The following is a 57,383-nucleotide window of genomic DNA, read 5'->3' as shown; positions in this document are numbered from 1 at the left end:
CAGGTACTGGCGCTTGAGCTCCTGCTCGGCGCGGTCGACCGAAGCCTTGTCGAAAATCTTGGTCTCGCCCACGCCGATATCTTTCAGCGCCTTGACCAGCGTGTCTTTCTCGAATTCCTTGGTGCCGGTGAACTCCACTTTGGAGATGGCCGGACGTTCTTCTACCAGTACGACCAGCACGTCGCCGTCGCGTTCCAGTTTCACGTCCTTGAAGAAGGAGGTGGCATACAGCGCCTTGATGGCGGCCACGCCTTTATCGTCGTTGAAGGTCTCGCCTACCCGCACTGGCAGATAGCTGAAAACCGTACCGGCTTCCGTACGCTGGATGCCTTCGACGCGGATATCCTTGACGACGAAGGGCTCGATAGCCATGGCACTGCCGGCGCACAGCGCCAGAACTGCAGCGCCTATCAGGCTGCGGCGAAACGGGGATGAAGTAATACGGTCAGAATATAATTTCATTGGGTATTCAATGGCTAATCAACGAACTACGCTGCTTATACACAGCGCACAGCTCACACAGCTCTCTGCTACAACTCAAGTTACAGCAATCGCACAACGTCGTTAAACACCGCCAGCAGCATTAAAGTCAGCAACAGGCCTATGCCGAAACGCTGCGCAATCTCACCAAAACGCTCCGGCACAGAGCGCCCAGTTAAAACTTCCAGCGAATAATACAGCAAATGCCCCCCATCTAGAACGGGAATCGGTAGCAAATTCATCACCCCTAAACTGATGCTGATGAAGGCGATGAAGCTCAGATAGCTGGCAACCCCCGCCCTTGCGGTCTGGCCGGCATAGTCGGCGATGGTCAGCGGGCCGGTGACATTTTTCAGCGAAGCTTCGCCGATCAGCATTTTTCCCACCATTTTGACCGACATTGCCGACGTTTCCCATACGCGCTGCACGGCTTTGCCTACCGCAGCAGGAGGCGACGACGCCACTTTGATCATATCCGGCGCCAGCGCGATGTAGGCGCTGATCTTACCGACTGTTACAGTTCCTTGAGCTTTGCCGCCCTTGGCGTCTTTGCCCGCCATCTGCGCTGCTGGCACCTGCTCGCCCTGCGGCACCACGGCCAGCGTCAGCTCCTGACTGGCGCGGCGCACCTGCACCTGCACGGTGCGGCCGGCCGCACCACGGATAATTTCGATAAAGGCGATGCCGTCAGCCACCGGCGTGTCATCCACCGCCAGCAACAGATCGCCCACCTGCAGACCGGCACGGGCGGCAGGACCGCCGGCAATCACCTGCTGCACCACGGGCAGCGGGCGGGCCATACCCAGCCCGAGATCGCCCGTGACATCACCTTCCACATCGAGGCCGGCCAGCAGCACGGCCGGCAGCACGAAGTTGTAATGGCCCTGCCCTGCCCGCTCCACCGACAGCTGCACGTCGCTACGGTTGATCACGCCCTGTATCAGTTCCCAGCGCAGCTCCGACCACGAGATCACGGCATGGCCATTGACGGCCGTGATCAGGTCACCGCTGCGCACGCCGGCCACCCAGGCGGCACCGGCACCTTTGCTTTCGCCCACGCTGGGCTGCACACTGACCTTGCTGGTAGGTTCCTGCACGCCGACCATATACAGGCCGGCAAACAGCACGATGGCCAGCAGGAAGTTGGCCAGCGGGCCGGCGGCCACGATGGCGATACGCTTCCATACACTCTGGCGGGTGAATTCGCGCGCCAGCTCGGATTCCGGCAGACCATCCAGATTACCTTCGCGCGCATCGAGCATCTTGACGTAGCCGCCCAGCGGCAAAGCCGAAACCACCCATTCCGTCTGATCGGGACCATAGCGGCGCGACCAGATCACCTTGCCCATGCCGACCGAGAAGCGCAGTACTTTGACACCGCACCAGCGCGCCACCAGATAGTGCCCCAGCTCATGGATCGTGATCAGAGTCCCGAGGCAAATGATGAACGCCAGTACGGTCTGCAGCAGGTTCATTTTGCCTGCCCGGCGCGCAATTCTGCGATGTAGCGCTGCGCCGCCTGACGCGCCACGGCATCCTGCGCCATCACGGCGTCTATGCTGTCGGCTGCACCGTGCGGCACGCTATCGACCACATGGGCGATCACGCGGTCGATCTGGCGGAAGCCGATCTGCAGATCGAGGAAGGCCTGCACCGCCACTTCGTTGGCCGCATTCAGCAGGGCCGGCGCGGTACCGCCTGCGCGCAGTGCCGCGAAAGCCAGCGCCAGACAGGGGAAGCGTTCGAAATCGGGACGCTGGAACTGCAGTGTGGCGATCTGGGTCAGATCGAGCGGACCAACGCCGGACGCTATGCGTTCGGGATAGGCCAGCGCATGGGCTATCGGGGTGCGCATATCGGGGTTACCCAGCTGCGCCAGCACCGAACCATCGGTGTAGGACACCATCGAATGGATCACCGATTGCGGGTGGATCACCACTTCAATCTGGTCGGCCGGGGCACCGAACAGCCAGTGCGCCTCGATTACTTCCAGACCCTTGTTCATCATGGTGGCCGAATCGACCGAAATCTTGCGGCCCATACTCCAGTTGGGGTGCTTGCAGGCCTGCTCCGGCGTGACGGCTTCCAGCGTCGCCACCTCGCGGTTGAGGAAAGGCCCGCCCGATGCCGTCAGCAGGATTTTCGCCACGCCGCTCTGGCCCGGCACGCGCGCATAGTCGGAAGGCAGGCACTGGAAGATGGCATTGTGTTCGCTATCGATGGGCAGCAGCACGGCGCCGGATTCCTGCACGGCGTCCATGAACAGCTGGCCCGACATCACCAGCGCTTCCTTGTTTGCCAGCAGTACCTTCTTACCGGCGCGCGCGGCCGCTAGCGTCGGCGCCAGACCGGCCGCACCGACGATGGCCGCCATCACGCTATCGACTTCGGGCGCGCTGGCGATGCTGCACAGGGCCGCTTCGCCGTACTCGACTTCCGTATTCAGGCCGGCCGTACGCAGCAAGGCGCTCAGGCGGCCGGCCGCTTCGGCCGTACCCACTACCGCGCGCAGCGGACGGAAAGCGATACACTGGGCTGCCAGTTGTTCTACCCGGCTATGCGCCGACAGTGCATAGACACGGTAGCGCTGCGGGTGACGGGCGAGCACGTCCAGCGTGGACACGCCGATCGAACCGGTGGCGCCAAGGATGGTGATGTGTTGCATGTTATTCTCTCAGAGCCAGAAGCCTATCAGCGCAGCCAGCGGCAGCACGGGGATCAGGGCATCAATACGATCAAGCACACCGCCATGGCCGGGCAGCAGATTGCTGCTGTCTTTCATGCCGGCGCGGCGCTTGAGTTGGGATTCGAACAGATCGCCGACGATGGAAGCGGCGACGATTACCACCAGCAGCAGCAAGGCGATGGCCCAGCCGAAGCGGGCCTGCAGCTTGACAGCAAAGGTATCGGCCAGCCACGGGTTGGCCGGTGCCAGCAGCACGGTGGCGCTGGCCAGCAGCAGCACGGCGATGCCGCCGCCGATGGCGCCTTCCCACGATTTACCGGGCGAGATGGACGGCGCCAGCTTGCGCTTGCCGAAAGCCTTGCCGGCGAAATAGGCACCGATATCGGCCAGCCACACCAGCGCCATCACGGACAGCAGGTAGAGCGGCGATTGCAGATACAGGCCGAGGATGGCGAAGAAGCAGGCAAAGATGGCAAAGCTGAAGGTGAGCGCCATCGACCAGTTGCCGCCACCCTGCATCGGTGGCAGGCCCATGCCCAGCGTGGGCACATAGCGGATCAGCCACAGCAGACAGGCCACGCCGTACAGGGAATTGACCGAAGCCGGTTTGGCCACCAGCATCAGCAGCACGAACAGCGCACCGCCCGCTACACCGGCCAGCCTGGCCCTGGCGGCACTCACGCCAAACAGGCGCGCCGCTTCCCACAGCGCTGCGGCCACGAACAGCGTGACCACCGCCGCCACGGCAGGGAAATACTGGGAGAACAGTACGGGCAGCAGCACGGCCAGCAGCAGCACCGCCGTAATAATCCGGGTTTTCAGCATCAGCTTGTCTTCTCTGCCAGTTGCGCACCGGTGCGGCCGAAGCGGCGTTCGCGGTGCTGGTAGGAGGCAATCGCCTCATCCAGACTTTCCTTGCTAAAGTCGGGCCAGTAGGTATCGGTAAAGAACAGCTCCGTATAAGCCAGCTGCCACATGAGGAAATTCGAAATGCGCTGTTCGCCGCCCGTGCGGATGAACAGGTCCGGCTCGGGCGCGTAGGCCATGGCCAGATGGGGCGCCAGCTGCTCTTCGCTGAAATCGTGCGCGCCCGGATGGGCGGCCACCATCTTGCCTATCGCCTGCATAATATCCCAGCGGCCACCATAGTTGGCGCACACGGTGACGGTCATGCGGGTATTGTTGGCCGTCTTGCGCTCGGCGGCGGCGATCATGCCCTGCAGCTTCTCGTCGAAGCGGCTGAGGTCGCCCACCACTTTGAGGCGGATATTGTTGGCGTGTAGCTTGGAAACTTCGCGGTCCAGTGCCGTAACGAACAGACGCATCAGCAGCGACACTTCCTCTTCGGGGCGGCGCCAGTTTTCCGAGCTGAAGGCAAATAGAGTCAGGTATTCCACGCCGCTGCGGGCGCACGATTCGACCACCGTGCGTACGGCATCGACGCCTTTGACGTGGCCAGCGACGCGCGGCAGAAAACGTTTGGTCGCCCAGCGGCCATTGCCATCCATGATGATGGCAATGTGACGTGGCACGGCCGGCGCGTCCGGAACTTCAGTAGTCGAACTGGTATATTTCATGAAAACTGCAGTGCCAAAGTGTTAAGTATTGCAGGTGTTGCCAAAAAAAACAAGACGCCAGCAGAGCGCCCGCAGCCAGTGATCGCATCACCGGCCCGGACTCGCTGCTGGCGCCCTTGCTGACGCTTAAACGGTCAGAACTTCCTTCTCTTTCTCCGCCACCATCTTGTCGACATCGGCGATGAACTTGTCGGTGACTTTCTGCACATCATCAATGGCGCGACGCTCGTCGTCTTCCGAGATGGCCTTGTCTTTCACCAGCTTTTTCAGCGATTCGTTGGCGTCGCGACGGATATTGCGCACGGCAATTTTCGCATCTTCCGCTTCGCTCTTAACCAGTTTCACCATTTCCTTGCGGCGCTCTTCGGTCAGCGGCGGGGTCGGTACGCGGATCACATCGCCCTGCGCGGCCGGGTTCAGGCCCAGATCGGCATCACGGATGGCTTTTTCGATGGCAGCTGCCATTTTCTTTTCGAACGGCTGCACGCCGATGGTGCGGGCATCGACCAGCGTCAGGTTGGCGACCTGATTGATCGGGGTCGGATTACCGTAGTAATCGACGGTGACGTGGTCCAGAATACCCGTGTGGGCACGGCCGGTACGCACCTTGGCCAGATCGGCACGCAGGGTTTCCAGCGATTTGGTCATGCGCTCCTGCGCACTTTTCTTAACGTCAGCTACGGACATTACTGCTCTCCTGAGTTCGGTATTAAGTATAAACGGTTTGCTTTAAACGTGAACCAGCGTGCCCTCTTCCTCGCCCATGATGACGCGCATCAGCGCGCCCGGCTTGGTGATCGAGAACACTTTGATTGGCAGCTTCTGGTCGCGGCACAGCGCAAATGCGGTGGCGTCCATTACCTGCAGGTGCTTGGCGATAGCTTCGTCGAACGAGATCGAGCTATACAGCGTGGCGTTCGGATCCTTCTTCGGATCGGCCGAGTACACGCCGTCGACCTTGGTGGCCTTCAGCACGATTTCCGCGCTCACTTCCGAGCCGCGCAGCGAGGCTGCCGTATCGGTGGTGAAGAACGGGTTGCCGGTACCGGCGGCGAACACCACCACTTTGCCTTCTTCCAGGTATTGCAGCGCTTTCGGGCGCACATACGGCTCGACTACCTGCTCGATGCCGATCGCCGACATCACGCGGGCGGTGATGCCCACATGGCGCATGGCGTCAGCCAGGGCCAGTGCATTCATCACGGTGGCCAGCATGCCCATGTAGTCGGCGGTAGCACGGTCCATGCCCTGCGCGCCGGGCGCTACGCCACGGAAGATATTGCCGCCGCCAATCACGATCGCCAGTTCCACGCCCAGTTTTGCGACCTCGGCCACATCAGCGACCATGCGCTCGATCGTGCCGCGGTTGATGCCGTAGGCATCATCGCCCATCAGGGCTTCGCCGGACAATTTGAGGAGGACACGTTTGTAGGCTGGTTTGGACATGGGACGGGGCTCCTAAGTTGGGTTTATTCGGGTCAGGCTGCCGGCGCCTATGATACCTAGTCTGGCGCCGGGAACAACTATTTACTGCTTACTTTTACTGCTTGCTGCGAGCGACCTTCACGGAAGGCAGCTTAAAAAAACGGGCCTCTCGGCCCGTTTTCTTTTTATTACGCTCCTTTGGAAGCGGCCATCTGTGCGGCCACTTCAGCAGCGAAGTCATCGACCTTCTTCTCGATGCCTTCACCTACCACAAACATCGTGAAGGCTTTCACGGTGGTGGCTTTTTCTTTCAGCATCTGCTCGATCGATTGCTTGTCGTTTTTCACGAAAGCCTGGTTCAGCAGCGAAACTTCTTTCAGGTACTTCTGTACCGAACCTTCCAGACGTTTAGCAACGATTTCAGCCGACTGAGCTGGCTTGCCTTCGGCAGCCGCTTTAGCCGCATCTTCGTCAGCTTTCAGCTTAGCAACCGAACGCTCTTTTTCGATCAGTTCTGCTGGAACCTGGTCTTGCGACAGAGCTACTGGTTTCATTGCAGCGATGTGCATCGCTACATCTTTACCTACTTGCTCTTCAGCGCCGTCGAAGTCGACGATTACGCCGATACGCGAGCCGTGCAGGTAGGAAGCCAGTTTGCCGGTGGTTTCGAAACGCTGGAAGCGACGGATGGTCATGTTCTCGCCGATCTTGCCGATCAGAGCCGAACGGACTTCGTCCAGGGTTTTGCCATCCAGTGGCAGTGCCAGCAGAGCGGCAACGTCAGCTGGGTTGTGTTCTACGACCAGACGGGCAGCGTTAGCAGCCAGTGCCAGGAAGTCGTCGTTTTTCGCAACGAAGTCGGTTTCCGAGTTGACTTCGATCAGCGCGCCTACGCCGCCGGCGATGTGGGTGGCTACCACGCCTTCAGCGGTGATACGTGCCGAAGCTTTCGATGCCTTGCCGCCCAGTTTGACGCGCAGGATCTCTTCTGCACGCGCCATGTCGCCATCGGCCTCGGTCAGAGCTTTTTTGCATTCCATCATTGGTGCGTCGGTCTTGCCGCGCAGTTCGCCTACCATCGCTGCAGTAATCGCTGCCATGTGTTTCTCCTGTATTCGGTATTCGTGGGGGATGGGGAACGGGTTTTACCGGCTCTACCCAATACGTTAAAAAAAAGGGGGAGCTGTTGGCCACCCCTTTTTCCTTACAGCCTGGTGAGGAACAATTAAGCCTGTTCGTTCACTTCGACGAAATCGTCGCCAGCTGCAGCTTTAACCATTTCAACTACTTCGTTACCGGCAGCAGCACGGCCTTCCAGGATCGCATCTGCTACGCCGCGAGCGTACAGAGTGATGGCTTTGGACGAGTCATCGTTACCTGGAATGACGAATTGCACGCCTTCTGGCGAGTGGTTGGTATCGACCACGCCGATCACTGGGATGCCCAGTTTCGCGGCTTCGGTGATGGCGCCTTTGTGGTAGCCAACGTCCACGACGAAGATTGCGTCAGGAACGCCGCCCATCTCTTTGATGCCGCCGATCGATTTTTGCAGCTTAACCATTTCGCGCTGGAACATCAGCGCTTCTTTTTTCGACAGCTTCTCAACCGAACCGTCTTGCATCGCAGCTTCCATGTCTTTCAGACGCTTGATCGAGGTTTTGATGGTTTTAAAGTTGGTCAGCATGCCGCCCAGCCAGCGCTGGTCAACGAAAGGAACGCCTGCGCGTGCTGCTTCAGCAGCAATGATTTCACGAGCTTGACGCTTGGTGCCTACCATCAGGATGGTGCCGCGGTTAGCAGCTACCTGTTTCACGTGTTTCATCGCTTCTTGATACATACCCATCGTCTTTTCCAGATTGATGATATGGATCTTGTTGCGGTGACCGAAGATGAACGGAGCCATCTTTGGGTTCCAGAAACGGGTTTGGTGACCGAAGTGGACACCGGCTTCCAGCATTTCGCGCATAGTTACGGACATAATAAACTCCAGGGTTGGGTCTGGAATCCGATCAGTCACCTTACAGGCACCCTTGTCGACCGGATTCGCTTTTATTAAAAATAAACAACTTGTCTTTACATCTGATTGCCAGAACGGAATTCAAGCAACCCGCTATTCTAGCCTGAAAACAGCCACTTAGGCAATAGCCCACGCTGCCTTGCGACATAGCAAGCCCCCCCTGCCCGCCGCAGTCCGCCATCGACGCTGACATAGAAGCGAGGTCCGCTTATCACGTCCGCGAAATGTTACATATTGAATCTAAATAATTCTGCAAAGATTATCGAATTGTAATATCATATGCAGAAGTTAAATTGCATTTGGTTAAGAATAAGTTCTTTAATGCATTAATTTACTGCCACGGATAACGTATATGTCAGTATTTCTCACTGTCGCCCTTGCTGCCGCCACCCAATTCCAACCCGTCTGTTCATGGGATCGACCGGGCGCGAACCCGTACACGGGCAGCACCAGTGCGGCCATCGAGCGCTATACCGACATCCCTGAACAGGTACGCAATACGCTCAAACGGCGCATGGAAGAACGTCAGTCGGATGACCAGGTCATCATCACCCGCGACGCCATCGTCGGCAAGAATCAGTACGAAGCGGCCATCCGCGACATGCACTTCGGCGCAGCCTCCGTATGTACCAGCGTTACCCGCAGCAAATGGTCGGAGCGGCGTCAGGAACCTGCGGCCGTGTATTGCGTCGGCGAGCACTGCATACTGGTGCCTCGCATCTGCGGCAATGTCAGCCGGATCACCCGCCTGCCCAGCTCCCGCACTGCCCGCACCGCGCCGCCCGCCGCACCTGCCAGCCCCGAGCGCAACCTCGGCGACAGCCTGAATGCCCGCGATCTGGGTCTGGCCGATGCCACTCCGCTGGAAGAAATTCCGCTGGACGAAGCTGCACTGCGCGAACGCGACCGTGCCTACGCCAGAGTCAATGAAGTGCTGGACGCCGTAGCCCAGAACGACGAGGTGCAGGCCAGCAATGACCCGAACGAGCGTGATGGCCAGTATGGCCACCGTCCTTACTGGCCGGACAATCATCACGACAATAACGGCCCCAACCTCCCGGCCAGTCCCGTACCGGAAGCGGACAGCTGGGCCATGCTGCTGGCAGGGATGGCCATGGTAGGCTATGCCGCGCGCCGCCGCCTGCGCCGTCGCTAGGCGCCGCTAGCGGGCGCCGCTAGCAGGCAGCGGGTACTCGCGCACAGCACCCTGCCGCGTCGTTTATAATCCTTACCATCGTGCATGCCGCGCCGGACCATTCCGGCTGCCGCCTGCTTTTTGACCGTTTACCTTGCAGATTGTGACCTTATGCCTATTTCCATCAAATCCGCCGAAGACATCGCTGGCATGCGCGTAGCGGGCCGCCTGGGCTCGGAAGTGCTCGACTACATTACGCCCTTCGTCAAGGCCGGCGTGACCACGGGCGAAATCGACCGCCTGTGCCACGAATACATGGTCAATGTGCAGGGCACCATCCCGGCCCCGCTCAACTACTGCCCGCCCGGTTACACGCCATATCCGAAATCCATCTGCACTTCCGTCAACGACGTGATCTGCCACGGCATACCGGGCGATAAAGTGCTGAAGAACGGCGATGTGGTCAACCTCGACATCACCGTCATCAAGGATGGCTACCATGGCGACAACAGCCGCATGTTCTTCATCGGCGAACCGTCCATCATGGCCAAGCGCCTGTCCGACATCACCTACGAATGCATGTGGCTGGGCATCGCCAAGGTCAAGCCGGGCGCGTATCTGGGCGACATCGGCCACGCCATCCAGCAGCACGCGGAAAAAGCCGGCTATAGCGTGGTGCGCGAATTCTGCGGCCACGGCATCGGCAAGATCTTCCACGAAGAGCCGCAGGTTCTGCACTACGGCAAACCGGGCACGGGCGAACAGCTGCAGGCCGGCATGATCTTCACCATCGAACCGATGATCAATGCGGGCAAGCGCGAAATCCGTGAAATGGGCGACGGCTGGACCATCAAAACCAAGGATCGCAGCCTGTCGGCCCAGTGGGAGCACACCATCCTCGTCACCGACACGGGCTACGAAGTGCTGACCCTGTCGGCCGGCAGCCTGCCAGCACCCGCATTCATTACCAACGCCGCCTGATCGATCTACCCGGATGAGCACACCAGCGATGAAGAAGGAACTGCGCGAACATCTGAAGCGCCAGTTGAAAGATGAGCGTCAGCAGATCATCGCTGGCTTCCAGGCCGACGGCATGCCGGAAAAGCTGCTGCGTAGCCTGCGCCAGAGCGTCGACGCCGTGCTTACCACGGCGTGGTTCGAAGCGGGCCTGCCGGAAAATACCTCGCTGGTCGGGGTGGGCGGCTATGGCCGCGGCGAGCTATTCCCCCAGTCCGACGTGGACCTGCTGATCCTGCTGGAACAGGCGCCCGACGCCGAGACCACGGCCAAACTGGAAGAACTGGTGCAACTGCTGTGGGATCTGGGTCTCGAAATCGGCCACAGCATCCGCACCGTGGACGAATGCCTGACCGAATCGGCAGCCGACATCACGGTACAAACCAGCCTGCTGGAAGCCCGCCTGATCTGCGGCAATCTGCCTCTGTTCGGTCTGCTGCAGGAGCGCTACCGCGCTGCCATGGACCCGCGTGCCTTCTACCACGCCAAGGTGCTGGAAATGCGGCTGCGCCATGCCAAGTATGAAGATACGGCCTTTAGTCTGGAGCCGAACTGCAAGGAAAGCCCGGGCGGCCTGCGCGATCTACAGGTCATCCTGTGGATGGTCAAGGCAGCCGGCGTGGCCAACTCGTGGCGCACGCTGGCCACCAGCGGCCTGATTACCCAGACCGAAGCCAAGCAGCTGATGGAAAAGGAGCGCGCCTTCAAGGACATCCGCATCCGCCTGCACCTGCATGCCAAACGGCGCGAAGACCGTCTGGTGTTCGACGTGCAGACGGCCATCGCCGAATCGCTAGGCCTGCAATCGACCGGCAGCGGCGCCAATATGCGCCGCGCCAGCGAATACCTGATGCAGCGCTACTACTGGGCCGCCAAGACGGTGACCCAGCTGAACATGATCCTGCTGCAGAATATCGAAGAACGGCTGTTCCCCAAGCCGGGCGTGACGGTGCGCATCAACGAACGCTTCAACAATGTCGATGGCCTGATCGATATCAGCGACGACGACACCTTCGCCACTACGCCGTCGGCCATGCTGGAAGTGTTCGCCCTGATGACGGAGCGCCAGTCGCTGACGGGCATGACTTCGCGCACCCTGCGCGCGCTGTGGCACGAGCGCTTCAAGATCGACGCCGAGTTCCGCGCCGATCCGCGCAACCACGCGCTGTTCCTGCGCATCCTGCAGGCCCCGGTCGGCCTGCTGCACGCACTGCGCCGCATGAACGACCTGTCCATCCTCGGCCGCTACCTGCCCAACTTCCGCAAGATCGTCGGCCAGATGCAGCACGACCTGTTCCACGTCTACACGGTGGACCAGCACATCCTGATGGTGGTGCGCAATATGCGCCGCTTCGCCATGGCCGAACACGCGCACGAATATCCGTTCTGCAGCCAGCTGATGGCCAACTTCCCCACCCCGTGGCTGCTGTATCTGGGCGCACTATTCCACGATATCGCCAAAGGCCGCGGCGGCGACCACTCCAAACTGGGCACGGTGGACGCGGAGCAGTTCTGCCGCGAGCACGGCATGAGCGAGGAAGACACGGAACTGGTGGTGTTCATGGTGGAGCAGCACCTGACCATGTCGCAGGTGGCGCAGAAGCAGGACCTGTCCGATCCCGACGTGATTGCCGCCTTCGCCAGTCTGGTCAAGGACGAGCGCCATCTGACGGCGCTGTATCTGCTGACGGTAGCCGATATCCGCGGCACCAGCCCGAAAGTCTGGAATGCGTGGAAGGGCAAACTGCTGGAAGACCTGTACCGCGTGACGCTGCGCGTGCTGGGCGGCGAACCGCACAGCGCCGACCGCGAACTGAAGAACCGCCAGCAGGAAGCGCTGGCCACACTGCGCCTGTACGGCCTGCCGCCCGATGCCCATACGGCACTGTGGAAGCAGCTCGACATGGCCTATTTCCTGCGCCACGATGCCGCCGATATCGCCTGGCAGACGCGTGCGCTGTACGACCGCTACGACAGCGACAAGCCGGTAGTCAAATGCCGCCTCGCACCCATCGGCGAGGGTTTGCAGGTGGCCGTCTACATCAAGGATCAGCCCGACCTGTTCGCGCGCATCTGCAGCTATTTCGACCGCAAGAACTTCAGCATCCTCGATGCCAAGATCCACACCACCCACCACGGCTATGCGCTCGACACCTTCCTCGTCACGGAGCAGAATTTTGCCAATAGCTACCGCGACATCATCAGCCTGATCGAGCACGAACTGTGCGCCCTGCTGACCAGCGTGGACGAGCTGCCGGCGCCGGGCCGGGGCCGGCTGTCGCGGCTGTCGCGCAACTTCCCTATCCAGCCTACTGTCGATCTGCGTCCTGACGAACGGGGCCAGTACTACCTGCTGTCCATCGCCGCCAATGACCGCACCGGCCTGCTGTATTCGATTGCCAATGTACTGGCCAAGTACAAGATCAATCTGCACACGGCCAAGGTGATGACGCTGGGCGAACGGGTGGAAGACGTATTCCTGATCGACGGTCCGGCGCTGAATGTGGCCCGCAACCAGATCCAGCTGGAAACCGATCTGCTCGAGGCCATCAAGGTTTAATCCGCAGCGCCGCTGCACCCCTACAAATTAGATAAAGAAAACGCATCATGTCCGAAGAATTACTCCGCCTGTCCAAACGCATGTCCGAACTGGGCCTGTGCTCGCGCCGCGAAGCTGACGAATGGATAGCGCGGGGCTGGGTCCGGGTAGACGGCAAAGTCGTCTCCGAACTGGGCAGCAAGGTCTATCCCAGCCAGCGCGTGACGGTGGAACGTCAGGCCGCGGCCGAACAGTCGAAACGCGTCACCATCCTGATCAACAAACCCATGGGCTATGTCAGCGGTCAGGCCGAAGATGGCTACACCCCGGCCGTGGCCCTGATCAAACCGGAAAACCACTGGGCCGACGATCCGTCGCCGGAAATGTTCCACCCTACCCAGCTGCGCTCGCTGGTGCCGGCCGGCCGGCTCGACATCGATTCCGTCGGCCTGCTGGTGCTGACCCAGGATGGCCGCGTGGCCAAGCACCTGATAGGCGAAACCACCGACGTCGACAAGGAATATCTGGTGCGGGTGGAATACACCAGGCCCGGCAAGCTGCCCGACAGCGATCTGAAAAAGCTCAACCACGGCCTGTGGATGGACGGCAAACCGCTGCTGCCCGCCAAAGTGCGCTGGCAGAATGACGACCAGCTCAGCTTCACTCTGCGCGAAGGCAAGAAACGCCAGATCCGCCGCATGTGCGATATGGTGGGCCTGAAAGTGGTGGGGCTGAAGCGGGTACGCATAGGCAAGGTCAAGCTGGGCGATCTGCCGGTTGGCCAGTGGCGCTACCTGCGTGCGGACGAGCAGTTCTAATCCACCGGGCGCCCGTCTACGCCTGGCCACGCGGCTACCGGCTTTAACCTTCCAGTCAGCGAATTTTACATTTTGTCATTTTGCAACCGATTGCTTCATGCTAGGATGAGTCACAACCAACCTAGCATGAAGCAATCGGATAATGGCGAGTGCGGCGCACACAATTCTGGCCCTGTTACTAAGCAGTAGTTGCGCGGCACTGGCACAGGCGGCTGACGTCGCTGTCACCCTGTATGCCGATGCCGGCTACCCGCCCTATTCCTACGAAAAGAACGGCAAGCCGGCCGGCCTGTACTACGAAATCGTCAGCACGGCCGTCAAGCGCATGCAGGGCTACAAGGTCGAAATCCAGCCCGTGCCATGGAAGCGCGGCATGAGCTTGCTGAAGTCAGGCAACGGCTTCGCGCTCTACCCGCCCTATCACAACACCCGCGACGAGCCATGGACCTGGCCCTATTCCCTGCCCCTGTTCGAGGAAAAAGTCGTGGTCATCTGCCGCAAGGACGTGCTGGCCGCAAAAGCCCGCAAGCGCTGGCCAGAAGACTTTTACGGCCTCACCATCGGTAATAACGCCGGCTTCATCGTCGGCGGCGAAAGCTTCGAAGCGGCCAGCCGCGACGGCCGGCTGAAAGTGGAAGAAGGCAAGGATGTGGCCACCAACCTTGTCAAGCTGGGCCTGAAGCGCATCGACTGCTATATCAACGACCGCATCGCCATCCAGTGGACCCTCAAGCAGCTCAAGGCCGAAGGCCGCTATGACGAGGGCCATGCCCATGCCGAACTGGGCGAAGCGCTGGTGATCGCCACCGAACAGGGTTTTCTCGGTTACACGGAGCGCGACAACGGCCGCTACACCTACAAGACGGATTTCGTCAAACAGTTCGATAGCATCATCTACCAGATGAAGCGGAACGGGGAAATTGATACCATAGCGCGTAATTTCTTCAAAACGCACTAAACGGTTTCCATGCCTGCTGCGCCACCCTTCCCGCTCCGTAAGGAATGCCCGCCCGGTGCTTGCGACTGCCAGCGCGACGAGCTGCTGGCGCAATGGTGCGACCGGCCGGACAGCACCGATATCCGCATCATGCAGCTCACGCGCGAAGAGGAAAAGCATCTGATCGCCCGCATCGAAGCCATGGGCAGCTATGCGGACCTGCGCCGCATCGAGGCACGGCTGTATGAACTGCTGGGCGTGCAACTGACCATTACGCCCAGCGTGAACGGCGTGCGTACCGTGATGGGCCTGCAGATCCGGCTGGCACCCCAGCCCGGCCTGTGCCGCCGCACCCGCGAAGCCGTGCCGGCCGCCGTACGGCGCTGTCTGTCCAGCCATCCGGAAATCGTCTACGCCCTGCTCGATGCGGGCGACCTGCTCGGTGGCGCTGGCCAGCTCTAGCCCGGGTGGGCCAGTGCGGCACCCGGCATATTGCCGCCTTCGGAGCCGTCCGGATAGATATCGTGGAACTTGCTGTAATCGAGGATGCGCACATTCCCTTCCAGCTTGTCGGACATGATGTCGGCAAAGTGGTGGTTGTAGAAAATGTGGTCGGCCGAATAGGTCTGGCGCGCATGCACGAAGTCATTCAGGGTATCGTCCGTCCCCGTCAGCAGCACCGACAGCGTGGCTGCTTCGCGCAGCAGATCATCCTGCGTCTTGCCCCACAGCGGGCTGGATTCATCGATGCGGTGCAGAATGGTCCAGGTCAGCGCGAATACCCCGGTGGTTTCCCGTTCCAGCTCGAGGTCGTAAAAGCGGGTGAACAGCTGGCCTTCCTGCGTCATTTCACGCCGGATCAGCGAGGCACGTACGGACGCTTCCAGTATCAGGTTGCCGCGCTCGTTACCGGCGCGCAGCATCAGAGTAGGCACGCCATTGAACGGCGTGATCACGGCCACATCGGAAAACAGAATACGTGAAGTGGGCCGCGAAAAGCGCGCGAACAGCAGGCCCGTGACCACGGCAATCTGCACCATGCCGAACAGGATTTCCGTCGATGCCACCAGATGGCCGTAGGTGGAGCCGGGGTTCATATAGCCATAGCCCACCGTGGCCAGCGTCTCGATGGAGAAGAACAGCGCATCGGGGAAGTAGCCGGGACGGGCGTTGGCGATAGACCCGGGCACGGCAAAGAAAGCTGCGGCGAAGAACAGATTGGTCAGCAGGTAGCTGACCCCGATCAGGGTGAAGAAGTTCGGCCAGCTCAGCGTGAGCATCCAGTGGTAGACGTCGCCCCAGTACCAGCGCGCCACGCCGACCCGCTTGATCTTCGAGGTCCCCATCTGGAATACCCCGCGCTCGCTGCCAACCTTGGGGCGGGCAGCTTTCTGCACGGGGATGCGCACTGGGCCTTGCTGGTTCATGCAGCTTTTCCTTAATCGTCGTCGTTGGGGTCGAGCTCGGGGAACATTACTTCGGTATAGCCGAAGCGGGAGAAATCGCGGATACGCATAGGGTACAGGATACCCAGCAGATGGTCGACTTCATGCTGCACCACGCGCGCATGGAAACCGTCCACTTCGCGCAGGATGGGCTGATTGTACTGGTCCACGCCCTGATAGCGCAGGCTGGTGTAGCGCGGCACACTGCCGCGCAGGCCGGGCACGGACAGACAGCCCTCGTAGCCCTCTTCCTGTGCGTCCGACAGCGGCGTCAGCACGGGATTGATTAATACGGTTTCCGGCACTTGCGGTGCATCGGGGTAGCGCGGATTCTGTTTGAAACCGAAGATCACCAGCTGCAGATTGACGCCGATCTGTGGCGCGGCCAGCCCGGCGCCGTTGGCTGCATGCATGGTGTCGAACATATCGGCGATCAGCGTGCGCATGGCGGGCGTATCGAACTCCGTCACCGGTTCGGCCACCCGCAGCAAGCGCGGGTCGCCCATCTTCAGAATCTCGCGGACTGTCACTTGGACGCCCCCTCTTCGATCAGGCCGTGCATATCGCGCAGGAACTTGCAGTACTCGCTGCCCGTTTCCGCGTGCTTCAGGCCCATGGCCGTCATGGCCTTCAGGTAGCCCAGCTTGGAACCGCAGTCGTAGCGCGTGCCGTCGTAGCGGTAAGCCAGTACCCGTTCATCCTTCATCAGCGCGGCAATGCCGTCGGTCAGCTGGATCTCGCCGCCCGTGCCGGTGCCCAGATTTTCCAGATAGTTGAAGATGCGGCCAGACAGCACATAGCGCCCCACCACGGCCAGCGTGGACGGCGCATCTTCCGGTTTCGGTTTCTCGACGATGCCATGTACCAGTTCCAGCTTGGGCTGGTAGGCCGACGCGCTGACGATGCCGTACTGGCGGGTGGCTGCACGCGGCACTTCCTGCACCGCCAGTATGCTGCAGCGTTCATACGCATGCAGCGCCGTCATCTGCGCCAGCACGGGCGCCACGCCTTCCGCCGTATCCATGAAGTCATCGGCCAGCAGTACGGCAAACGGTTCGTCGCCGATGATGGGACGGGCGCACAGCACGGCATGGCCCAGCCCCAGCGGCTCGGACTGGCGGATGTAGATGCAGTTGACGTGCTTGGGGATCACATTGCGCACCAGTTCCAGCAGCGCCTGTTTATTGGCTGCTTCCAGTTCCGCTTCCAGCTCGTAGGCTTTGTCGAAATGGTCTTCGATGGCGCGCTTGTTACGGCCCGTGATGAACACCATCTCCGTAATACCGGCTGCCACCGCTTCTTCTACTGCATACTGGATCAGCGGCTTGTCCACGATGGGCAGCATCTCTTTCGGCTGCGCCTTGGTGGCGGGAAGGAAGCGGCTACCGAGACCGGCCACCGGAAAAACTGCTTTGGTAATCTTCGACATCGTAGTGTGTTATCCCTGTGCGGAAAGCAGTGCCAGCAGCCCTGCTTCGTCAATAATGGTTACTTCCAGATCCTGTGCCTTGGCCAGCTTGCTGCCGGCGTCGGCGCCTGCCACCAGATAATGGGTCTTCTTCGAAACGGAACCCGAAACTTTGCCGCCCTGTGCTTCGATCATAGCGCCAGCCTGATCGCGGCTCAAGCCGGGCAGCGTGCCGGTCAGCACAAAGGTCTTGCCCGTCAGCGGCCCTTCTGCAACAGCTTCGGGCAACTGGGCCAGCAGGTCATTGCGTAAATGATCTAGCGCAATCAGCCGATCGCGATGGCCTTCCTGTCGCATCCAGTCTTCCAGCGCCTCGGCCACGCCGGCGGGCAGGCCGAACACATTGAATACGGGCAGATGGGCCAGCACCTGCAGCGTGATTTCCTGCTCCACCAGCTGCTTGCAGCGCGCTTCGGTCAGCTTGGGTATGCCCAGCGCCGCCATCAGCTTGACGGGATCGAGCTTCTCGCGCAGCTTGGCGCTAGGCGCATGTTCGCCCTGCGGCGTCACACCGGCCGCCAGCAGTGCATCGATGGCTTCCTGATTCTTAGGCTCGGCAAAAAACTCGGCGATGGAATCGGCCACCACGCCGCCAATATCGGGCAGCACGCGCAGCAGCGCGCTCGGTACGCGGCGGATCAGATCGAAGCGGCCCAGCCATTCGGCCAGCGTCTTGCCGGTCGACTCGCCCACATGGCGTATGCCCAGTGCGAACAGCAGACGTTCCAGCGGCGGCTTGCGGCTGGCGGCTATCGCTTCCAGCAGATTCTCGGCCCACTTGGTCGCCACCTTACCTTGCACCACGGTTTCCGGCGTAGTGCCGTCGCGTTCATCGGCCAGGCGCTTCATTTCCAGCAGATCGTTCAGAGTCAGCGCATACAGATCGGCCACGCGCTGCACCTTGCCATGCTCGACCAGATTGTCGATATAGCGGTCACCCAGACCTTCGATATCCATCATGCGCCGGCCGGCGAAGTGACGGATGGCTTCCTTGCGCTGGGCCGAGCAGAACAGCCCGCCCGAGCAGCGCGCTATCGCTTCGCCTTCTTCGCGCACCACGTGCGAGCCGCACACGGGGCAGCTACGCGGCAGTACATACATGGCCGGTTCCGGCTGCGGGCGGCGTTCCAGCACCACGGACAGCACTTCCGGTATCACGTCGCCAGCGCGGCGTACGATCACCGTATCGCCCACCCGCACATCCTTGCGCCGCACTTCGTCTTCGTTATGCAGCGTGGCGTTGGTCACGTTGACGCCGCCGACAAACACGGAAGCCAGCCGCGCTACCGGCGTGATGGCGCCCGTGCGACCTACCTGCACTTCGATCGCCAGCACCGTGGTCAGCGCTTCTTCGGCGGGGAATTTATGGGCCAGCGCAAAGCGTGGCGCGCGCGACACGAAGCCCAGCGTACGCTGGTCCTGCAGCAGATTGGCCTTGTACACCACGCCGTCGATTTCGTAAGGCATGGTGGGACGTGCCGCACCGATACGGGCGTAGTAGTCCATCAGGCCTTCATAGCCGCGCACCACGGCACCCTCTTTCGCCACGGGCAGGCCTAGCGTGCGATACCAGTCCAGCAGCGCCGAGTGCGACAGCGGCATAGGCGCGCCTTCCAGTGCACCCACGCCGTAGGCGAAGAAACTCAGCTTGCGCTGCGCCGTAATGCGCGAATCGAGCTGGCGCAGGCTGCCCGCCGCCGCATTGCGCGGATTGACAAATTCCTTCTGGCCGGCATCGCGCTGGCGCGCATTGAGCGCTTCAAAATCCGCTTTGAACATCAGCACTTCGCCGCGCACATCCAGCACGGCGGGCGGCGTATCCGTCTTCAGACGCAGCGGGATGCTGCGGATGGTGCGGATATTGGTCGTCACGTCTTCACCTGTATAACCATCACCGCGCGTGGCAGCCTGCACCAGCAGGCCGTGCTCGTAGCGCAGATTGATGGCCAGCCCGTCGTATTTGACTTCGGCCGCATACTCCACCGCAGCGACGGCATCCAGCCCTTCGCGCACGCGCCGGTCGAAGTTCTCGATATCTTCGTCGGTGAAGCCATTATTCAGCGACAGCATGGGTACGCTGTGGGTGACCTGATCGAACTGGGGCAGCGGCGCCGCGCCTACCCGCTGGGTGGGCGAATCGGGCAGCGCCCATTGCGGATGGGCTGCTTCCAGCTGCTGCAGTTCGATGAACAGACGGTCGTACTCGGCGTCGGGGATGGTCGGTGCATCCTCGACGTGATAGGCGTGCAGATGGCGGTTCAGCTCTGCGCTCAGAGCGGCGATGCGCGCCTGAAAATCTACTTCGGTCATGCCACTTCCTAGCTAAACAGACGCAGCGCCCGTGCCGAACCGGCCGGAATCTCGGCGTCGTTCATCTCGGTGTAGAAGTCCTGCACCTGACCGGCGATTTCCTCCAGCGAGGCATCGGACAGGGGCTGGTTGTAATCGTCGACGATGGTGGCGTCCAGACGCGTCATCAGCGAACGGGCGCAAGCCACCATGGCACCGAAGCCGTCGCGCGCCGGTGCCACGCAAGGCACATCCAGCAGCAGCGTCAGGCGCGAAGTGGTTTCTTCCGCCAGCGTAACATTGGTGGACAGGCTGAACAGGCTACCGCCCTCGCCGTCCGGCATCACGTAACGGCCATCCGGGCGCACATCGAAGCCCTGTTTTTCCAGCGCACCGATCAGGGTCGCGATGGCCCATGGTGCGCCATTCGATTGCAGGTTCACGCCCAGCTGGGCGTCGTGGCTGGCCACGAAGCGGTGCAGATTGCGTGCTTCCGCCATCACTTCTATCATGTCCGGCACTTCCGGCTCGGCGCCGATTTCATCGGCCATGGCGCGCAAACGCGTCACCAGTTCCGAGTATTCGAGTTCGTTCAGCGCGGTGGTGCGGCTGGCCAGTTGTACGCCGCCCTGCAGCTTGGTGTACACGCCGCCATGCACGATAGGCTCCCACTCGCCAGCCACGCTATAGCCGATGAAATGCACAGGCTTGTTGCCGGCCATGCGCAAGGTCTGCAGCACGGGCAGCAGCTTGTCGCCACGGGCGGCGCTTTCCAGCGCCAGCGGCAGCAGGCAATCGATCTGCGGATCGACCAGCGCCAGCGCTGCTTCGGCACGGGCGTGGCGCGCGGCTTCCGCTGCTTCCAGCGCGGCCCGTTCGGCCGCTTCACTATCCAGCCCGGCAGCCACGGCTTCCAGCGCGGCAGCAGCAGCCGAAGCCTCGCCCCCGGCCAGCCCCGGCGCATCGTCGTCCGCCGCGAAGCTAGGCTCGTGGCGCGTGGCCGGTACCTCGCCGACGCGCATCAGCACGTCGTCATGATCGTTGGCAAAGGCCCGGTCCACACTCTTGCGGGCGCGGTATTCCTGAATTTTGTTGTAGCTGTAAACGCCGGCGACGAATACGCCGGCTATGCCGATTAAGCTCAGTTGTAGGTCTGTCATGCTGCTTGTGCCTCAGTAGCAAAATTGGCAGCGGATTCCATATCCACCGCCACAATGCGCGATACGCCCTGCTCTTGCATCGTCACACCGATCAGTTGATTGGCCATCTCCATCGCAATCTTGTTGTGCGAGATGAAGAGGAATTGGGTCTGGTCAGACATGCGTTTGACCATCCTGCAAAAACGTTCAGTATTGGCGTCGTCCAGCGGTGCATCGACTTCGTCGAGCAGGCAGAACGGCGCCGGATTCAGGCGGAACATGGAGAACACCAGCGCCGTCGCCGTCAGGGCTTTTTCGCCGCCCGACAGCAGATGGATGGTGGCGTTCTTTTTACCCGGCGGCTGGGCCATCACCTGCACGCCGGAGTCGAGTATCTCGTCGCCCGTCATGATCAGCTTGGCCTGTCCACCGCCGAACAGTATCGGGAACAGTTCCGAGAAGTGGCCGTTGACGCGGTCAAAGGTGTCCTGCAGCAGATCGCGGGTTTCCTTGTCGATGCGGGTGATCGCATCTTCCAGCGTATTGATGGCTTCCGTCAGGTCGGCATTCTGCATGTCGAGGAAGTTCTTGCGCTCCGATGCCGTGGCCAGTTCTTCCAGTGCCGCCAGATTAACGGCGCCCAGCATGGCAATGGCATTGGTCAGGCGCGTCACTTCGCCCTGCAGATACGAAGCCTTCATATCGGGATGCAGCTTCTCTGCCAGCGCCGCTTCGTCGGCCTGCGCCTCCACCAGCTGGGCTGCATACTGCTCCAGATTCAGGCGCGCGGCCTGCTCCTTGAGCTGCATCTCCATGATCTTGTCACGCTGCGGTTGCAGCGCGCGTTCGGTCGACATGCGGCCTTCTTCGAACATGCGCAGCTGCTGGGCGATCTGGTCCAGTTCATGGCGCGCATCGGACAGGGCTTTTTCCTGCGCCGTACGACGATCCAGCAAGTCCTGCAGACCGTCGTTGCTCTGGCCAGACTCCAGACTGGCCAGTTCCTGCTGGCCCGCTTCCAGACTCTGCGTGACCTGCGCCACCTGCGCGCTGGCGGTGGCAATCGCGCGGCGGTATTCCTCGATCTTGCTACGCTGCGACTTCTCGGCAAACTGGGCTTCCTGCGCGGCCCGTTCCAGATCGCGCAGCGCTTCGCGCGCGTCGGCCAGCCGCTGTTCCTTTTCCATGAACACGGTCTGCTGGTCTTCGTGCTCGCCCTGCAGATTGCCCAGCTCCATATCGAGCTGTTCGAATTTCTCTTCCGATTCCAGCTTGATCTGGGTCTGCTCTTCTTCCTGCGCGGTGATTTCGGCCAGATCGGCTTCCAGCTGGCCGCTGCGCTGCTTGAAGCGCGCTTCCACTTCGGCCGCCTTCACCACTTCCAGCTGCAGCGTATGCACGCTGGCCTGCAGGCTTTGCAACTTAGCGCGGTACTCGGCCAGCTGGCGCGTCAGATTGCTGACGGCAGCATCGGCACGCACGGCACGCGCACGCGCTTCGTCGGCCAGCATCTGCTGGGCGCGCAGCTGCTTGGTGATGTTCTCGATTTCCTGCTGGCGCCCCAGCATGCCGTCCTGCTCCGAATCGGCCGCATAGAAACGCACGCTGCCCTGGGTAATCGCATGGCCCTGACGCGTGACGAAGCAGCCGCCTGCCGGCAGTTGCGCGCGGCGCGCAAAAGCACTGGCCGCATCTTCCGCCAGATAGACGTTGTGCAGCCAGTCCTGCAGCAAGACGCGCAACGATGGATCGTTGAGCTTGAGCAGGCTAATGAACGGCGTCAGCCCCGCCACTTCCGCCATCTGCGACGGCTGCGCGTTCGACGGTGCAAACAGCGCCAGCTTGGCCGGCGGTGCATCGTTGAAGAAGGCTTGCGCCCATTCGATGTTCGACATCTGCAAAGCCTGCATGCGCTCGCGCAGCACGGCTTCCAGTGCGTTCTCCCAGCCCTCTTCGATATGCAGTTTCTGCCACAGGCGCGGCAGCGTATCGAGTTCGTGCTTCTGCAGCCATGGCGTGACCTTGCCTTGCGACTGCACCCGTTCCTGCATCTGGCGCAGTGCATTCAGACGCGCTTCCAGCTGGGCGTTGGTGGCCGTCTCGGTCTGCACCTGCTGCTGCGCCAGCTGACGTTCCGCTTCGATCTGCGGCTGCTGTTCCAGCGCTTCTTCCAGCAGCATGTTCTGCTCTTCCAGCGCCTGCTGCTTTTCTTCCAGCTGCAGACGCAGGTTTTCCAGATGCGCGCTATCGGGCAGGCTCAGTCCATTCTTTTCCTGCTGCAGCCGTTCGCGCCGCATCGCCAGCCCGTTCAGAATATTGTTGGCATTGCGCTGATGGGCCGATTCCAGTTCCAGTTGCTGCTGCGCCTGCATGATGCGGGCGCGCGATTCCACGCTCAGCGTCTGCGCTTCGCGCCAGGTCTGTTCCAGCATGGGCAGCGCTTCAGCCTTCTGCTCGGCCATTATCTGCGCCTGCTCCACCTTGGCCGACAGTTCTTCCAGCGTGAACTCGCCTTCCTCGATCTGGCCCGCGTATTCGCTAGCCTGATGCTGCCACTGGTCGCGCTGGGCCGTCAGAGCGGCCAGCTGGGCCTGCAGACGGGTGCGCGATTCGACGACGAATTTGATCTGCGCTTCCAGACTGCCGATTTCCGCATTGGTCTGGTACAGATGGCCTTGCGCCGTATGCAGATGATCACCGGCAGCAAAGTGCGCCTGCCGCGTCTGTTCCAGCGACAGTTCCACATTGCGCAGCTTGGCCGTCTGCTCTTCCAGCTCGTTCTGCGCCAGTTCCACTTCGCGGAAATACTTCTTCTGCTCGTTCTCTGCCTCGATCTTGCGCAACAACCACAGCAGCTTCTGCTTTTCTTCCTGATCGGCCTGCAGCTGGTGGAACTTGGTGGCCACGGCCGCCTGCCCTTCCAGCTTTTCCAGGTTGGTATTCAGTTCGCGCAGTATGTCTTCCACCCGCAGCAGATTTTCACGCGTATCGTGCAGGCGGTTTTCCGTCTCGCGCCGTCTTTCCTTGTACTTGGAAACGCCGGCCGCTTCTTCCAGAAACACACGCAGCTCTTCTGGCCGCGATTCGATGATGCGGCTGATCATGCCCTGACCGATGATGGCGTAGGCACGCGGCCCCAGCCCCGTACCGAGGAAAATATCCTGAATATCGCGCCGGCGCACGGGCTGGCCATTGATGTAGTAGGTCGAAGTGCCGTCGCGCGTCAGCGTGCGCTTGACGGCGATTTCCGCGTACTGGCCCCACTGGCCGGCTGCCTTGCCCGCATTGTTATCGAACACCAGTTCGACGGAAGCGCGTCCGGCTGGTTTGCGGTGAGTGGAGCCATTGAAAATCACGTCCTGCATGGATTCGCCACGCAGTTCCGAAGCCTTGGATTCGCCCAGCACCCAGCGTACGGCATCGATAATATTCGACTTGCCGCAACCATTGGGACCGACTACGCCAACCAGTTGACCCGGCACCTGAAAATTGGTGGGATCAACGAAAGACTTAAATCCCGACAATTTGATGGAAGAAAGACGCACGTTGTTATCTGGTGTTTGGGCTGAAAAACTTCACAATAATACCATTTTGCACTCTGAATCAGGCCATTTTCACAGGGAGAATCCCCCTGACGACGAGTGCTGCAGGGTTTTCGGCTTGCGCCAGATGGCACGGGTATAGGTCTGGTCGCGGCCCGACAAATGCATTGCCAGTTGTGCAATCCATTGCTCCGCCGGCACCGGTTCCACGCGCGGTGCGATCAGCACGATCGGTAGACACATCAGCAACAGCCAGCGACTCATTACCATGTGCTGCTGCACGCTGGCATACCAGATGAAACTGGCGGCCACCAGCAAGCCCAGTATGCAACCGGTCACCGCCTCGGAGACGGAATGGGCTTCGACGTACACCCGGGAAATGGCGATCAGCACAGCCAGCGCCACGCCAGCCACTGTAGCAGCCACGCGCCATGGTAGCGTCCTGTTACGCACCAGCAGGAAAAAGGCGACCGGGAACACCGCCGCCGCCCGCATGGCATGGCCACTGAAACCGGCGAACTCCACCGCTTTCACTCCCATACCCCACCCCATGAACGCCACTTTGGTCGCCACTACCAGCGCCATGCCGGCACCGAACAGAGCGCACCATGCCGCCGTCAGATGCCAGGAACGGCCAGCCACCAGCCAGATGGCGATTGCCACGCCGATAGGCGCCGTTACCGCCAGACTCCCCACCATACTGAGGCCATGCCACCACATCATCATTCCGCTCGCCCTATCGCTGTCTTATCTATCACCGTTGAACGGGCACCTGGCGGCACCCGCGACACCCAAGCAGGCCAAGGCCACCATTAAAACACAAGCAATAGTAAAACACGTAGAAATTGCTGCATATCAATAGTTAGCGTCGATACCCCTAGCATGACATATTTTCATTAAGACAACATGAAATACGGCGAAATTCAGGCAGCGCGGGCCAGCGCCTGGTTGAGTGCGCCGCTGACGACATCCGTGTCGCAGACGATACGGACGCTGCCCGCATCAAAGCGCTGGGCCAGCTCGTCTGCGCTCAGGGAATACGCTTCCTGGCGGCTGGCCGTAGCAAAAATGTACAGGCTGCGCAGAGGACTGACCCAGGCCAGCTTGACTTGCTGGCAGGCAGCGCCGGGCTGATCGAACTCCAGCCACATGCCCCGTTGCAGACTTGCCACATCGTCACTGAGGCGCATGGCTTGCGCCCCTGCGAGTACGATGTCGGGCGGCAAAGCTGCGGCACGCTGCAGCGCGTCCCCCTTGCCGGCAGCAATCGCCAGTTCAAGCTGGCGTTCAGGATTGAGTTCCAGCGGCGCGCGCACGATGGCGGCATGGCACTCGGCCAGCTCGGCAAAGAACTGCACCCGTTCCTCGCCCTGCCATTGCACCAGATCCAGCCACTTATTCAGCGCGCCCAGCAGGGCGGGCAATTTCAGCAGCAAACGCTTGCGTTCATGCACATTCAGCTTGGGCTGTACGCTCCACAGCAGCTCGTCCATGGCACAGGTAGCATGATCGATCGCGCCGGACTTTTCATCTTCGATGCGGTAGGCAAATGCCAGCACCTCGATCCAGCGCTGCGACAGGAAATCGCGCACCAGCGCCATTACTTCCACGCCGTCCAGCCGCGCCGCCAGCGCGGCCTCGGCCTGCCGGCGCGCTACCAGCGCTTTTTCCTGCTTGAGGGCAGCGGCGATGGGCGCAGCCATGCGCTCTGTCTCCTGCTGTTCCTGTGCGGCCAGTGTAGCTTCCAGCTCATCCACGGCAGTGGCAAATGCGGCTGCTTCTTCCGAGCCATCGCGCCCGACCCGCTCCACGCTGCGCTGCATGGCTTGCAGGCGTCCGGCATCGGGCACCATGCGCTGTTCCCAGCCCAGTCGCGACAGCAGATCGATCAGCTTGCGTGCCGGATGCTGGTCCTGAAAGAAGAATTGCTGGTCCATCAGCGCCGCCTTGAGCACGGGGATCTGCAGCAGCAGCATGAGATCGCGGATTTCCTGTGCGATGTTGTGATCGCGGAACACGGTTTCAAACACGGCGGACAGCAGATCAATGGTGCCTTCATCGGCATGGCTCAGACTACCCCGCGGCAGCCCGGCCTTCAGCTGGGGCAGATAAAAAATCTGTGCACCGCCTGTGCTGGCTGGCGCTGCGCCAGCGGTGCTCATACCTGCGCCGGCCTTGGCATCAGCGGCCGAATCCGCAGCAAAACCGGCGCCGCCACTAGCCTCGGCCGGTGGCATGGGCATGCGCGGCCACTGCGCCAGATAGGCCAGTAGCGATGACGGCGCGGCCGCCGCTGCAGCGACGCCTCCGCCCTCGCTCGCCACCGCGCTGCGCACCGGACCGGCCGCAAAGAACTGGCGCAGCTTGTGAGCCAGCTCGCTCCGGTCGGCATGGCTGGCGTGGCTCGCATGTGCCGTCTGGGCGCTACGGGCATCATGACCAGTATGGACAGCCTGAGTGGCGCGTCCGCCATGGTCGCCGGACCGGTGCGCGGATGGCGCCAGCGCGGATTCTGCAGAACCCTGAAAAGCTTCAGGCGGCAATGGCGCCACACTGACTTCGACCGGCACCACCCGCACGCTCGAGACCTCCGGCCTCAGGGCCAGATGGCGCTGCAGACAGCTGTTCAATGCTTCGAGCACGGGTGCAAGATCGAGAAACACCTCTGGCTGGCATAGCTCGGCCAGCCCTAGCGCAGCCGCATCGTCCTGCCCGAACTCCTGCCAGGCCTGCCATATGGCGGTGAGAAAAACTTCTGGACGGAACGGCAACTGGGCCAGCCTCAGAGTATCGCGCTGGAACAGCCGTGCCAGCCCCCCATTCAGACTTTGCAGGGCCGCCGCATGGCGCACCTCGAATGGCCTGGCCAGACCAGCCATGGCCAGTTGCTGGTCCATCTCCTCGAATGGCACCAGCGACAGGGATAGTTCGACCGCCGGACGGGCAGCCGGCGCCGAGGCCGGCGCTAGCGCCGCCATCTCGCGCCGCAAGGCTTGCTCCAGCGCGCCACTGGCCATAGGCAGAAAAGCATACTGACGCTGGCGCAGGCCATTGCCGGCGCGCAGCCGCGCCTGCACCGTCTCGGGCTGTACCGCACTACCGTCGAGCAGACACTGGGCCAGCCGCTGCACCAGCCCCAGCAACTGGGCCTCGACCTGCTGCCTGGCCAGCGCAATCAGCTCCTCCAGCACGGCATGGCGTGCCGAAACGGCACGGTGTCTGGCGTTCGATGATGTGGAAATTGCAACCATGGCCACTTATTTCTGCCTTAATCTGTCCTACCATCATTCTGGCACATTATTTCCACATGGCAATAGCATCAAGGCATTTCTGCGTGGAAAATTTTCAGATGTTGCAGACCCGCTGCCCGGCCGGCGGAATGAAGTCCGTCACGCCATGCACCATTCCCACACCCAGCGCCTCGGCTGCCGTCAGGTGCAGATCGGAATAGGCATGGATGCGCCAGTGCTGCTCTTCCAGCTGCACATGCTGGCGCAGTATGGCCTCGGTGCGGGCATCATCGGCCTGCAAACCTTCCACGATGATGCGCAGCGCATCGGGCCGCGCCCCGTGTGGCGCACTGGCATGGGATTTGTGCACCATGAAACGCGCAGTGCTGCTGGCATAGCGCTCGGCACCGGCCAGAAACAGCGTGACGGCGATCGACGCCACGGCGCCCGCGTTATAGGTGATGAACTTGATGGGCAGCTTGCTCAGGTAGTTGTACAGGCAGATACCGTCGCTCACATAGCCGCCGTTCGACTGGATCAGCAGATGCGCGGTGCTGATGTGGTCTTCCGTCATATCGGCCACGGCGTCGAACACGCGCCGCACCATATCGCTATTCACATCGCCCGACAGGGTGTACCACCCGTGCCCCGCATATTTTCCGGCTTCCTGTCCCATGTTACCTCCCATGAAATGGTGCAATTTATTCTAGCAAAGCTAAGGTTTTACGGGCGCCAGCCGTGCGCCTTTCGTGCGCGCACTCAAGCGCCGCAAACGCCCTGCAAGCGGGCCTGTCCATGCGTTCCAGATTGACATTAACCCTGTTTCTGACATATATTCCCGAGTCTTGATCGGGAGAGGGCAAACCAGCGTTGCCGCCGAAGGGGCACTACCCAAAAACTCTCAGGCAAAAGGACCAATCAAGGGACCAGCGCGACCGCACCAGCGGGATGCCAACTGGGCCAACTCTGGAGAGCGATCGCGGCACTGGCCAGCGATCCACCGAAGGGGCGCACGGAGCACGGTATCCCCGTCCCGTAATCTCTCAGGTACCAAGGACAGAGGGGCTGCGATCATTGCGAAGTGCCGCACTAGCGGGCGCTTCTTGTGTGTTCTGTTAACCCCTCACGATTTGGACCGAGTACCATGACGCTCAAAGCCACCCCCCTCAATAATGCCCACCGCGCAGCCGGCGCCCGTATGGTCGATTTCGGCGGCTGGGATATGCCTGTCAACTACGGCTCGCAAATCGAAGAACACCATGCTGTGCGTAGCGATGTCGGCATGTTCGACGTGGCCCACATGTGCGTAGTCGATATCAAGGGCGACAATGTGCGCGCCTTCCTGCGCGGCCTGCTGGCCAACAACGTCGACAAGCTGCAGGTATCGGGCAAAGCCCTGTACTCGTGCATGCTGAACCCGCAAGGCTTCGTGATCGACGACCTGATCGTCTACTTCATCAACGAAAGCTGGTTCCGTCTGGTGGTCAACGCCGGCACGGCGGAAAAAGACGTGGCATGGATGCAGCAGCAGAATAGCGCTACCAATAGCGGCCTGACCATCACCCAGCGCCGCGATGGCGCCAATGCGATGGCGCTGATCGCCGTGCAGGGCCCGAACGCGCGCGCCAAGGTATGGCAGGTGATTCCTGAATCGCAGGCCGCCAGCGCCGACATGAAGCCATTCAACGTGGCCTTCGCCCAGAGCGCTGTCTTCGGCGAGGCGATGATTGCCCGCACCGGCTACACGGGTGAAGACGGCTTTGAAATCGGCGTCGCTGCCGAACAGGCCGAAGCGCTGTGGAATGCGCTGACCGCCGCTGGCGTCAAACCTGCCGGTCTGGGCGCGCGTGACACTCTGCGTCTGGAAGCCGGCATGAACCTATACGGTCAGGACATGGACGAAACCGTCAACCCGCTGGACGCCGGTCTGGCATGGACCATCGATCTGGTTTCCGAGCGCGATTTCATCGGCAAGGCTGCCCTGCAGAGCATGGGCCAGAACGCCCAGTTCGTCGGTCTGATCCTGCGTGAAAAAGGCGGCGTACTGCGCGCCCACCAGAAAGTCATCGTGGCCGGCACCGACGCTACCGGCGAAATCACTTCCGGCACCTTCAGCCCGACCATGCAGCAGGCGATTGCGCTGGCCCGCGTGCCAATGAACGTGGCCGTAGGCGACACCGTACACGTGGAAATCCGCGACAAGAAACTGGCCGCTTCGGTAGTTAAGCTGCCGTTCGTCCGTAACGGTAAAATTCTGGCTGTCTGATTAGCCGATATCGACAATTAATATCAACATCACTCTCACACTCTGGAGCCACACATGAATATCCCTGCAGACCTGAAGTACACCGAATCCCACGAATGGGTACGCGCTGAAGCAGACGGCACCGTTACCGTCGGCATCACCGAATTCGCACAGGATGCACTGGGCGACATCGTTTTCGTCGAACTGCCTAAAGTCGGTGCCAGCTTCGGCGCCGGCGACGACGCCGCTGTGGTGGAATCGGTCAAAGCAGCGAGCGACATCTACGCTCCTATCGCCGGCGAAATCATCGCCGTCAACGACGACGTGGTGAACGCTCCCGAGTCGATCAACAGCGATGCCTACGCTGCCTGGCTGTTCAAGATCAAACCAGCTGATGCTGGCGCCATCAATGGCCTGCTGGACGCTGCCGCCTACGGCAAGACCACCGACCATTAATGCAGCTGAAGGCCAGCCTATGCTGGCCTTTTGCTTATTGCCTAGCCGCGCGCAGTGCTGCCTCTGCGCGGGCGGCAATGCAAGGTAGTACCTCCCCCGTTTTCCTCGTATTCCTCTATCGGCCCTGACACATCATGACCCGTACCAGCCTGACCCAACTCGAAGCGCGTGACGCTTTCATCGCCCGCCACATCGGCCCGGACGCCGCTGAACAGCAAGAAATGCTGTCCCTGCTCGGCTACGCTACGCGCGCAGCCCTGATCGACGCACTGGTTCCCGCCAACATCCGCAACAAAAACCCGCTGCCACTGGGCGCCTATGCCCAGCCACTGCCGGAACAGGATGCGCTGGCCAAGCTGAAAGCCACCGCCTCGAAGAATCAGGTACTGAAATCGCTGATCGGTCAGGGCTATTACAACACCCATACGCCGGGCGTCATCCTGCGTAACATCTTCGAAAACCCGGCCTGGTACACCGCCTACACCCCTTACCAGCCAGAGATTTCGCAAGGCCGTCTGGAAGCGATTCTGAACTTCCAGCAGACCATCACCGACCTGACCGGCATGGGCATCGCCAATGCATCGATGCTGGACGAAGGCACGGCGGCCGCGGAAGCCATGACGCTGATCCAGCGCGTGGGCAAATCCAAATCGACCACCTTCTACGTCGCCAACGACGTGCTGCCACAGACGCTGGAAGTGGTGCAGACCCGCGCCAAACCGCTGGGCATCACCGTTAAGACTTTTGACGCCGCCGAACTGGCTGGCGTAACGGACGCTTTCGGCGTGCTGCTGCAATACCCGGGCGTGAATGGTGTCGTGCGCGACTACAAAGACGCTGTCACCACCGTGAAAGCCACCGGCGCGATGGTCATCGTAGCGGCCGATCTGCTGGCCCTGACCATGCTGACGCCACCGGGCGAATGGGGTGCCGACGTGGTCGTTGGTAACAGCCAGCGCTTCGGCGTACCGCTGGGCTTCGGCGGCCCGCACGCCGGCTATCTGGCTACCCGCGATGAATTCAAGCGCAGCATGTCCGGCCGTCTGGTCGGCGTCACCATCGATGCACAAGGCAACAAGGCCTACCGTCTGGCACTGCAAACCCGCGAGCAGCACATCCGCCGCGAAAAAGCCACTTCCAACATCTGCACCGCACAAGTACTGCTGGCTGTGATGGCGTCCATGTACGCCGTCTACCACGGTCCTAAAGGCCTGCAGCAGATCGCCCAGCGCGTGCACCGCTACACCGGCGTACTGGCTGCCAACCTGAAGGCCCAAGGCTACAGCATCGTCAACGCCAGCTTCTTCGACACCCTGACCGTGGCTGTCAAAGACGCTGCTGCCGTGCACGCTGCTGCGCTGGCCAACGGCGTCAACCTGCGCCAGATCGACGCTACCCACGTCGGCGTGTCGCTCGACGAAACCACCACCCGTGACGACATCGCCCTGCTGTGGACCGTGTTCGCACAGGCCGCCGGCAGCAGCACCGTTTGCCCGGATCTGGACGCTGTGGAAGCCACCGTGGCACCTGCCTACGCCGCCGAACTGGCCCGTACCAGCGCCTACCTGAGCCACCCTGTGTTCAACCGCTACCACTCGGAAACCGAGATGCTGCGCTACCTGCGTTCGCTGGCCGACAAGGATCTGGCGCTGGACCGCACCATGATCCCGCTGGGTTCCTGCACCATGAAGCTGAACGCCACTTCGGAAATGATCCCTGTGACGTGGCCGGAATTCTCCAACATCCACCCGTTTGCACCACAGGCGCAAACCGTGGGCTACCGCGAGATGATCGCCCAGCTGGAAGAAATGCTGTGCGCAGTCACCGGCTACGCCGCCATCTCGCTGCAGCCTAACGCCGGTTCGCAAGGCGAATACGCCGGTCTGCTGGTGATTCAGGCTTACCACCAGTCGCGTGGCGAAGGCCATCGCAACATCTGCCTGATTCCGTCCTCGGCCCACGGCACCAACCCGGCGTCGGCCAACATGGTCGGCATGCAGGTGGTGGTGACCGCTTGCGACGCCAACGGTAACGTCGATCTGGCCGACCTGAAAGCCAAGGCCGAACTGCACTCGAAGAATCTGGCCTGCGTGATGGTGACCTACCCGTCGACCCACGGCGTGTTCGAAGAAGGTATCCAGGAACTGTGCGAAATCATCCACAGCCACGGCGGCCAGGTCTACATCGACGGCGCCAACATGAATGCACTGGTGGGCGTGGCCGCACCGGGCGCCTTCGGCGGCGACGTATCGCACCTGAACCTGCACAAGACCTTCTGCATTCCGCACGGTGGTGGCGGCCCGGGCGTTGGTCCTATCGGCGTCGGTGCACACCTTGCCAAGTTCCTGCCTAATCAGCGCTCCAACGGCTACGTGCGTAGCGAAGACGGCATCAGCTCGGTCAGCGCCGCACCATTCGGCTCGGCCAGCATTCTGCCTATCTCGTGGATGTACATCGCCATGATGGGCGCCGAAGGCCTGACCGCTGCGACCGAAACGGCTATCCTGAACGCCAACTACATCGCCCGCCGCCTGTCGCCGCACTACCCTGTGCTGTACTCGGGCCACGACGGTCTGGTTGCCCACGAGTGCATCATCGACCTGCGTCCGCTGCAGGATGCCACCGGCATCAGCAACGAAGACGTGGCCAAGCGCCTGATGGACTTCGGCTTCCACGCGCCGACCATGAGCTTCCCGGTACCGGGCACGCTGATGATCGAGCCGACCGAGTCGGAATCGAAAGCCGAAATGGACCGCTTCATCGACGCCATGATCACCATCCGCGGCGAGATCGCCAAAGTGGAAAGCGGCGAATTCGACAAGCTGGACAACCCGCTGAAATTCGCTCCGCACACGGCCGAAGTGCTGACCGCCGACAAGTGGGAACGCAAGTACAGCCGCGAAGTCGCTGCCTACCCGGTGCCATCGCTGCGCAAGCAGAAGTACTGGCCACCAGTCGGCCGTGCCGACAACGTCTACGGCGACCGTAACCTGTTCTGCGGCTGCGCGCCCATGAGCGACTACGAGTAATTTCTGTATAAGGCTGCTGCGGCAGCCTGCAGCAGCGAGGGTCAGACCGCAAGGTCTGGCCCTTTTTTATTCCCTGCCCGCCTGGTTCGCAAAAATCCGCTTGACGCGCAACCACCTGTCAGATAATGTTTACATATGACAGATAAATCACAACATCTGCAAGGCGACCAGTTGCTAGCCATGCTGGCGGCCCTCTCCAACCCGCACCGCTTGCGCATCATGGGCATGCTGACCAGCCATGGCCGCAACTACGTCAGCCAGCTGGCGCGCGAACTGGGGATCAGCCGTCCCTTGCTGCATCTGCACTTGCAGAAGCTGGAAGACGCAGGGCTGGTCACCAGCCAGATGGAACTGTCAGCCGATGGCAAAGCACTCAATTTTTTCGAAGTAGCACCGTTCGACGTCCGGCTCACGCCTGCCCTGCTGGCAGCGGCCGCCGCCACCCTGACCGATCAACCTGAATAAGAGACGACTATGGCTGAACATGTATATTTCCTGACCATCATCCTGCCTCTGCTGGTCATCATCATCATCGCGGCGCTGCGCTACTACGCCAACGTGCAGCAGGCCAGACTGCGCTATGCACACGAGGAAGCCTATCGCGCCATGGCACAGCAGGCACTCGACGCCCAGAGCAGCACCGCACAGTCACTGAGCGGCATGAAGGCCGATCTGGCCGACCTGAAAACACGTATCGCCGCCATCGAGCAAGTCCTCAAGCAAGTCGAATAATCACCTGAGCGGGAGCCCACCATGCCGGAAGTATCCACCGTAAGACTGTACCTGCTGCGCCTTGTCTACCTGATTATCAGCTGCGGTCTGGCCGTAGTGGTCTGGCCGGGCGTGCTGCACCATGACCAGCCATGGACGCTATCCACCGGCGTAGTCCGCTGCATGCTGACCGCTTTCAGCCTGCTGTGCATACTGGGCCTGCGTTATCCGCTGCAGATGCTGCCCGTGCTGATGTGGGAACTGCTATGGAAAGTCATCTGGATGCTGGCCATAGCCCTGCCCGCATGGCGTTCCGGCCAGATTGATGAAGCCACCATCAGCACGCTGTACGAATGCGCCGGCGTCATCATTATCCCGCTGGCCATGCCGTGGCGCTATGTGTACGCCAGATACCTGCAGCAGCCCGGCGACCGCTGGAAACCGCTACGGGCCTAGCCCGCTTCAGTTGCGCACCGCACTCAGATGCTTGCGGCTGTTGCGCTCCGGCGCGCCGGGCGGGTCGGCCGGCGTGTAGTCGTCCAGCTTGAATTTGGCCACGGCCTCGGACAGATCGACTGCCTGCTGCTGCAGGCTGCTGGCCGCCATGGCGGCCTGCTCCACCAGCGCCAGTTTTTGCTGGGTGGCGTTATCGAGTCCGTTGATATGCAGGTCCGCCGTGCCGGCCGCGATCATGCGCGAAGCGCTGCCTATGGTTTGCGCGGAGCTCAGAATATTCCTGAGCGTGGCGTTCAGATTGCGTATGCTGCCATCCAGCGTGCGCGCCGTTTCGGCAATCTCGTCGCGGCCATAGCTGCGCTGCTGCACCGTCAGATTGCCCTGCGCCAGATTGCTGGCGGTGCTGCCGATATCGTGCAGCTCGCGTAGCAGCGCACGCCGCACCTGCAACGACACCAGCAGCGATAAGGCAATCGACACGGCCACCAGCAGCGGCATCGTGGTTTTCAGGGTGGCAAACTCGCTCTCGGCAAGCGCATACGCGTTCACGCTGAGGCTCTGCTCCAGCCGCGCCAGTTCATCGAGCCGTTGCGCCACCACGTCGAAACTGCGCTCGGCCTTGGACATGGCGTTGGCCGCCATCGAATGATCAGCCATGCTCAGTTCGATCACATCGGCCACGGCTTTCACGTACAAGCCATACGCTGCCTGCGACAGGGCCACATAGCGCTGCTCGGCCGGCTGGTTTTGCGTACTCATTTCTAACCGTGCAAACTGGCTGTCGAGCGCCGCGTGACGCGCATGCAGTTCGCGCAGCAGCGCATCCACCCGCGCCGTCGAGAAACTGGCGTTTATCCATGTCAGCAGCTGGTAGGCCTCGGCGTGCGCCTTGTGGGCACTGATCACCAGATCATCGGCCGCCTTCAGCCGCACGGCGCGCAGCTGCACCATTTCCTCCAACCGCTGGTGCTGGCGCAGCAGTCCCGCATACGCCCCTATCGACAGTACCAGCAGCAATATCAGCACCACCCCCGGTGCCAGCAGCAGTTTCGGCCCTATCCGCAGTTTGCTTAACATAGTCCCTCTCGTGGCTTGCTTGTTATTGGCTCAATACTGGCGAAATCCTGACGCGCCCAGCGCCAGCCTCAGTGCAGGCTCGCGCCGTCCTCGTGCTTGTAGACGCCTGCTTCCAGCGCCACATCATCCACCCGCAACACATAGGTGGTCTTGGCCTCCACCTTGCCCGTTCTGGGATTGAGGAATTTGTAGTCGACCCATCCGCTGCCTTTGCCGCGCGCCAGCGCCAGCATCTCGTGGCGGAATAGCTTGCCGTCGGCATCGGGCACATCGAGCAGGTTTTTGCCGATCAGGGCGGTGGTGGGATGGGCGATGGTGATGCCGTTCAGGTCGCGCATGGCAAGGTAGAGCGTGCCCTGATTGAATGCGGGATCTTTGCGGTTGATGCAGGCGATCAGGGCATACTTGCCATGCTCCTGCATATAGCGGGCGCCCTTGACGGCCAGCGCCATCGCGTCGCGCTCGCTGGGCGCGGCCAATGCCAGCTGGCTAGCGGCAAGCAGGGTGACAAATACAGCACGCATGGTGTCCTCCGACAGCAAAGATGCCATACGATACTGCCCATGCCTCGATGCAATCTTGCGATTAATCAAGCACTTCAGTAATGCAGTTTTTGCGGATAGGAGGGAGGAAGATTCCGACGCCGCAGCCGGCAAGGCCGGACTGCGGTGGGGATTGCGACGGCAGCCGGCTGCCATAGCAGAGAGAGAAACTTAGACCAGTTTGGCCGAGTGCTCGCGGGTAGCGTGGAACTTCAGCTTGGGCCAGCGCTCTTCGGTCAGGCGCAGATTGACGCTGGAAGTCGCCAGATAGGCCATATTACCAGCTGCATCGTAAGCCACATTGTGGCCCAGCGAGTTTTCGAAGTCGGACAGGGCCTTCTTGTCATCGCTGGAAATCCAGCGCGCGCTGCTGATGCTGGTGCCTTCGAACACGGCTTCCACACCGTACTCGTTTTTCAGACGGCTGGCCACCACCTCGAACTGCAGCACACCGACCGCGCCCAGTACCAGCTCGCCGCCCTGTACCGGCTTGAACACCTGTACCGCGCCCTCTTCGCCCAGCTGCTGCAAGCCTTTGTGCAGCTGCTTGATTTTCAGCGGGTTCAGAATCCGCACGGAGCGGAAGAAATCCGGCGCGAAGTAAGGAATACCGGTAAAGGTCAGCATTTCGCCTTCGGAGAAGGAGTCGCCGATCTGCATATTGCCGTGGTTAGGCAGGCCGATGATATCGCCGGCGTAAGCCTCTTCCACCTGTTCGCGCGACGATGCCATGAAGGTCACCACCGACGACACCTTGATTTCGCGGCCCAGACGCAAATGCTTGACCTTCATGCCGCGCTCGAAACGGCCCGAGCACACGCGCAGGAAAGCGATGCGGTCGCGGTGGGCCGGATCCATATTGGCCTGGATCTTGAACACGAAGCCGGAGAACGGCGTCTCGGTCGGCGCCACGGCGCGTACCGTGGCATCGCGTGCGCGCGGTGCCGGCGCCCAGTCCACCAGAGCCGACAGGATTTCGCGTACGCCGAAGTTGTTGATGGCGGAGCCGAAGAACACGGGAGTCTGGATACCGGCCAGGAACTGCTCCAGATCGAAGGGATTGGAAGCGCCATGCACCAGTTCCACTTCCATGCGCAGCTGATCCATCTCGAGCGGGAACATCTCCTGCAGGCGCGGGTTGTCGATGCCCTTGATGATTTCAAAAGCGCCGTCGGCCTTCTCTTCGCCGGCCTTGAACAGCATGATCTCGTCATTGAGCAGGTGGTACACGCCGCGGAAGTTCTTGCCCATGCCGATAGGCCAGGTCACGGGTGCGCACTTGATCTTCAGGACCGATTCCAGCTCGTCCAGCAGTTCCAGCGGGTCGCGGGTTTCGCGGTCCAGCTTGTTCATGAAAGTGACGATAGGCGTATTGCGCATACGGCAGACGTCCAGCAGCTTGATGGTCTGGGCTTCCACACCTTTGGCCGCATCGATCACCATCAGCGCCGAGTCCACCGCCGTCAGTACGCGGTAGGTATCTTCCGAGAAGTCCTGGTGGCCCGGGGTGTCGAGCAGGTTCACCACGTGGTCACGGAATTCGAACTGCATCACAGAGGAAGCCACGGAAATGCCGCGCTGCTTCTCGATCTCCATCCAGTCCGAGGTGGCGTGGCGGCCGCTCTTGCGGGCCTTGACGGTACCGGCCATCTGAATCGCACCCGAGAACAGCAGCAGCTTTTCGGTCAGCGTGGTCTTACCCGCATCCGGGTGAGAAATAATGCCGAAAGTACGGCGGCGCTGCACTTCGCGGGCGATCAGCGCCGGCGTTTTGGAGCTGGTGACGACCACTTGTTCGTCAGCGGGCTCGGGGCTTACATTTTCGATATCGTTGGACATTTGTACGTAATCTGGTGCGGTTCTGCAAAACCCTCGATTTTACCGGAACTTCGTCCCTATCGGTGATTTGTTTCCCCGCACTGGAGCTGCTGCCCATCCTGCTGGCTGCTGGCTGCCGCCTATTCGCCTTTCACCCGGCGCCAGCCGCTACGGTGGGCATCGGCCGAGATCTGTTCCGACAAGGGCGAAGTCTTGTTGCTGCCGTCGGCCAGCGTGGTCACCATCTTCAGCTGGCCGTTAGGCAGGCGGATGATGATGAAGCCCACTGCCGCCGAAGTATTCGACAGCGTCAGCCCGACCGGATGGCTGCCGATCGCCTGCCCGTTGCACACGTTGACCTGATACAGATTGCTGGAACCGCCCACCGAGCAGGCCGACGAGGACGTAGGCAGATTGGTCACCACATTGGCCACCCCGCTGACGATCTGCGGGTCCAGATTCATCCGCTCGCCCGCGTTGAGCGCCCAGTCGAAATACCAGCCATCCTTCTGGGTCAGGTCGACCGGATTGCTGGTGATCTGGTAGGTATTGATATTGCTGCCCGAGCCCAGCGCACTCAGGGTCTGCTTGACCATGGTAGCGCCACGGATATCGGCAATGGTGCTGCCGCCATCCTTGAGCAGATACAGGCTCTGGATCGAAGTATCCGTGGTGTCGGGCACATCGAGCAGACGGCCTGTACCGAACAGCACCACGCGCACACCGGCCGTACTGTTGACGGTGACGCCGTTGACTTCCGTCTGCACAGGCACGGCGCACATGGTGACGTCGGGCCGTGTGGTAATCGGTTTGCCCGCCCCGGCATCGCCGAGCAGCTTGACGGTAATCGCACCGCTCGATGCGCTCAGATCGAAGCGCCACATCTGGCCCTGATTATCGCCGCCGTAGATGTAGTTGACGCGCGGGTCGGCACCGGGATCGGCACTGATGGCCGAGATCTTGGCCAGCCCGGAAGGCGTGGTGGTATCGCCGGAATTGGTGCTGATCTTGTTCAGCAGCTCGCCCGTATAAGCGTCCAGCACATACAGATAGCCTTTGCCATTGCCGCTGGCCACACCGTCTGTGCCGGGCACGTTGTTGTAGCCGGAAGTGAGGAACACCACCCAGCGGCCATTGGCCAGCGTGCCGAACTGGGGGTTGCCGAAGCTCAGACCCAGATCGCCATCGCTGAGCGGGCAGACCGTCGCATCGGCGCAGAACTCCCACAGCTGCCTAGGGTTGCTGGTATCGGTGATATCGAGCGCATAGTAGCCGCGCCCGCCCCCGTTCAGGCCTGCCACCAGCACCGTGTGCCAGCCGCCGCCCGAAGGCTTGATGTCGGCCACTTCGGGCGAACCGTCGGCCGTGAACTGGTGGTTGGTGCTGTAGATGGTGCTGGCCAGCCCGTACAGCTTCTTCATGGTGGTACGCGGCACGTAAGCCCACAGCTCTTCACCCGAGGTGGAACTGAAGGCATGCAGCATGCCGTCGTTGGCAGCCGTGAACACGGCGCCGCTGCGGTAGTTAGGGCTGGTGGGATTGCCGTAGTTATCCTTGAAGGTGATGTAGTCGGCATCCGAATAGTCGTTACGGGGATCGCGCACATAGGCCGGCTTGGACGAAGCGATATCGCCCAGCACGATGGGGATGGGGCCGCTGGCGCCGGCTGGCGTGTTGGTGGTCATGCTGTAGGCGCGGAACAGCGTATCGTTGGCATACTGCTGCTGGCCGCGCAGCCAGTTGACCAGATTGCTGCCATCGTTCACCAGCGCCTTGTCGCTGGCCGACAGCAGCGCGCACTGGGGCAAGGCACTGCACTTGTTGGCAAACCAGGCCGGTGCCGCCCCCTTCATGTTCGCAAAGCGGAATTCGTCCGGCGTGCCACCATAGCCGCCTGCCGTGTTGTACATATAGATGCGGCGCGTATCGCTGCTGGCGCCGACCTTTTTGCCCAGCGTATCGCTGGTGGTCCAGGTCACCGTGCTGGAGACACTGCCATCCGTACTATCGATCTTGCGGTCGGACAGTTCGCCGAACCATTTCACGGTGGTGAAGGTATCGGAGAAGATATCGTTATCGGTCAGCGTGATGTTAGGCGTGGAGGTTGCTGCAGCCGCCGCGGCGCCCACATGCACCTGCATATTCGACAGCGCTTCACTGAGGCCGCTCACCACATCTTTCGGGTCCTGCGCGCTGAAGTATTTGCCATGGCCGTTGATGGCGGCATGCCACAGGTCGTCCACCCGTTCCTGCACGGTGCTGGCCGTGTTGGTAGTATCGGGATCAGGCCAGACATAGGCACCATTGCTGTTCCACGGACAGCCCGAGGTGGCGCCCGTAATCAGCTTATAGAAATCGCCGCCTGCCTTGGGGGCGCTATCGTAATTCGGTTCATAGGTCATCACCCCGTCCACGCCCAGCCCCAGCGTGTAGGTGTTCATGTGCAAATGGGTGTTCTCGCCTGCTGCTGCCGGCACCGACCCGGGCTTGCTCATATCCGGCTCCAGCGATGGGCGCAGCGATACCGTGCCGGTGCTGGAACCGCCGTTATACCAGTGCAGCGCCACATCGGAAATCGAAGGCTGGGTCTGGGCGCGCGTGTCCACGCAGCCGCGTGCCTGGGTGCAGAAGCGGGCCGCGTTTTCCACGTTGTCGTTATTCGTCACGTTGGCGGTGCTGCTGCCGTTCCAGTAGCCGTCCGTGGTGAGGATCATGAAGTTCTGCTGGCACGGGTACTGCACCACTTCCTGCCCGGCCGCATAGTTGTAGGGCGAGAGATTGCCGAACATGCGGCCCACATTGTCCATCGCCGTGCGGATCGGCGTGGAACCGGAGGTGGTGGTGTTGTACAGCGTCGTGTACCAGCTGGCACGCGCCGTACCGGCAAAATCGGCCGGCTTCAGATCGATGGCGCCGCCGGCACCCGCGTTCGACAGCTTGACATAGCCCACCTTGTAATTCGAGGTGATGGCCGAGAAAGCGATGCCGACCGAGGTCTTCATCATTTGCAGCCGGCTCTTGTAGTACACATACCAGTTGGCGAAGTTGGTCATTTCCTCGCTATAGCTGCAGCTGCTGGCCCCCAGACAGTCGGTGCGGTCGGCACTTTTCGGATAGGTCTGGCCGTTGACGATATTCACCCGCACAAAGGGATTGGGCGCACCGGAGCCGGCCGAGAGTGCGCTGGTAGAAACGGGCACCGCATCGTTCACGGCCGCCACAAAGCCGCTGGTGGCCGAACGGTTCCAGCTGATGCTGCCCTGATTATCCATGGTGAAGGCACTGATGGTGGCCGTATTATCGGTCGCGGCCCAGTTGACCAGACACACGCTGCTACTGGTATAGCCAGTCGGACAGTTGCTGCTATTGCCCAGATAGGCTTTGATGGTGCCGCCGGTGCCGATGGCACTGACGACGGAACTGGCGATCTGCGCCGGTGTACGGCCTTTGCCGAGACTCAGGTAAGTCGGACTGCTGAAGGACGAAGCGCCGATCAGCGTGGTGCCCGCATAGCTCAGACTTTTCAGGATGGCGGTCAGCGAGGACGAAGTGGCCGTACCGCTGAAAGTGATCACGGCGGCGCCGGGCGCATACGGCGTAGTCACCACCGAGGGGGCCGTCACGGCCAGGCCCCAGCCGGCGCGCGAGTTATCCGTCAGCGGCTGGCAGTTGGCCACGCTGACACTGCCCGTACAGGTGACGGGCAGCACGGCCACCACATTTTCCGAACTGAGCGTAATGCCGAAAGTGCTACAGGCGGGCACGCTGGGCTGGCCTGTCGGCGTGCGCACGCAGGCGTAATACAGGCGGCTGGAACTGGCGCCCAGATTGACCGAGGTGGCAATGATGTTGGCCGCCAGTGCGCTGGCCATGGTCTGCTGCTTGATCAGGCTATTGGTGCCGGTAGGTGCGGTCACCGTGCCATTGGTAATCGTGGTGCTGCTGTTGACCACCACGCTGGTAATGGTCAGCGAGCTGGCCGTCGCGGAAGCGCCGATGGCGATGGTGCCGTAGGAAACCACCGCGCCGCTAGGCGTGGAATAGGCCGGATAGATGTAGCTGCCCACGCGCTTGCCCTGGCACTGAGTCAGCAGTCGGTCGCTGCACCAGCGCACCTTGACGGGCACGGGATAGCCGGCCGGCGCGGTGGCCCCCACGGCCGTCGATTTGCAGGTCTTCATGGTTTCATCCGTGCAGAACTGCCCTACCCCTATGGTGTAGTAATACGGGCCCGTGGTAATCGCCGTCGCCGTCTGGTAGGTAGCGTCGGGATAGGTGTAGCTGGACGTGTTGAACTGGCAGCTGCCGCCCGAGCACCATTTCAGGTCGGGGAAGCCGGTCACCAGATTGATGTTGGAGGTGACGGTGTTACCGGCCATATCGTTCTTGCGCGCGCCGAAGCCGTCGCCCGTGACCGAAGTCCAGTTGCTGGTATTGGTGGCATTCTGCTCGGGGTAGTAGCTGCCATCAGCCTTGACCGGTACCACATAGCGGATGGCCGGATTGTAGTACTGCTTGTTGAAGTCCGGGCTCATGAAGGGCGGGTGGCCCACGGCGCAAGCCGTCACGCCGGCCTGCAGCGTGGCGCCGCTGCGGCACAGATTATCGTTGACGTAGTCCGGCGTGTAAGTCTGGTCCATCGAGCCGGAGTTATCGAACAGCAGCATCAGATTGGGCTTGACGGTGCCCGTGCCTGAGATGTTCAGCAACGGCACTTGCGCAATCTGGGTCAGGCCGGCCTGCGCCGGCGGCGCGACGCCGCACAGTGCAGCCAGCGACAGGAAAGTGGTGAACGCTAAGCGCAGCTTGTTCATGATGTGATCCATCCAGAGTGCTGGGCCTTACGGCCCTTTCATGATGACGCCCTGCGTCACCACATTGCCACCGCGCGCACCGGCGATGCGCGCTGTGACCACGTAGTGGAGCTGGGGCTGGTCAAGGTAATTCGGGCTATCCGAACGGCCGCTGCGGCCATACGGCTGGCTGGTCTTGGAATTCGGCCGCGCCGAAGTCTGCTGGCAGCGGTTGGTGACGTCGTTGTAAGGGCCGGCGAAATCGCACAGGCGGTGGATCACGTATTCCACCCGGTTGCCCGAAGCGTCGGGCGGCAGCGTCACCGAGCCTAGCCAGAACGCCGGCGTGCTGACGGTCCAGTTGGGCGCCATGGAGGCCACGTAGCCGGCCGCCGCCTGATTCGATTCCAGCAGCGCGTTGTTGGGGATGTCGCGCAGATAGGCAAATGCCGTATGCACGCCCAGATCGGCCGCCTTGCTGAGCGCCGCCTCGTAAGCCAGATTCGAGGTGGTCAGCGTGGTCGACGTGCTGGACTTGAGCAGGTAGATACTACTGACCAGCATCACGGTCAGCATGATCAGCATGATGGGCAGCGCTATGCCGCGCTGCAGGCGACGCTTGTACATCATGGCCTCCATTGCGCGTTACGGATAGGGACGATGTTTTCGAACACGCGGTAGCGATAGCACTGCCACGCCAGCGTGTCCCCCGCCACGGCCACATTCACCTGCATGGGCACGGCCGCCACCGTGGCCGGCGCGGTGCTGGCAAACACGGTCGGCAGTTCCGCCGTCGCCGTGCACTGGCCTTTGCTATCGGGCTTTTCCACCGTTTTGCTGCGTGCCACGACGGCCAGCCGCACGGCGGCGATGCGCTGGTAGTCACCGGGGCTGCCCACCACGCCATCGCCATCGGCATCGATCATGGTGGCACTCCAGGCCGTGATCTGCATGCCGTTGCCGGTGGGGTTGGGGTCATAGGTGCCGGCCACCACGCGCGTATCGAAGCCGTACTGCCCCTTGATGCTGACCACATTGTCGGTGACGGAGACGCCGGCGCGCTCGGCCCCGGGCAGTTCGGCGGCACGCAGCAGCAGCACGCCGTTGGCCACCGACCAGGTATGGAAATGCAGCTGGGTGGCCGGGCCCAGATTGTAGATATAGCTGACGTTCTGACGGTAGATATTGGCCAGCCCGCCCGCCGGATTGAAGCGGAAACCGGTGCCGGCATTGAACAGCAGGGTATTCGCCGCAGCTGCACCAAAGCCGGACAGCTGCACCAGCGAGCACTGCACGCTGCCCTGCGCCAGCGGCGCGATTACCATCACATCGCCGATCTGGAAGGTGTAGGGGTTGCGGCTATCGATGGTGAACTGGGCGCCGCCCAGATAATCGGCAAATAGCCGCGCCGAGCCATTACCGCTTTGCGAAGTCCCGCTGTTAAACGCAATCACATCGGGGTTGCTGCCATTGGACTGGATCAGCACGGCCGCAAGCGGTGTAATGTTGACGCCGCCGCGGGCCGCCGTGGGCAGCACATAGCCGCTGCCATCGGTCAGCACGGTATCGCAGCCGGCCAGCATGGGATCATTGATGCCCCAGCCCGATTCACCCGCGTCATTACTGAGCGAATACAGCGCCAGCATGCCGTTCTGCATGCTGTCGGAGCCGCCCACGGCGGCGTCCTTGTTCAATTCGCCGCTGATGATCAAACGGGTGGCGAACAGCAACGCCAGCATGCCGATCACCACGCTGACCAACAGCTCGACCAGCGAGAATCCGCCTCGCCGCATGCTTGTATTAGGCTGGTTCATATCAGTTCGCAATATAGGAAGTCACCTGATGCTGGTTCATATCGTCGCCGGCCTTGCGCTTCCAGCGGATGGAAATATCCACCCGCACACGGCGTGCTTCCGGCGTTACCTGCACGGCCAGCAGCGCATCCGGGATGTACTGGCGCGTTTCGTCCACCCAGGGCTGCAGCGCCTCGGTAGGGTCCTCGCCTTCTTCCACGCCGTAATTGAGCACATTGGCCACGTCCGCATTCATCACGCCCAGCAGCTTCTCGCCGGCCATGGTGGCTTCGGCACGCTGGCTGGCATCGGACAGGGCGGAATAGGCGCGCGCCTGCAAGCCTATGGTGCCCAGCAGGCCTACGCCGAGTATCAGGATGGCCAGCAGGGCTTCCAGCAGCGCGATACCGCGCTGGCTGCGGCCTTGCTGGCGCCTATGGGATGGGGGCAGATGCGGTTTCATGGCGGACAGGCTCGCGTATCAGAGGCCGGCACATCGGGCTGGCATTTGGTGGCCATACCGGCCAGCGTGACCACCAGTGCCACGCTGGGCACATCGCCGTGGAAGCGGCTGTCAGGTTGCAGCTGCAGCCGGGTCAGGCGTTCGGCAAAGCGGGTATCGACCCAGCCCATGGGGGTGAAATACACTTGCGAACTGCCTTCCGGCACGGTGCTCGGCAGCAGGGCTTCGGAATTCGGCAGCGCATCGGCCACCCGCAGCACGGACTTGAAGCCGGCCGCGCCTTCCGGATCATTGGCGGCGGCGGCATCCACGGTAGACCAGCCCCCTTCGGCCGCGCCGCACTGGGTATTGGCCGAAACAAAGCACAGATCGACCTGCCAGTTCATCTGGCCCGTGTTCACATTCGGCGTCAGGCTGATGCGGCTGAAAGTGTTGTGCAGCACGGCCTGACGGCGTGCCATGCTGAAGCCTTCCGCATAGAACTCGCTGGCACTGCGGGCACGGTTGGCCAGCAGCCAGTTGCTGGCATTGGGCAGGCCGATGGCCAGCATGAAGCCGAAGATGGACAGCGTGATCAGCAGCTCGAGCAGGGTCAGCCCGCGCATGCGGGCCGGCAGCGGCGGCCGCAGTGGCATCAGTTGGAACATGCTCCACCTTTGTGGTCCACCCAGCAGGAGGCACTGGTGCCCCAGCCGGTCGGGCTGCCCGTAGTGGCATGAGTACCGTTCTGGTCTATGGTGTAGACAAAGCCGGCCATCTTGCCGCTGCCGGTGGCCGTAATGGTGTAGGTCGAGGCGGTGGCAGTGCTCAGCACGTAACTGAAATTGGCTGTGTTGGCGGGGAAGGCGGAGGCCCCATCAAAACCGGCATAGCTGCGGTTATTCGCCCAGTACTGCTCGGCTGCCGGCTGGGCCCCGCCCAGCGCCGTGAAAGCTTCGCTCAGGCGGCCGCGGATTACGTAGTCCGTGTAGGACGGGATGGCAAAGGCCATCAGTATTCCGACAATGGCCACAGCGACCATAATCTCGATCAGGGTAAAGCCGCGCTGGCTGGTTTTCATGGCTTGCTCCCGTTATCAATGTGCACGTTTAATAGTGTAGCCGAGCAAGCTTGCATTTCCCTGAGGAAATGCTGACAAACTGCTGACAATTGCACGAAAGAACTAAAAATCAGGGAAAAATGATGGAAAAACGGGCGCCCTGCCCCGTGCCGGCCGCGCCGATCCGGCATTCCGCAGCGTGGACGGTGGCGATGTCGCGCACGATGGCGAGGCCCAGCCCGCTGCCGCTGCTGCGGTCATCGAGCCGCACGAAACGGCTGAATACCTGCTCGCGCCGCTCGGGCGGAATGCCGGGACCGCTGTCCTCGACGATCAGCATGCCGCCGCTCGCCGCGCCCGGCTGCGGCATACAGCTCACCGTAACGCTGCCGCCCGCAGGCGTGTAGCGGATGGCGTTATCGATCAGATTATCGATCAGGTCGCGCAGCAGGAAGCGGTCGCCGCGCACCATCAAAGGCTGCAGCTCGAAGCCGAGGTCGATCTGCTTGCGGCCAGCCAGTTCCACGAACAGCTGCACCGACTGTTCGATCAAGCTGTGCAGCGCCACCGGTTCGAGCCGGGTCTTCTCGAAATGCTCAGGCTCGGCGCGGGCCAGTGCCAGCAGCTGGTTGGTCTGGCGTATCATGCGCTCGGTGGTGGCCAGCATCAGCCGCACCGACTGGGCGGACTCGGCCTCGCTGTGGCGCGCGCCCAGCCATTCCAGCTGGGTTTTCAGGCCGGCCAGCGGCGTGCGCAACTGGTGCGCCACATTGGCCAGAAACTGCTGGCGTGCCTGCGCGCCCTCGCCCACTTTTTCCAGCAGGCCGTTAAAGGCATGGACCACCGGCTCCAGTTCATGGGGCAGGTCGGCCAGCGCCAGCGGTGCCAGCTGGTCGCCCGCGCGCCGGTTCAGATCCGCGCGCAAGCGCTGCAGCGGCATCAAGCCGTTGCTGACGCCGAACCACACCAGACCGATACTGGCCGCAGCAAACAGCCCTTCCAGCAACAGCAGCGCGCGCAAGGTTGCCTGCTGGATCTGCTGGCGCTGGCGCAGCGTTCTGGCCACCACGATACGGGCCCGGCTGACTGGCGCGCCGGCCCGCGCCGGCAGCGACCAGGGCAGCACCAGCACCCGCACGGGCTGCTGCTGGCGCATGCCATCGTAGAACTGCTGGCCACGGCCGGCCTGCGCGGCCGGCAGCGGCAGATCGCGGTCGCCGGCAATCTGCCGCCCTGCGCCGTCGTACACGGCAAAATACAGGCTATCACTGTCATCGCTGCGCAGCACGGCTTCAGCCAGCGGGGGCAAGTCCAGCTGCAGCTGTCCGCCCGCATCGCTCAGGCGCGCGCCCAGACCGGCAGCGGCCTCGGCCAGACTCTGGTCAAATGCCAGCTGGGCCGGTGTCCACGCCAGCAGATAGACTAACCCGCCGCCGGCCAGATTGATCAGCAGAATCGGCGCTATCAGCCACTTGAGCAGGCGCAGGCGTATGCTGCTCATGGCGCAGGCGGCCCGGCTTCCAGCATATAGCCGAAGCCCCGTATGGTACGCAGCGTAACACCGGCATCGGCGATCTTCAGACGCACGCGCGAGACATACACTTCCACCGCATTCAGCGTCAGCTCATCGCCCCAGGGCGCGATGGCGTCGATGATCTGCTGCTTCGACACCACTTTGCCGGCATGTTGCAGCAGGAATTCCAGCACGGCCCATTCGCGCGCCGACAGCTCGATCAGCTTTTCGCCCACTCTGGCCCGCTTGGCATCGAGATCGAGCGCCAGCCCGCCCAGTGCCAGCAGGCCGGGCCTGGGCGCATTGCGCCGCACCAGCACGCGCAGGCGCGCCACCAGTTCGGCCGTAGCAAAAGGCTTGACTAGATAATCGTCGGCGCCCAGTTCCAGTCCGCGCACCCGGTCGGCAATGGCATCGCGTGCCGTCAGCAGCAGCACGGGCAGCGCGCTGCCGCGCGCACGCAGGCGCCGCACCAGTTCGAAGCCGTCAACTCCGGGCAGACCGATATCGAGCACTGCCACGTCCAGCGTCTCTGCATGCTGCAGGCGCAGCTCGGCCTGAGTGCCATCGGCCAGCAGCTCCACCGTCATGCCGTGCTCGCCCAGCACGCGGCGCAAGCCATCGGCCAGAACAGCATCGTCTTCGACTACCAGTACCTGCATGGTGTACGCCTATCTAGGGGAATGGCTGCATTATGCACTTGCCCGCAGGCTAAGCCTAGTGCGTCTGCGCTGGCGGCCGCCGTCGCGGCCCACCGGCCTTGTAGGAGCAAGACTACAAAGCTGCACCACACAGGACTACAGGCCAGCGTCTGCTGCGCTTATGTTCGTTAGTTCGCCCCCGCCTTACAGTAGTGACAACACCGAAGCGCAGCAACGGTGTTGTTTGAGTAGCCAGACTGTGAGGAACAAGATGAACAATACCCAACTGAGCCCATCGCCCAAAACACGCGGTTACGGCGCCACAGCCCGACCACCCTTGCCCTATTCCATCAGCCCCAGCGGTGCCCGCCAGAACGAATTGCTGGCCGCCCTGCCCGAACACGAACTGGCCGCCCTGCTGCCGGAACTGGAACTGGTGACTCTGCCCGTGGGCAAAGAACTATTCGAATGCGGCGCCTGCATGGAGTATGTGTACTTCCCTACCAGCGCCATTATTTCGCTGCTGTATGTGATGGAAAACGGCGCCACCACCGAGATAGCCGTGGCAGGCCGTGAAGGCGTAGTCGGCGTGTCCCTGTTTGCGGGTGAACGCGCCATGTGCAGCGCCATGGTGCAGTCAGCCGGCTATGGCTACCGCATGCATGCACGCCATTTGCGCGCCGCCTTCCATCTGGGCGGCGCCCTGCCTGCCCTGCTGATGCGCTACAACACGGCGCTGTTCGCCCAGATGGCGCAGAACGCCGTGGGCGGCCGCCACAGTTCCATCGAACAGAAGCTGTGCCGCTGGCTACTGGAACGGCTGGACCGCTCCAACGACAACGTGCTCAAGGTCACGCAGGAAATGATCGCCATCATGCTCGGTGTACGGCGCGAAAGCATCACGGCCGCTGCCGGCAAATTGCAGGAGGAAGGTCTGATCGCCTACCGGCGCGGCACCATCACCGTACTGGATCGCTCAGGTCTGGAGCAATATGCGGGGGAGTGCTACAAGGTGGCGAAGACGGAATATGACCGTCTGCTGGAGGATGTAGCGCACTATTGAGCACGGCACTGAGGGCGGGCGGCAGGCTGCTGGCCACCTCGCCGCCTGTTCCGGCAGGCAGCGCAGCGGCAGGTACGGGCGCCGACGCGGCGGGTAGTACATTCGGCTGAGGCAAGGGTATGTTCACTTCGATACAAGTGCCCTTGTCATTACGGCCGCGCCGTATGCTCATGCTGCCACCGAGCAGCAAAGCACGCTCGCGCATGCCCAGCAGGCCATGCGACATGGGCTTGACGATGTTGGTGGCAGCGATGCCTATGCCGTCATCGATGATGCGCAGTATCAGCCCGTGCTGGTCGCGCGTCAGCGTCACCGACACCTGGCTGGCGTGGGCGTATTTGCGGATATTGGTCAGCGCTTCCTGCACGATACGGAACAGCGCAATCGACAGATCACCGGAACGGCGTGCGGTCTTTTCTATGCCTGCGGCCACATCGCAGTCGCAGCGCACTTGCGCCAGCCGGCTGAACTCGTCGCAATAGCTCTCGATGGCCGCGCACAGGCCCAGATTATCAAGCAGGCTGGGGCGCAGATTCTCGACGATACGGCGCTTCATTTCCACCGTTTCCACCAGCGTGGCACGGGCGCGCTTGAGCTGGGCTGCCAGCTCCGGTTCGCGCTGCTGCAACTGCTGGGCAACGGCCGCAATATCCATGCTGATCGAAGTCAGATTGGCGCCCATTTCGTCATGCAGCTCACGCGAAAGACGGATTTTTTCCTCTTCGCTAATGCTGATCAGATGGCGCGACAGCAGCGATAGCTGTTCGGTACGCTGATGCACCTGCGATTCCAGCGTTTCGTTGGCGCTCTGTAGCGCATGTTCCACTTGCGCACGGTTGGCAAAGCTGCGCCGCACCAGCTGGTAGAACATCACCAGCACAAATATCGCCAGTGCATTGATGCTCATGCCCAGCAAAATGGCTTTTAGGTATTCCTGATAGAAGGCGGCGCTGCGGTGCGCCATGGTCTCGTTCTGTTCCTGCTCCATGATCACCACCTGCAGGCGGATCTCATCCATATTCACGCGTCGTTCGCTGAGCTTGGCAATCTTGACGATTTCGGACAGCCCCCCATCGCGGTAGACATCCACCGCCTGCCCCATCAGGCGCAGCCGGCGCCGCACCAGCGTATGCAGCTGGGCCAGATTGCGCAGCTGGGAAGGATTATTGGCTAGCAGGGTTTCCAGTTCCTTGAACTCGGCTTCCGTCTCGGCAGGAGCAGACGTCGTGGGGCGCAGCGTTTCTTCGCGGCCATTGAGGAAATAGCCGCGCATGCTGCTTTCTGCCTCCAGTACCAGCACGTTCAGATATTGCAAACGGTCGGCCACGCGGGCCGACTGGGCCAGCGACTGCTGGGCGCCCCGTAAAGACTGCAGATTATGGAACAGGCTGAAGCCATTCACGATCAGCAGCAGTGCGCAGGTCACGCACAGAACAGTCTTGTACAGAGGCAGACGGTGTTGCGGTGCCGGTTCTACAGTGAAATGCATCCTGAGGGGTTTCCTTCATGGTAGTTTACGCCGGCCGGAGTAGGCGCATTATAGCCCCGTGAAAGAATGGCTGCGCTGGCGCCACAGTTCAACCGTGCGCGCCGCTCTGCCATCGGCTCATTCCAGCAGATTATTCTTCATGGCGTAATAGGTCAGGTCGGAATTCGACTGCATGCCCATTTTTTCCATCACGCGGGTACGGTAGGTGCTGACCGTCTTGATGCTGAGCGAGAGCGCCACGCCGATATCGGACACGGTTTCGCCCCGGGCCAGACGCAGAAACACCTGGAATTCGCGGTCCGACAGTTCCATGTGCAGCGCCGTATTGGGATCGCGATCCAGCGTCTGGGCCAGCAGTTCGCCCACGGTGGCATTCACATAGCGCCGCCCCTGAAACACGGTGCGCACCGCCGTCATCAGCTCGTCCGCCTCGCATTCCTTGTTCAGGTAGCCGTTGGCGCCCATCTTGAACAGGTTCACGGCGTACTGCTGGGCCGGATAGCCGGACAGGATCAGCACGGGCAGATCGGGCTGGCCCTGGCGTATGGTGCGCAAGGTGTCGATGCCGCTCTGATCGGGCATGGCAATATCGAGCATCAGCACATCGCACACTTCGCGGCGGGCGATATCGAGTGCTTCACGGCCGGTTCCGGCCTCGGCCACCACTTCGAATTCGTCGGTGGCGGAAAAAATCTGTTTGAATCCTGCGCGGACTATTTGATGATCGTCGCAAATGGCAACGCGTATCATGCATCCTCCTGTCTGGCCGGCCTGCGGCATAGACTCTACCGGACTGAAAGTTCCAGTATTCAGCGTCGCTGATTTTTAGTCAATGTTGAGAGTATAGCAGCTACGCGGCGGGATGCCGCGTACCGCTGGCTGGCAGCTGGCCGGAGGGGCTCAGTCCAGTTTGAGCAAGTCGAGTATGGCCTGCAGTTCGCGCCGGATCAGGCTGCGGTCTAGCGGCGCCGCGTCCTCCGGCATGGCCACATCGTAGCCGCCTTCGTGGCTGTTTGCCACATGGTGCTCGCCGCGGCTATCGAGCTTGTTGCGCGCGCCGCTGATGGTAAAGCCCTGTTCGTACAGCAGTTCGCGGATGCGGCGGATCAGCAGCACTTCGTGGTGCTGGTAATAGCGCCGGTTGCCACGCCGTTTGACCGGTTTGAGCTGCGTGAATTCCTGCTCCCAGTAACGCAGTACATGGGGCTTCACGCCGCACAGCTCGCTTACTTCACCGATGGTGAAATAGCGCTTGGCCGGTATCGGCGGCAGCGGGGCAGCATCGGTCTTGGCAGCGCGGTCATTCATCACGACTTAGCTCCCGTTCAGGCGACACGTGCCGCCGGATTGCTCTCTTCCACCATGCCCTTGAGCTTCTGGCTGGCGTGGAAAGTCACGACGCGGCGCGCCGTGATAGGAATTTCTTCGCCCGTCTTGGGGTTGCGGCCCGGACGCTGCGGCTTGTCGCGCAGCTGGAAATTGCCGAAACCGGACAGTTTCACCGCTTCGCCCCGCTCGAGCGCATTGCGGATCTCGTCAAAGAAGGTCTCCACCATGTCTTTGGCTTCACGCTTGTTCAGGCCCACCTGTTCGAACAGCAGTTCGGCCAGTTCCGCCTTGGTCAGCGTCGGCAAATCTTTTTCAGCATCCTGACGTACTTTGGCAACCTGCATGGCGCGATGCAGATCGGCAGCCAGCGCGGACTGCAGTACGGCGGAATCGACGTCGTTGTTATTAATTTTACTGCCCTGCCTTCTCTAATAACGAATGAGTCCGGCATTAGCCGGACTCCCGAGTATACAAAACGCTCAGCGATGCGCCCGTATCAGGTGCGCAGACGTGCGCCATGTTTCTGCTTGGCGGCGTCGCCCAGCGCCGTCATAACGGCCTCGACTACGTCATCCTGCAGCGTGTTTTGAGTATCTTGCAAGCTAAAGCGGAAAGCAAGCGATTTTTCGTCCGTTTCCAGCCCTTTACCACGATATTCATCAAACAAAACAATGGCTTGCACAATCTTTCCGTGTGGACTTGTTGCCAAAGCATTATTGAAGGCATCGAGCAGATCCTGCGCCGGAACGTCCTGTTTGACCACCACGGCCAGATCGCGCGTGGCGCCGGGGAACTTGGAAATTTCCGCGTACACAGGCAGATTGCGTTGCTGCAGCGCCTCGGCGTCCACTTCGAACACCACCGGCGCTTGCGGCAGCTCATATTTCTGCAGCCAGCGTGGATGCAGCTCGCCGATGAAGCCGATGACTTTACCATCCAGCAACACATTGGCCGAGCGGCCCGGATGCAGGGCCGGATGTTCGGCTTTGACGAAGCGCAGCGTCAGCGGGGCAAACAGGTGTTCCAGATCCGCCTTCAGGTCGAAGAAATCGACATGGCGGTTTTCCAGACCCCACTGCTCGTCCGCCACGTGGCCGTAGGCCATGGCAGCGACGCGTTTAGGCTGGTGGTAGCCGGCCACGGTCAGCGCGCCATCGGTGACGCTGTCGTCGCGCAGGTAGATGGCACCTACTTCGAACAGACGCACGCGGTTGGTCTTGCGGTTCAGGTTGTAGCGCACATTGCTGACCAGACTGCCGATCAGGTTGGTACGCATCACGCTCATCTGGCTGGCGATCGGATTCTGCAGGCGGATAGGCTGATCATTGCCGGCAAAATCCTGCTCCCATGCGGCTTCCACGAAGCTCATGTTGACCACTTCCTGGAAACCCAGATCGGCCAGCTGATGACGCACGGCGAACAGCGAACGGGTGTTTTCCGGCGCGATGATCATGGTGTTAGCCGCCACAGGCGCCACCGCAGGAATGTTCTCGAAGCCATACACGCGCGCCACTTCTTCGATCAGATCTTCTTCGATCTCGATGTCGAAACGATAGCTAGGTGCCGTTACGGAGAACACGCCATTGTCCTTGCCTTCGCCCGCTTCGAGCGAGAACGGCAGGCCCAGACGAGTGAAGATATCCGCCACCATCTGGTCATCGACGGCCACGCCGATCACCTTGCGCGCGCGCGCCGTGCGCATCTGCACCGGCTTGGCGACAGGCACGTTGACGATCTGGTCGTCCACCGGACCCACTTGCGTGGTGGGGGTGCCGCAGATTTCGATCAGCAGCGAAGTGATGCGCTCGATGTGTTCCACCGTAGTGGCGTGGTCCACGCCGCGCTCGAAACGGTGCGCTGCATCGGTCGAGAAGTTGTACTTGCGGGCACGACCCTGAATCGCGTTCGGCCACCAGTATGCGGCTTCCAGATAGATCGATTCGGTTTCCAGCGAGACAGCAGTAGCGTCGCCGCCCATGATGCCGGCCAGCGATTCGATTTCCTTGTCGTCGGCGATCACGCCTACCCATTCATCGATGTTGATGGTGTTACCGTTCAACAGCTTGAGAGTTTCGCCGGCTTTACCCCAGCGCACATTCAGGCCGCCGTGGATTTTGGCCAGATCGAACACGTGGGTAGGACGACCCAGTTCCAGCATCACGTAGTTGGAAATATCCACCAGTGCAGAAACCGAGCGCTGGCCGCTGCGCTCGAGGCGCTGCTTCATCCACGCTGGCGTGGCCGCTTTGGCGTTCAGGTTGCGGATCACGCGACCGGAGAAACGGCCGCACAGGTCCGGTGCCGAGATTTTCACTGGCAGCACTTCGGCGCTGTTGACAGCGACAGGACGGAAGGTTGGAGCCTGCAGCGGCACGCCCGTCAGGGCCGACACTTCGCGCGCCACGCCCAGTACGGACAGGCAGTCCGCCTTGTTCGGGGTCAGCTTGATGGTGAACTTCAGATCGTTCAGAGCGTAGTAGTCGCGGAAGTTCTTGCCGACCGGTGCATCGTCCGGCAGTTCCAGCAGACCACTGCCCTCTTCCGACAGCTTGAGTTCCTTGGCCGAGCACAGCATGCCTTGCGATTCCACACCGCGCAGCTGGCCTACCTTGATTTCGAACGGCTTGCCATCAGGGCCCGGTGGCAGCACGGCACCGGCCATGGCGCACACCACTTTCAGGCCCGGACGCACATTCGGCGCGCCGCACACGATGTTGAGCAGCGTACCCGTGCCCACATCCACCTGACATACGTTCAGACGGTCGGCATTCGGGTGCTTGGCCATTTCACGTACGTGACCGACCACCACATTGGAAAACGGTGGCGCCACCGCTTCGACTTCTTCCACTTCCAGACCGGACATGGTCAGCATGTGGGCCAGTTCGTCCGAAGTCATCTTCGGATCGACCATGGTACGGAGCCAGTTTTCAGAGAATTGCATAATCAAGCCTTCAAAGAGAGTCCGACGGGAGCGCAGCCAGCAAACAGGGGCGCGCTCGACCGACTTGAGGATTTAGTTGAACTGCTTCAGGAAGCGCAGATCGCCTTCGTAGAACAGACGCAGATCGTTCACGCCGTAACGCAGCATGGTCAGACGTTCCAGACCGGAGCCGAAAGCGAAGCCTATGTATTTTTCCGGATCCAGACCGAAGTTGCGCACCACCGAAGGGTGCACCTGACCCGAGCCGGAAATTTCCAGCCAGCGGCCTTTGAGCGGACCGGAACCGAAAGCGATATCGATCTCGGCCGAAGGTTCGGTGAACGGGAAGTACGAAGGACGGAAGCGCACTTGCAGATCGTCCGTTTCGAAGAAAGCTTTGACGAAGTTCAGGTACACGCCCTTCAGATCGGCGAAGCTGATGTTCTCGGCAATCCACAGACCTTCGACCTGATGGAACATCGGCGAGTGGGTGGCATCGCTGTCGACACGGTAGGTACGGCCCGGTGCGATCACCTTGATCGGCGGCGTATGGCTACGCGCATAACGCACCTGCATAGGGCTGGTGTGGGTACGCAGCAGCAGCGGCTTGCCGGTCGTGTCATTGCCTTCGATGTAGAAGGTATCCTGCATGGAACGGGCTGGATGGTTTTCCGGGCTGTTCAGCGCCGTGAAATTGGTCCAGTCGTTTTCGATTTCGGGGCCGTCGGCCACTTCGAAACCGATGGAACGGAAGATCGCTTCGACGCGCTCCCAGGTGCGCATCACCGGATGCAGGCCACCGCCGGCGCGGCCGCGGCCTGGCAGGGAAACGTCGATCGCCTCGGCGTTGAGGCGCGCTTGCATCTGGGCTTCGGCCAGCGCATCGCGCCGGGCCGTCAGCGCCGCTTCGATCTGCCCTTTGGCAGCATTGATCAGGGCGCCCTGCGCCTTGCGTGCTTCAGGGTCGAGCTTGCCCAACCCTTTCATCAATTCGGTAATCTGGCCAGTCTTGCCCAGATATTTGGCTTTAGCATTTTCCAGTGCGGCGGCGTCATCTTGCGCGGCCATGAAATCCTGCACTGCTGAGGCGACGAGTTGTTCCAGGGAGTCCATGCGTTTTTCTTATCCTCAATCAAAAACGGGGCACAGGTATCTCACCTTGCCCCGTTCTCTCGGCTGCTGCGTTGCCGCAGCAGCTAGTTTAAATCAATGCGTATTAGGCAGCGATTTTAGCTTTCACAGCGTTGACAATCGCAGCGAATGCTGGCTTGTCCATCACTGCCATATCGGCCAGGACTTTACGGTCCAGTTCGATCGAAGCTTTCTTCAGACCGTTCATGAATACGCTGTAGGTAACGCCATGCTCACGGGAAGCAGCGTTAATACGGGCGATCCACAGACGACGGAAGACGCGCTTCTTGTTACGACGGTCACGGTAGGCGTACTGGCCAGCGCGCATAACTGCTTGCTTGGCAATACGATATACCTTGCTACGACGACCGCGGTAGCCTTTGGCCAGGTTCAGTACTTTTTTATGACGGGCACGAGCTGTAACCCCACGTTTTACTCTAGGCATAGTAACTCCTTAACAGTGTGAGATTAAGCGGATGGCATCATACGCAGTACGGACGTTACATCCGAAGCGTTGATGTTGCGGGTGCCGCGCAGCTGACGTTTGTTTTTGGTGGTTTTTTTGGTCAGGATGTGGCGTTTGAAAGCCATACCCGATTTAACAGTACCACCTGGACGCACGCGAAAACGTTTTTTCGCGGAGCTTTTGGTTTTCATTTTTGGCATAGTAATCTACCCCTTCGGGTAGCTCCATATCAAACAGGATTGCAGGTGGTAACTACGTTACGCTTAGATGCCTGCTTTCACTTGTTTTTGCAGCAGATGCGAGTCCACTACATTTACTACAGCCGGACATTATAGACCAGTTGTAGCAATAGCGCAGCAAAAAATTCGGGGCTGGAGCAAGTTTTCTAAAAAACCTGCTCCAGCCCCGAATTTGCTTTCAGCCCGAGGGCTTACTTTTTCTTCTTAGGTGCCAGCACCATAATCATCTGGCGGCCTTCCATTTTCGGGAACTGCTCGACCTGACCGTGCGGCTCCAGATCGGCTTTCAGACGTTCCAGCATACGGAAGCCAATATCCTGGTGCGCCATCTCACGGCCGCGGAAACGCAGCGTGATCTTGGTTTTATCGCCATCTTCCAGGAACTTGATCAGATTGCGCAGCTTGATATTGTAGTCGCCGTCATCA

51 protein-coding genes and 2 riboswitches (2 of these 53 running past the window's edge) are annotated in these 57,383 nt (G+C 61.3%); of the genes, 13 read left to right on the top strand and 38 right to left on the bottom strand.

Features of this window, described 5'->3' with window-relative positions; all coding sequences use genetic code 11:
- The 9 genes from bamA to rpsB form a co-directional block, all read right to left on the bottom strand.
- On the bottom strand, positions 1-462 hold the start of the coding sequence (gene bamA / locus GTP23_RS10930) for an outer membrane protein assembly factor BamA (RefSeq protein ID WP_161035154.1). It extends 1,875 nt beyond the left edge of the window; only the first 462 of its 2,337 coding nucleotides appear in the window; its start codon is at positions 460-462; its stop codon lies off the left edge, out of view.
- Between the two features lie 80 nt (positions 463-542).
- Positions 543-1,955 (bottom strand): RIP metalloprotease RseP, encoded by a 1,413-nt coding sequence (rseP, locus tag GTP23_RS10925; protein WP_161035153.1) that lies wholly within the window; start codon positions 1,953-1,955, stop codon positions 543-545.
- Complete coding sequence (ispC, locus tag GTP23_RS10920) at positions 1,952-3,145, bottom strand: 1-deoxy-D-xylulose-5-phosphate reductoisomerase (RefSeq protein ID WP_161035152.1); 1,194 nt, start codon at positions 3,143-3,145, stop codon at positions 1,952-1,954. The genes rseP and ispC overlap by 4 nt, the downstream gene beginning before the upstream one ends.
- Positions 3,146-3,154: 9 nt before the next feature.
- Entirely contained in the window at positions 3,155-3,991 is an 837-nt protein-coding gene (locus tag GTP23_RS10915) for a phosphatidate cytidylyltransferase (RefSeq protein ID WP_161035151.1), read from the bottom strand.
- Positions 3,991-4,743 carry a polyprenyl diphosphate synthase gene (gene uppS / locus GTP23_RS10910; protein WP_161035150.1) on the bottom strand — a complete coding sequence of 251 codons (753 nt, stop codon included), beginning with the start codon at positions 4,741-4,743 and terminating at the stop codon, positions 3,991-3,993. Before uppS ends, GTP23_RS10915 begins: the two co-directional genes overlap by 1 nt.
- A gap of 126 nt (positions 4,744-4,869) precedes the next feature.
- On the bottom strand, positions 4,870-5,430 hold the full coding sequence (gene frr, locus GTP23_RS10905; RefSeq protein ID WP_155435295.1) for a ribosome recycling factor: 561 nt from the start codon (positions 5,428-5,430) through the stop codon (positions 4,870-4,872).
- 42 nt (positions 5,431-5,472) lie between these two features.
- A complete protein-coding gene (gene pyrH, locus GTP23_RS10900) occupies positions 5,473-6,189 on the bottom strand; it encodes a UMP kinase (protein ID WP_155435294.1) in 717 nt (238 codons plus the stop codon).
- A 167-nt stretch (positions 6,190-6,356) separates the two neighbouring features.
- Positions 6,357-7,268, bottom strand: a complete 912-nt coding sequence (tsf, locus tag GTP23_RS10895; protein WP_155435293.1) for a translation elongation factor Ts — start codon at positions 7,266-7,268, stop codon at positions 6,357-6,359.
- Between the two features lie 125 nt (positions 7,269-7,393).
- Positions 7,394-8,146 (bottom strand): 30S ribosomal protein S2, encoded by a 753-nt coding sequence (rpsB, locus tag GTP23_RS10890; protein WP_155435292.1) that lies wholly within the window; start codon positions 8,144-8,146, stop codon positions 7,394-7,396.
- 391 nt (positions 8,147-8,537) lie between these two features.
- On the opposite strand from rpsB, the gene GTP23_RS10885 reads away from it, so the two are divergent.
- The 6 genes from GTP23_RS10885 to GTP23_RS10860 all read left to right on the top strand — a co-directional run bounded on the left by GTP23_RS10885 (position 8,538) and on the right by GTP23_RS10860 (position 15,093).
- Entirely contained in the window at positions 8,538-9,341 is an 804-nt protein-coding gene (locus tag GTP23_RS10885) for an MHFG family PEP-CTERM protein (RefSeq protein WP_161035149.1), read from the top strand.
- A 150-nt stretch (positions 9,342-9,491) separates the two neighbouring features.
- Complete coding sequence (gene map / locus GTP23_RS10880; protein ID WP_155435290.1) at positions 9,492-10,301, top strand: type I methionyl aminopeptidase; 810 nt, start codon at positions 9,492-9,494, stop codon at positions 10,299-10,301.
- 13 nt (positions 10,302-10,314) lie between these two features.
- A complete protein-coding gene (locus GTP23_RS10875; protein ID WP_229256044.1) occupies positions 10,315-12,897 on the top strand; it encodes a [protein-PII] uridylyltransferase in 2,583 nt (860 codons plus the stop codon).
- Between the two features lie 47 nt (positions 12,898-12,944).
- Positions 12,945-13,694 carry a pseudouridine synthase gene (locus tag GTP23_RS10870; RefSeq protein WP_202412129.1) on the top strand — a complete coding sequence of 250 codons (750 nt, stop codon included), beginning with the start codon at positions 12,945-12,947 and terminating at the stop codon, positions 13,692-13,694.
- Between the two features lie 142 nt (positions 13,695-13,836).
- The gene (locus GTP23_RS10865; RefSeq protein WP_161035148.1) at positions 13,837-14,652 is read left to right on the top strand and encodes a substrate-binding periplasmic protein; all 816 of its coding nucleotides are present in this window, start codon (positions 13,837-13,839) and stop codon (positions 14,650-14,652) included.
- A gap of 9 nt (positions 14,653-14,661) precedes the next feature.
- Complete coding sequence (locus tag GTP23_RS10860; protein WP_161035147.1) at positions 14,662-15,093, top strand: hypothetical protein; 432 nt, start codon at positions 14,662-14,664, stop codon at positions 15,091-15,093.
- Here the strand turns inward: GTP23_RS10860 and GTP23_RS10855 are convergent.
- The 9 genes from GTP23_RS10855 to GTP23_RS10815 form a co-directional block, all read right to left on the bottom strand.
- Entirely contained in the window at positions 15,090-16,058 is a 969-nt protein-coding gene (locus GTP23_RS10855; protein ID WP_161035146.1) for an ion channel, read from the bottom strand. The genes GTP23_RS10860 and GTP23_RS10855 overlap by 4 nt on opposite strands.
- Positions 16,059-16,069: 11 nt before the next feature.
- Positions 16,070-16,606 carry a peptide deformylase gene (gene def / locus GTP23_RS10850; protein WP_161035145.1) on the bottom strand — a complete coding sequence of 179 codons (537 nt, stop codon included), beginning with the start codon at positions 16,604-16,606 and terminating at the stop codon, positions 16,070-16,072.
- A complete protein-coding gene (gene galU, locus GTP23_RS10845) occupies positions 16,603-17,505 on the bottom strand; it encodes a UTP--glucose-1-phosphate uridylyltransferase GalU (RefSeq protein ID WP_161035144.1) in 903 nt (300 codons plus the stop codon). The genes def and galU overlap by 4 nt, the downstream gene beginning before the upstream one ends.
- A 9-nt stretch (positions 17,506-17,514) precedes the next feature.
- Positions 17,515-19,854, bottom strand: a complete 2,340-nt coding sequence (gene ligA, locus GTP23_RS10840) for an NAD-dependent DNA ligase LigA (protein WP_161035143.1) — start codon at positions 19,852-19,854, stop codon at positions 17,515-17,517.
- Positions 19,855-19,862: 8 nt separating this feature from the next.
- On the bottom strand, positions 19,863-20,993 hold the full coding sequence (locus GTP23_RS10835) for a cell division protein ZipA C-terminal FtsZ-binding domain-containing protein (RefSeq protein ID WP_161035142.1): 1,131 nt from the start codon (positions 20,991-20,993) through the stop codon (positions 19,863-19,865).
- Positions 20,990-24,517 carry a chromosome segregation protein SMC gene (gene smc, locus GTP23_RS10830; protein ID WP_161035141.1) on the bottom strand — a complete coding sequence of 1,176 codons (3,528 nt, stop codon included), beginning with the start codon at positions 24,515-24,517 and terminating at the stop codon, positions 20,990-20,992. Before smc ends, GTP23_RS10835 begins: the two co-directional genes overlap by 4 nt.
- Positions 24,518-24,586: 69 nt before the next feature.
- A complete protein-coding gene (locus GTP23_RS10825; RefSeq protein ID WP_161035140.1) occupies positions 24,587-25,240 on the bottom strand; it encodes a phosphatase PAP2 family protein in 654 nt (217 codons plus the stop codon).
- A 197-nt stretch (positions 25,241-25,437) separates the two neighbouring features.
- A complete protein-coding gene (locus GTP23_RS10820) occupies positions 25,438-27,765 on the bottom strand; it encodes a DUF1631 family protein (protein ID WP_161035139.1) in 2,328 nt (775 codons plus the stop codon).
- A gap of 94 nt (positions 27,766-27,859) precedes the next feature.
- Positions 27,860-28,420 carry an ATP-dependent Clp protease proteolytic subunit gene (locus GTP23_RS10815; RefSeq protein ID WP_161035138.1) on the bottom strand — a complete coding sequence of 187 codons (561 nt, stop codon included), beginning with the start codon at positions 28,418-28,420 and terminating at the stop codon, positions 27,860-27,862.
- A 164-nt stretch (positions 28,421-28,584) separates the two neighbouring features.
- Positions 28,585-28,671, top strand: a riboswitch (glycine riboswitch).
- A gap of 29 nt (positions 28,672-28,700) precedes the next feature.
- Positions 28,701-28,814, top strand: a riboswitch (glycine riboswitch).
- A gap of 74 nt (positions 28,815-28,888) precedes the next feature.
- On the opposite strand from GTP23_RS10815, the gene gcvT reads away from it, so the two are divergent.
- The 6 genes from gcvT (at position 28,889) to GTP23_RS10785 (ending at position 34,641) form a co-directional block, all read left to right on the top strand.
- Complete coding sequence (gcvT, locus tag GTP23_RS10810) at positions 28,889-30,010, top strand: glycine cleavage system aminomethyltransferase GcvT (protein ID WP_161035137.1); 1,122 nt, start codon at positions 28,889-28,891, stop codon at positions 30,008-30,010.
- Positions 30,011-30,064: 54 nt separating this feature from the next.
- Positions 30,065-30,445: a glycine cleavage system protein GcvH gene (gcvH, locus tag GTP23_RS10805; protein WP_155435279.1), complete on the top strand. Its 381-nt coding sequence runs from the start codon at positions 30,065-30,067 to the stop codon at positions 30,443-30,445.
- Between the two features lie 134 nt (positions 30,446-30,579).
- The gene (gcvP, locus tag GTP23_RS10800) at positions 30,580-33,474 is read left to right on the top strand and encodes an aminomethyl-transferring glycine dehydrogenase (protein ID WP_161035136.1); all 2,895 of its coding nucleotides are present in this window, start codon (positions 30,580-30,582) and stop codon (positions 33,472-33,474) included.
- 135 nt (positions 33,475-33,609) lie between these two features.
- Positions 33,610-33,939 (top strand): ArsR/SmtB family transcription factor, encoded by a 330-nt coding sequence (locus GTP23_RS10795; RefSeq protein ID WP_161035135.1) that lies wholly within the window; start codon positions 33,610-33,612, stop codon positions 33,937-33,939.
- A gap of 9 nt (positions 33,940-33,948) precedes the next feature.
- Positions 33,949-34,206, top strand: coding sequence for a hypothetical protein (locus GTP23_RS10790; RefSeq protein ID WP_161035134.1), 258 nt, complete (start codon positions 33,949-33,951; stop codon positions 34,204-34,206).
- Positions 34,207-34,227: 21 nt separating this feature from the next.
- The gene (locus tag GTP23_RS10785; protein WP_161035133.1) at positions 34,228-34,641 is read left to right on the top strand and encodes a hypothetical protein; all 414 of its coding nucleotides are present in this window, start codon (positions 34,228-34,230) and stop codon (positions 34,639-34,641) included.
- A gap of 6 nt (positions 34,642-34,647) precedes the next feature.
- Here the strand turns inward: GTP23_RS10785 and GTP23_RS10780 are convergent, their stop codons facing one another.
- The 11 genes from GTP23_RS10780 to GTP23_RS10730 all read right to left on the bottom strand — a co-directional run bounded on the left by GTP23_RS10780 (position 34,648) and on the right by GTP23_RS10730 (position 48,341).
- Positions 34,648-35,718 carry an MCP four helix bundle domain-containing protein gene (locus GTP23_RS10780; RefSeq protein WP_161035132.1) on the bottom strand — a complete coding sequence of 357 codons (1,071 nt, stop codon included), beginning with the start codon at positions 35,716-35,718 and terminating at the stop codon, positions 34,648-34,650.
- A 68-nt stretch (positions 35,719-35,786) separates the two neighbouring features.
- Positions 35,787-36,242, bottom strand: coding sequence for a cache domain-containing protein (locus GTP23_RS10775; RefSeq protein WP_161035131.1), 456 nt, complete (start codon positions 36,240-36,242; stop codon positions 35,787-35,789).
- 189 nt (positions 36,243-36,431) lie between these two features.
- Complete coding sequence (locus GTP23_RS10770) at positions 36,432-38,099, bottom strand: peptide chain release factor 3 (protein ID WP_155435272.1); 1,668 nt, start codon at positions 38,097-38,099, stop codon at positions 36,432-36,434.
- Positions 38,100-38,218: 119 nt separating this feature from the next.
- A complete protein-coding gene (locus GTP23_RS10765; protein WP_161035130.1) occupies positions 38,219-42,892 on the bottom strand; it encodes a PilC/PilY family type IV pilus protein in 4,674 nt (1,557 codons plus the stop codon).
- Between the two features lie 27 nt (positions 42,893-42,919).
- On the bottom strand, positions 42,920-43,501 hold the full coding sequence (locus GTP23_RS10760; protein WP_229256043.1) for a hypothetical protein: 582 nt from the start codon (positions 43,499-43,501) through the stop codon (positions 42,920-42,922).
- Positions 43,498-44,685, bottom strand: a complete 1,188-nt coding sequence (locus GTP23_RS10755; protein ID WP_161035128.1) for a PilW family protein — start codon at positions 44,683-44,685, stop codon at positions 43,498-43,500. The genes GTP23_RS10760 and GTP23_RS10755 overlap by 4 nt, the downstream gene beginning before the upstream one ends.
- A 1-nt stretch (position 44,686) precedes the next feature.
- Entirely contained in the window at positions 44,687-45,127 is a 441-nt protein-coding gene (locus tag GTP23_RS10750; protein ID WP_161035127.1) for a type IV pilus modification PilV family protein, read from the bottom strand.
- On the bottom strand, positions 45,124-45,774 hold the full coding sequence (locus GTP23_RS10745) for a prepilin-type N-terminal cleavage/methylation domain-containing protein (RefSeq protein ID WP_161035126.1): 651 nt from the start codon (positions 45,772-45,774) through the stop codon (positions 45,124-45,126). The genes GTP23_RS10750 and GTP23_RS10745 overlap by 4 nt, the downstream gene beginning before the upstream one ends.
- Positions 45,762-46,187 (bottom strand): type IV pilin protein, encoded by a 426-nt coding sequence (locus GTP23_RS10740; protein ID WP_161035125.1) that lies wholly within the window; start codon positions 46,185-46,187, stop codon positions 45,762-45,764. Before GTP23_RS10740 ends, GTP23_RS10745 begins: the two co-directional genes overlap by 13 nt.
- A gap of 109 nt (positions 46,188-46,296) precedes the next feature.
- The gene (locus GTP23_RS10735) at positions 46,297-47,667 is read right to left on the bottom strand and encodes a sensor histidine kinase (protein ID WP_161035124.1); all 1,371 of its coding nucleotides are present in this window, start codon (positions 47,665-47,667) and stop codon (positions 46,297-46,299) included.
- Positions 47,664-48,341, bottom strand: coding sequence for a response regulator transcription factor (locus GTP23_RS10730; protein ID WP_161035123.1), 678 nt, complete (start codon positions 48,339-48,341; stop codon positions 47,664-47,666). The genes GTP23_RS10735 and GTP23_RS10730 overlap by 4 nt, the downstream gene beginning before the upstream one ends.
- A gap of 250 nt (positions 48,342-48,591) precedes the next feature.
- On the opposite strand from GTP23_RS10730, the gene GTP23_RS10725 reads away from it, so the two are divergent.
- On the top strand, positions 48,592-49,383 hold the full coding sequence (locus GTP23_RS10725; protein WP_161035122.1) for a Crp/Fnr family transcriptional regulator: 792 nt from the start codon (positions 48,592-48,594) through the stop codon (positions 49,381-49,383).
- Here GTP23_RS10725 and GTP23_RS10720 read toward each other — a convergent pair.
- From GTP23_RS10720 to infC, 9 genes are all read right to left on the bottom strand, one after another.
- Positions 49,280-50,872, bottom strand: a complete 1,593-nt coding sequence (locus tag GTP23_RS10720) for a CHASE3 domain-containing protein (protein ID WP_161035121.1) — start codon at positions 50,870-50,872, stop codon at positions 49,280-49,282. The two genes, GTP23_RS10725 and GTP23_RS10720, sit on opposite strands and share 104 nt — an antisense overlap.
- 117 nt (positions 50,873-50,989) lie before the next feature.
- Positions 50,990-51,622: a response regulator transcription factor gene (locus GTP23_RS10715; protein ID WP_155435263.1), complete on the bottom strand. Its 633-nt coding sequence runs from the start codon at positions 51,620-51,622 to the stop codon at positions 50,990-50,992.
- 150 nt (positions 51,623-51,772) lie between these two features.
- Positions 51,773-52,180, bottom strand: a complete 408-nt coding sequence (locus GTP23_RS10710) for a MerR family transcriptional regulator (RefSeq protein WP_161035589.1) — start codon at positions 52,178-52,180, stop codon at positions 51,773-51,775.
- A 17-nt stretch (positions 52,181-52,197) separates the two neighbouring features.
- Positions 52,198-52,545 carry an integration host factor subunit alpha gene (locus tag GTP23_RS10705; protein WP_155435261.1) on the bottom strand — a complete coding sequence of 116 codons (348 nt, stop codon included), beginning with the start codon at positions 52,543-52,545 and terminating at the stop codon, positions 52,198-52,200.
- 152 nt (positions 52,546-52,697) lie between these two features.
- Positions 52,698-55,142 carry a phenylalanine--tRNA ligase subunit beta gene (gene pheT / locus GTP23_RS10700; RefSeq protein ID WP_161035120.1) on the bottom strand — a complete coding sequence of 815 codons (2,445 nt, stop codon included), beginning with the start codon at positions 55,140-55,142 and terminating at the stop codon, positions 52,698-52,700.
- Positions 55,143-55,214: 72 nt separating this feature from the next.
- Complete coding sequence (gene pheS, locus GTP23_RS10695; RefSeq protein WP_155435259.1) at positions 55,215-56,234, bottom strand: phenylalanine--tRNA ligase subunit alpha; 1,020 nt, start codon at positions 56,232-56,234, stop codon at positions 55,215-55,217.
- 103 nt (positions 56,235-56,337) lie between these two features.
- Positions 56,338-56,697 (bottom strand): 50S ribosomal protein L20, encoded by a 360-nt coding sequence (rplT, locus tag GTP23_RS10690; protein WP_008449404.1) that lies wholly within the window; start codon positions 56,695-56,697, stop codon positions 56,338-56,340.
- Positions 56,698-56,720: 23 nt separating this feature from the next.
- A complete protein-coding gene (gene rpmI / locus GTP23_RS10685; protein WP_057262756.1) occupies positions 56,721-56,918 on the bottom strand; it encodes a 50S ribosomal protein L35 in 198 nt (65 codons plus the stop codon).
- 230 nt (positions 56,919-57,148) lie between these two features.
- Positions 57,149-57,383 carry the 3' portion of a translation initiation factor IF-3 gene (gene infC, locus GTP23_RS10680; RefSeq protein ID WP_371865902.1) on the bottom strand. The gene runs 293 nt beyond the window's last position, so 235 of the gene's 528 nt are visible here — the last part of the coding sequence; its start codon lies off the right edge, out of view; its stop codon occupies positions 57,149-57,151.

Origin of the sequence: Duganella fentianensis, assembly GCF_009857835.1 — a bacterium.
Taxonomy (GTDB): domain Bacteria; phylum Pseudomonadota; class Gammaproteobacteria; order Burkholderiales; family Burkholderiaceae_D; genus Rugamonas; species Rugamonas fentianensis.
The sequence above is the reverse complement of the archived record's forward strand: the minus strand, read 5'-3'. Positions and strand labels throughout refer to the sequence as shown.

What these genes read in the sequence shown, in the direction of transcription:
- GTP23_RS10795 (WP_161035135.1), top strand. Translation starts at nt 33,610, where the DNA reads ATGACAGATAAATCACAACATCTGCAAGGCGACCAGTTGCTAGCCATG.
- tsf (WP_155435293.1), bottom strand. Translation starts at nt 7,268, where the DNA reads ATGGCAGCGATTACTGCAGCGATGGTAGGCGAACTGCGCGGCAAGACC.
- uppS (WP_161035150.1), bottom strand. Translation starts at nt 4,743, where the DNA reads ATGAAATATACCAGTTCGACTACTGAAGTTCCGGACGCGCCGGCCGTG.
- GTP23_RS10855 (WP_161035146.1), bottom strand. Translation starts at nt 16,058, where the DNA reads ATGAACCAGCAAGGCCCAGTGCGCATCCCCGTGCAGAAAGCTGCCCGC.
- pheS (WP_155435259.1), bottom strand. Translation starts at nt 56,234, where the DNA reads ATGGACTCCCTGGAACAACTCGTCGCCTCAGCAGTGCAGGATTTCATG.
- GTP23_RS10765 (WP_161035130.1), bottom strand. Translation starts at nt 42,892, where the DNA reads ATGAACAAGCTGCGCTTAGCGTTCACCACTTTCCTGTCGCTGGCTGCA.
- GTP23_RS10755 (WP_161035128.1), bottom strand. Translation starts at nt 44,685, where the DNA reads ATGAACCAGCCTAATACAAGCATGCGGCGAGGCGGATTCTCGCTGGTC.
- GTP23_RS10780 (WP_161035132.1), bottom strand. Translation starts at nt 35,718, where the DNA reads ATGTTAAGCAAACTGCGGATAGGGCCGAAACTGCTGCTGGCACCGGGG.
- GTP23_RS10745 (WP_161035126.1), bottom strand. Translation starts at nt 45,774, where the DNA reads ATGTTCCAACTGATGCCACTGCGGCCGCCGCTGCCGGCCCGCATGCGC.
- rpmI (WP_057262756.1), bottom strand. Translation starts at nt 56,918, where the DNA reads ATGCCAAAAATGAAAACCAAAAGCTCCGCGAAAAAACGTTTTCGCGTG.
- GTP23_RS10790 (WP_161035134.1), top strand. Translation starts at nt 33,949, where the DNA reads ATGGCTGAACATGTATATTTCCTGACCATCATCCTGCCTCTGCTGGTC.
- GTP23_RS10835 (WP_161035142.1), bottom strand. Translation starts at nt 20,993, where the DNA reads ATGACAGACCTACAACTGAGCTTAATCGGCATAGCCGGCGTATTCGTC.
- GTP23_RS10760 (WP_229256043.1), bottom strand. Translation starts at nt 43,501, where the DNA reads ATGATGTACAAGCGTCGCCTGCAGCGCGGCATAGCGCTGCCCATCATG.
- GTP23_RS10705 (WP_155435261.1), bottom strand. Translation starts at nt 52,545, where the DNA reads ATGCAGGTTGCCAAAGTACGTCAGGATGCTGAAAAAGATTTGCCGACG.
- ligA (WP_161035143.1), bottom strand. Translation starts at nt 19,854, where the DNA reads ATGACCGAAGTAGATTTTCAGGCGCGCATCGCCGCTCTGAGCGCAGAG.
- gcvH (WP_155435279.1), top strand. Translation starts at nt 30,065, where the DNA reads ATGAATATCCCTGCAGACCTGAAGTACACCGAATCCCACGAATGGGTA.
- GTP23_RS10875 (WP_229256044.1), top strand. Translation starts at nt 10,315, where the DNA reads ATGAGCACACCAGCGATGAAGAAGGAACTGCGCGAACATCTGAAGCGC.
- GTP23_RS10885 (WP_161035149.1), top strand. Translation starts at nt 8,538, where the DNA reads ATGTCAGTATTTCTCACTGTCGCCCTTGCTGCCGCCACCCAATTCCAA.
- pyrH (WP_155435294.1), bottom strand. Translation starts at nt 6,189, where the DNA reads ATGTCCAAACCAGCCTACAAACGTGTCCTCCTCAAATTGTCCGGCGAA.
- GTP23_RS10720 (WP_161035121.1), bottom strand. Translation starts at nt 50,872, where the DNA reads ATGCATTTCACTGTAGAACCGGCACCGCAACACCGTCTGCCTCTGTAC.
- rplT (WP_008449404.1), bottom strand. Translation starts at nt 56,697, where the DNA reads ATGCCTAGAGTAAAACGTGGGGTTACAGCTCGTGCCCGTCATAAAAAA.
- rpsB (WP_155435292.1), bottom strand. Translation starts at nt 8,146, where the DNA reads ATGTCCGTAACTATGCGCGAAATGCTGGAAGCCGGTGTCCACTTCGGT.
- GTP23_RS10750 (WP_161035127.1), bottom strand. Translation starts at nt 45,127, where the DNA reads ATGAAACCGCATCTGCCCCCATCCCATAGGCGCCAGCAAGGCCGCAGC.
- GTP23_RS10825 (WP_161035140.1), bottom strand. Translation starts at nt 25,240, where the DNA reads ATGATGATGTGGTGGCATGGCCTCAGTATGGTGGGGAGTCTGGCGGTA.
- pheT (WP_161035120.1), bottom strand. Translation starts at nt 55,142, where the DNA reads ATGCAATTCTCTGAAAACTGGCTCCGTACCATGGTCGATCCGAAGATG.
- GTP23_RS10770 (WP_155435272.1), bottom strand. Translation starts at nt 38,099, where the DNA reads ATGTCCAACGATATCGAAAATGTAAGCCCCGAGCCCGCTGACGAACAA.
- GTP23_RS10725 (WP_161035122.1), top strand. Translation starts at nt 48,592, where the DNA reads ATGAACAATACCCAACTGAGCCCATCGCCCAAAACACGCGGTTACGGC.
- GTP23_RS10710 (WP_161035589.1), bottom strand. Translation starts at nt 52,180, where the DNA reads ATGAATGACCGCGCTGCCAAGACCGATGCTGCCCCGCTGCCGCCGATA.
- GTP23_RS10730 (WP_161035123.1), bottom strand. Translation starts at nt 48,341, where the DNA reads ATGCAGGTACTGGTAGTCGAAGACGATGCTGTTCTGGCCGATGGCTTG.
- GTP23_RS10870 (WP_202412129.1), top strand. Translation starts at nt 12,945, where the DNA reads ATGTCCGAAGAATTACTCCGCCTGTCCAAACGCATGTCCGAACTGGGC.
- frr (WP_155435295.1), bottom strand. Translation starts at nt 5,430, where the DNA reads ATGTCCGTAGCTGACGTTAAGAAAAGTGCGCAGGAGCGCATGACCAAA.
- GTP23_RS10735 (WP_161035124.1), bottom strand. Translation starts at nt 47,667, where the DNA reads ATGAGCAGCATACGCCTGCGCCTGCTCAAGTGGCTGATAGCGCCGATT.
- galU (WP_161035144.1), bottom strand. Translation starts at nt 17,505, where the DNA reads ATGTCGAAGATTACCAAAGCAGTTTTTCCGGTGGCCGGTCTCGGTAGC.
- GTP23_RS10865 (WP_161035148.1), top strand. Translation starts at nt 13,837, where the DNA reads ATGGCGAGTGCGGCGCACACAATTCTGGCCCTGTTACTAAGCAGTAGT.
- GTP23_RS10740 (WP_161035125.1), bottom strand. Translation starts at nt 46,187, where the DNA reads ATGAAAACCAGCCAGCGCGGCTTTACCCTGATCGAGATTATGGTCGCT.
- GTP23_RS10715 (WP_155435263.1), bottom strand. Translation starts at nt 51,622, where the DNA reads ATGATACGCGTTGCCATTTGCGACGATCATCAAATAGTCCGCGCAGGA.
- rseP (WP_161035153.1), bottom strand. Translation starts at nt 1,955, where the DNA reads ATGAACCTGCTGCAGACCGTACTGGCGTTCATCATTTGCCTCGGGACT.
- GTP23_RS10860 (WP_161035147.1), top strand. Translation starts at nt 14,662, where the DNA reads ATGCCTGCTGCGCCACCCTTCCCGCTCCGTAAGGAATGCCCGCCCGGT.
- GTP23_RS10785 (WP_161035133.1), top strand. Translation starts at nt 34,228, where the DNA reads ATGCCGGAAGTATCCACCGTAAGACTGTACCTGCTGCGCCTTGTCTAC.
- map (WP_155435290.1), top strand. Translation starts at nt 9,492, where the DNA reads ATGCCTATTTCCATCAAATCCGCCGAAGACATCGCTGGCATGCGCGTA.
- GTP23_RS10820 (WP_161035139.1), bottom strand. Translation starts at nt 27,765, where the DNA reads ATGGTTGCAATTTCCACATCATCGAACGCCAGACACCGTGCCGTTTCG.
- GTP23_RS10815 (WP_161035138.1), bottom strand. Translation starts at nt 28,420, where the DNA reads ATGGGACAGGAAGCCGGAAAATATGCGGGGCACGGGTGGTACACCCTG.
- gcvT (WP_161035137.1), top strand. Translation starts at nt 28,889, where the DNA reads ATGACGCTCAAAGCCACCCCCCTCAATAATGCCCACCGCGCAGCCGGC.
- GTP23_RS10915 (WP_161035151.1), bottom strand. Translation starts at nt 3,991, where the DNA reads ATGCTGAAAACCCGGATTATTACGGCGGTGCTGCTGCTGGCCGTGCTG.
- GTP23_RS10775 (WP_161035131.1), bottom strand. Translation starts at nt 36,242, where the DNA reads ATGCGTGCTGTATTTGTCACCCTGCTTGCCGCTAGCCAGCTGGCATTG.
- ispC (WP_161035152.1), bottom strand. Translation starts at nt 3,145, where the DNA reads ATGCAACACATCACCATCCTTGGCGCCACCGGTTCGATCGGCGTGTCC.
- gcvP (WP_161035136.1), top strand. Translation starts at nt 30,580, where the DNA reads ATGACCCGTACCAGCCTGACCCAACTCGAAGCGCGTGACGCTTTCATC.